General features: G+C 69.7%; 54 protein-coding genes, 4 tRNA genes and 6 pseudogenes (1 of these 64 only partly in view). 18 read left to right on the top strand and 46 right to left on the bottom strand.

Annotation, left to right across the window (positions count from 1 at the left end):
- Nucleotides 1–679, bottom strand: the 5' portion of a protein-coding gene (rplJ, locus tag ASD84_RS15610; RefSeq protein ID WP_056712449.1) for a 50S ribosomal protein L10. It extends 2 nt beyond the left edge of the window; only the first 679 of its 681 coding nucleotides appear in the window; it begins with the start codon at nucleotides 677–679; its stop codon straddles the left edge of the window (only 1 of its three bases is visible, at nucleotide 1).
- Between the two features lie 279 nt (nucleotides 680–958).
- On the opposite strand from rplJ, the gene ASD84_RS15605 reads away from it, so the two are divergent.
- Entirely contained in the window at nucleotides 959–2,245 is a 1,287-nt protein-coding gene (locus tag ASD84_RS15605) for an aminotransferase class I/II-fold pyridoxal phosphate-dependent enzyme (RefSeq protein ID WP_056712446.1), read from the top strand.
- Nucleotides 2,246–2,318: 73 nt separating this feature from the next.
- Here ASD84_RS15605 and rplA read toward each other — a convergent pair whose 3' ends face one another.
- From rplA to ASD84_RS15580, 5 genes are all read right to left on the bottom strand, one after another.
- Nucleotides 2,319–3,032, bottom strand: coding sequence for a 50S ribosomal protein L1 (gene rplA / locus ASD84_RS15600; RefSeq protein ID WP_056712444.1), 714 nt, complete (start codon nucleotides 3,030–3,032; stop codon nucleotides 2,319–2,321).
- Nucleotides 3,033–3,096: 64 nt separating this feature from the next.
- Nucleotides 3,097–3,525, bottom strand: a complete 429-nt coding sequence (gene rplK / locus ASD84_RS15595) for a 50S ribosomal protein L11 (protein ID WP_056712441.1) — start codon at nucleotides 3,523–3,525, stop codon at nucleotides 3,097–3,099.
- A 99-nt stretch (nucleotides 3,526–3,624) separates the two neighbouring features.
- Nucleotides 3,625–4,482, bottom strand: coding sequence for a transcription termination/antitermination protein NusG (nusG, locus tag ASD84_RS15590; protein ID WP_056712439.1), 858 nt, complete (start codon nucleotides 4,480–4,482; stop codon nucleotides 3,625–3,627).
- Nucleotides 4,483–4,519: 37 nt separating this feature from the next.
- Nucleotides 4,520–4,792 (bottom strand): preprotein translocase subunit SecE, encoded by a 273-nt coding sequence (gene secE, locus ASD84_RS15585; protein ID WP_200954610.1) that lies wholly within the window; start codon nucleotides 4,790–4,792, stop codon nucleotides 4,520–4,522.
- 33 nt (nucleotides 4,793–4,825) lie between these two features.
- Nucleotides 4,826–4,898, bottom strand: a tRNA-Trp gene (locus ASD84_RS15580).
- A 182-nt stretch (nucleotides 4,899–5,080) separates the two neighbouring features.
- On the opposite strand from ASD84_RS15580, the gene ASD84_RS15575 reads away from it, so the two are divergent.
- Together ASD84_RS15575 and ASD84_RS15570 are read left to right on the top strand one after the other, a co-directional pair.
- On the top strand, nucleotides 5,081–6,106 hold the full coding sequence (locus ASD84_RS15575) for an adenosine deaminase (RefSeq protein ID WP_056714711.1): 1,026 nt from the start codon (nucleotides 5,081–5,083) through the stop codon (nucleotides 6,104–6,106).
- A 69-nt stretch (nucleotides 6,107–6,175) separates the two neighbouring features.
- Entirely contained in the window at nucleotides 6,176–6,667 is a 492-nt protein-coding gene (locus ASD84_RS15570; protein WP_056712437.1) for a DUF4190 domain-containing protein, read from the top strand.
- A gap of 18 nt (nucleotides 6,668–6,685) precedes the next feature.
- On the opposite strand, the gene ASD84_RS15565 is transcribed toward ASD84_RS15570, so the two are convergent.
- From ASD84_RS15565 to ASD84_RS15520, 10 genes are all read right to left on the bottom strand, one after another.
- Nucleotides 6,686–7,717: a UDP-N-acetylmuramate dehydrogenase gene (locus ASD84_RS15565; RefSeq protein WP_056712435.1), complete on the bottom strand. Its 1,032-nt coding sequence runs from the start codon at nucleotides 7,715–7,717 to the stop codon at nucleotides 6,686–6,688.
- Entirely contained in the window at nucleotides 7,710–8,117 is a 408-nt protein-coding gene (locus ASD84_RS15560) for a MaoC/PaaZ C-terminal domain-containing protein (RefSeq protein ID WP_056712429.1), read from the bottom strand. Before ASD84_RS15560 ends, ASD84_RS15565 begins: the two co-directional genes overlap by 8 nt.
- Nucleotides 8,114–8,518 carry an FAS1-like dehydratase domain-containing protein gene (locus ASD84_RS15555; protein WP_056712427.1) on the bottom strand — a complete coding sequence of 135 codons (405 nt, stop codon included), beginning with the start codon at nucleotides 8,516–8,518 and terminating at the stop codon, nucleotides 8,114–8,116. Before ASD84_RS15555 ends, ASD84_RS15560 begins: the two co-directional genes overlap by 4 nt.
- 98 nt (nucleotides 8,519–8,616) lie before the next feature.
- The gene (gene rpmG, locus ASD84_RS15550; protein WP_036490026.1) at nucleotides 8,617–8,787 is read right to left on the bottom strand and encodes a 50S ribosomal protein L33; all 171 of its coding nucleotides are present in this window, start codon (nucleotides 8,785–8,787) and stop codon (nucleotides 8,617–8,619) included.
- A 65-nt stretch (nucleotides 8,788–8,852) separates the two neighbouring features.
- A tRNA-Met gene (locus ASD84_RS15545) sits at nucleotides 8,853–8,926 on the bottom strand.
- Nucleotides 8,927–8,992: 66 nt separating this feature from the next.
- A tRNA-Thr gene (locus tag ASD84_RS15540) sits at nucleotides 8,993–9,065 on the bottom strand.
- Between the two features lie 63 nt (nucleotides 9,066–9,128).
- Complete coding sequence (locus tag ASD84_RS15535; protein ID WP_056712425.1) at nucleotides 9,129–10,532, bottom strand: amidase; 1,404 nt, start codon at nucleotides 10,530–10,532, stop codon at nucleotides 9,129–9,131.
- A gap of 55 nt (nucleotides 10,533–10,587) precedes the next feature.
- Complete coding sequence (locus tag ASD84_RS15530) at nucleotides 10,588–11,319, bottom strand: LrgB family protein (protein WP_056712423.1); 732 nt, start codon at nucleotides 11,317–11,319, stop codon at nucleotides 10,588–10,590.
- A complete protein-coding gene (locus ASD84_RS15525) occupies nucleotides 11,316–11,687 on the bottom strand; it encodes a CidA/LrgA family protein (RefSeq protein WP_056712422.1) in 372 nt (123 codons plus the stop codon). The genes ASD84_RS15530 and ASD84_RS15525 overlap by 4 nt, the downstream gene beginning before the upstream one ends.
- Nucleotides 11,684–12,625, bottom strand: coding sequence for a pirin family protein (locus ASD84_RS15520; RefSeq protein WP_235531139.1), 942 nt, complete (start codon nucleotides 12,623–12,625; stop codon nucleotides 11,684–11,686). Before ASD84_RS15520 ends, ASD84_RS15525 begins: the two co-directional genes overlap by 4 nt.
- 93 nt (nucleotides 12,626–12,718) lie before the next feature.
- Between ASD84_RS15520 and ASD84_RS15515 the strand changes: the two genes are divergently transcribed.
- Nucleotides 12,719–13,834 carry a glycosyltransferase gene (locus ASD84_RS15515; protein WP_082573627.1) on the top strand — a complete coding sequence of 372 codons (1,116 nt, stop codon included), beginning with the start codon at nucleotides 12,719–12,721 and terminating at the stop codon, nucleotides 13,832–13,834.
- 69 nt (nucleotides 13,835–13,903) lie between these two features.
- Nucleotides 13,904–14,995 carry an N-ethylmaleimide reductase gene (nemA, locus tag ASD84_RS15510; protein WP_056712418.1) on the top strand — a complete coding sequence of 364 codons (1,092 nt, stop codon included), beginning with the start codon at nucleotides 13,904–13,906 and terminating at the stop codon, nucleotides 14,993–14,995.
- On the opposite strand, the gene mptB is transcribed toward nemA, so the two are convergent.
- Nucleotides 14,971–16,494 carry a polyprenol phosphomannose-dependent alpha 1,6 mannosyltransferase MptB gene (gene mptB / locus ASD84_RS15505; protein ID WP_156392002.1) on the bottom strand — a complete coding sequence of 508 codons (1,524 nt, stop codon included), beginning with the start codon at nucleotides 16,492–16,494 and terminating at the stop codon, nucleotides 14,971–14,973. The two genes, nemA and mptB, sit on opposite strands and share 25 nt — an antisense overlap.
- Nucleotides 16,495–16,666: 172 nt before the next feature.
- On the opposite strand from mptB, the gene ASD84_RS15500 reads away from it, so the two are divergent.
- The 6 genes from ASD84_RS15500 (at nucleotide 16,667) to ASD84_RS15475 (ending at nucleotide 24,084) form a co-directional block, all read left to right on the top strand.
- Nucleotides 16,667–17,257 carry an RDD family protein gene (locus tag ASD84_RS15500; protein ID WP_082573625.1) on the top strand — a complete coding sequence of 197 codons (591 nt, stop codon included), beginning with the start codon at nucleotides 16,667–16,669 and terminating at the stop codon, nucleotides 17,255–17,257.
- Between the two features lie 88 nt (nucleotides 17,258–17,345).
- Entirely contained in the window at nucleotides 17,346–17,813 is a 468-nt protein-coding gene (locus ASD84_RS15495; RefSeq protein ID WP_056712414.1) for a nitroreductase family deazaflavin-dependent oxidoreductase, read from the top strand.
- Between the two features lie 46 nt (nucleotides 17,814–17,859).
- Nucleotides 17,860–20,469: an AMP-binding protein gene (locus ASD84_RS15490; protein ID WP_200954609.1), complete on the top strand. Its 2,610-nt coding sequence runs from the start codon at nucleotides 17,860–17,862 to the stop codon at nucleotides 20,467–20,469.
- Nucleotides 20,466–21,482 carry an iron ABC transporter substrate-binding protein gene (locus ASD84_RS15485; RefSeq protein WP_082573623.1) on the top strand — a complete coding sequence of 339 codons (1,017 nt, stop codon included), beginning with the start codon at nucleotides 20,466–20,468 and terminating at the stop codon, nucleotides 21,480–21,482. The genes ASD84_RS15490 and ASD84_RS15485 overlap by 4 nt, the downstream gene beginning before the upstream one ends.
- A 65-nt stretch (nucleotides 21,483–21,547) precedes the next feature.
- Entirely contained in the window at nucleotides 21,548–23,050 is a 1,503-nt protein-coding gene (locus ASD84_RS15480; RefSeq protein ID WP_235531138.1) for an ABC transporter permease, read from the top strand.
- Nucleotides 23,047–24,084 carry an ABC transporter ATP-binding protein gene (locus ASD84_RS15475; protein ID WP_056712413.1) on the top strand — a complete coding sequence of 346 codons (1,038 nt, stop codon included), beginning with the start codon at nucleotides 23,047–23,049 and terminating at the stop codon, nucleotides 24,082–24,084. The genes ASD84_RS15480 and ASD84_RS15475 overlap by 4 nt, the downstream gene beginning before the upstream one ends.
- 7 nt (nucleotides 24,085–24,091) lie before the next feature.
- Here ASD84_RS15475 and ASD84_RS15470 read toward each other — a convergent pair whose 3' ends face one another.
- Nucleotides 24,092–25,141 (bottom strand): LD-carboxypeptidase, encoded by a 1,050-nt coding sequence (locus ASD84_RS15470; protein ID WP_056712410.1) that lies wholly within the window; start codon nucleotides 25,139–25,141, stop codon nucleotides 24,092–24,094.
- Between the two features lie 155 nt (nucleotides 25,142–25,296).
- On the opposite strand from ASD84_RS15470, the gene ASD84_RS15465 reads away from it, so the two are divergent.
- Complete coding sequence (locus ASD84_RS15465) at nucleotides 25,297–26,574, top strand: hypothetical protein (RefSeq protein ID WP_056914065.1); 1,278 nt, start codon at nucleotides 25,297–25,299, stop codon at nucleotides 26,572–26,574.
- Between the two features lie 3 nt (nucleotides 26,575–26,577).
- On the opposite strand, the gene ASD84_RS15460 is transcribed toward ASD84_RS15465, so the two are convergent.
- The 4 genes from ASD84_RS15460 to ASD84_RS15445 form a co-directional block, all read right to left on the bottom strand.
- On the bottom strand, nucleotides 26,578–26,964 hold the full coding sequence (locus ASD84_RS15460; RefSeq protein WP_056712382.1) for a DoxX family protein: 387 nt from the start codon (nucleotides 26,962–26,964) through the stop codon (nucleotides 26,578–26,580).
- 97 nt (nucleotides 26,965–27,061) lie between these two features.
- Nucleotides 27,062–27,931, bottom strand: coding sequence for a hypothetical protein (locus tag ASD84_RS15455; protein ID WP_156392000.1), 870 nt, complete (start codon nucleotides 27,929–27,931; stop codon nucleotides 27,062–27,064).
- Nucleotides 27,932–28,071: 140 nt separating this feature from the next.
- The gene (locus tag ASD84_RS15450; protein WP_056712379.1) at nucleotides 28,072–28,923 is read right to left on the bottom strand and encodes a hypothetical protein; all 852 of its coding nucleotides are present in this window, start codon (nucleotides 28,921–28,923) and stop codon (nucleotides 28,072–28,074) included.
- A 126-nt stretch (nucleotides 28,924–29,049) separates the two neighbouring features.
- Nucleotides 29,050–29,131 (bottom strand) — tRNA-Tyr (locus ASD84_RS15445).
- A gap of 130 nt (nucleotides 29,132–29,261) precedes the next feature.
- On the opposite strand from ASD84_RS15445, the gene ASD84_RS15440 reads away from it, so the two are divergent.
- Complete coding sequence (locus ASD84_RS15440; RefSeq protein ID WP_056712377.1) at nucleotides 29,262–29,753, top strand: YajQ family cyclic di-GMP-binding protein; 492 nt, start codon at nucleotides 29,262–29,264, stop codon at nucleotides 29,751–29,753.
- A gap of 19 nt (nucleotides 29,754–29,772) precedes the next feature.
- Here ASD84_RS15440 and ASD84_RS15435 read toward each other — a convergent pair whose 3' ends face one another.
- Nucleotides 29,773–30,759: a DNA topoisomerase IB gene (locus tag ASD84_RS15435; RefSeq protein ID WP_056712375.1), complete on the bottom strand. Its 987-nt coding sequence runs from the start codon at nucleotides 30,757–30,759 to the stop codon at nucleotides 29,773–29,775.
- 11 nt (nucleotides 30,760–30,770) lie between these two features.
- Nucleotides 30,771–31,721 carry a TIGR03557 family F420-dependent LLM class oxidoreductase gene (locus ASD84_RS15430; protein WP_056712373.1) on the bottom strand — a complete coding sequence of 317 codons (951 nt, stop codon included), beginning with the start codon at nucleotides 31,719–31,721 and terminating at the stop codon, nucleotides 30,771–30,773.
- Nucleotides 31,722–31,838: 117 nt separating this feature from the next.
- Between ASD84_RS15430 and ASD84_RS15425 the strand changes: the two genes are divergently transcribed.
- Nucleotides 31,839–33,338 carry an FAD-dependent oxidoreductase gene (locus tag ASD84_RS15425; protein ID WP_056712371.1) on the top strand — a complete coding sequence of 500 codons (1,500 nt, stop codon included), beginning with the start codon at nucleotides 31,839–31,841 and terminating at the stop codon, nucleotides 33,336–33,338.
- Nucleotides 33,339–33,410: 72 nt separating this feature from the next.
- Entirely contained in the window at nucleotides 33,411–34,163 is a 753-nt protein-coding gene (locus ASD84_RS15420) for a lytic transglycosylase domain-containing protein (protein WP_056712368.1), read from the top strand.
- 7 nt (nucleotides 34,164–34,170) lie between these two features.
- On the opposite strand, the gene ASD84_RS15415 is transcribed toward ASD84_RS15420, so the two are convergent.
- Nucleotides 34,171–36,960: an FAD/NAD(P)-binding protein gene (locus ASD84_RS15415; protein WP_056712366.1), complete on the bottom strand. Its 2,790-nt coding sequence runs from the start codon at nucleotides 36,958–36,960 to the stop codon at nucleotides 34,171–34,173.
- Between the two features lie 115 nt (nucleotides 36,961–37,075).
- On the opposite strand from ASD84_RS15415, the gene ASD84_RS15410 reads away from it, so the two are divergent.
- Complete coding sequence (locus ASD84_RS15410) at nucleotides 37,076–37,567, top strand: SRPBCC domain-containing protein (protein WP_056712364.1); 492 nt, start codon at nucleotides 37,076–37,078, stop codon at nucleotides 37,565–37,567.
- On the opposite strand, the gene ASD84_RS15405 is transcribed toward ASD84_RS15410, so the two are convergent.
- From ASD84_RS15405 to ASD84_RS15385, 5 genes are read right to left on the bottom strand one after another with little or no spacing between them, the layout of a single operon-like run.
- Nucleotides 37,512–37,973, bottom strand: a complete 462-nt coding sequence (locus ASD84_RS15405) for a hypothetical protein (protein ID WP_056712363.1) — start codon at nucleotides 37,971–37,973, stop codon at nucleotides 37,512–37,514. The two genes, ASD84_RS15410 and ASD84_RS15405, sit on opposite strands and share 56 nt — an antisense overlap.
- A gap of 21 nt (nucleotides 37,974–37,994) precedes the next feature.
- Nucleotides 37,995–38,990, bottom strand: a complete 996-nt coding sequence (locus ASD84_RS15400) for a sulfate/molybdate ABC transporter ATP-binding protein (RefSeq protein WP_056712361.1) — start codon at nucleotides 38,988–38,990, stop codon at nucleotides 37,995–37,997.
- Nucleotides 38,991–38,999: 9 nt separating this feature from the next.
- Nucleotides 39,000–39,848 carry a sulfate ABC transporter permease gene (locus tag ASD84_RS15395; RefSeq protein ID WP_235531137.1) on the bottom strand — a complete coding sequence of 283 codons (849 nt, stop codon included), beginning with the start codon at nucleotides 39,846–39,848 and terminating at the stop codon, nucleotides 39,000–39,002.
- A complete protein-coding gene (cysT, locus tag ASD84_RS15390) occupies nucleotides 39,841–40,689 on the bottom strand; it encodes a sulfate ABC transporter permease subunit CysT (protein WP_056712359.1) in 849 nt (282 codons plus the stop codon). The genes ASD84_RS15395 and cysT overlap by 8 nt, the downstream gene beginning before the upstream one ends.
- Nucleotides 40,686–41,711: an extracellular solute-binding protein gene (locus ASD84_RS15385; RefSeq protein ID WP_056712357.1), complete on the bottom strand. Its 1,026-nt coding sequence runs from the start codon at nucleotides 41,709–41,711 to the stop codon at nucleotides 40,686–40,688. Before ASD84_RS15385 ends, cysT begins: the two co-directional genes overlap by 4 nt.
- Before the next feature lie 319 nt (nucleotides 41,712–42,030).
- Here ASD84_RS15385 and ASD84_RS15380 point away from each other — a divergent pair, with 319 nt between their 5' ends.
- Together ASD84_RS15380 and ASD84_RS15375 are read left to right on the top strand one after the other, a co-directional pair.
- Nucleotides 42,031–44,022, top strand: a complete 1,992-nt coding sequence (locus tag ASD84_RS15380) for a 2-oxoacid:acceptor oxidoreductase subunit alpha (RefSeq protein ID WP_056712355.1) — start codon at nucleotides 42,031–42,033, stop codon at nucleotides 44,020–44,022.
- Nucleotides 44,019–45,146: a 2-oxoacid:ferredoxin oxidoreductase subunit beta gene (locus ASD84_RS15375; RefSeq protein WP_056712354.1), complete on the top strand. Its 1,128-nt coding sequence runs from the start codon at nucleotides 44,019–44,021 to the stop codon at nucleotides 45,144–45,146. The genes ASD84_RS15380 and ASD84_RS15375 overlap by 4 nt, the downstream gene beginning before the upstream one ends.
- An 80-nt stretch (nucleotides 45,147–45,226) precedes the next feature.
- On the opposite strand, the gene ASD84_RS15370 is transcribed toward ASD84_RS15375, so the two are convergent.
- From ASD84_RS15370 to ASD84_RS15315, 16 genes and pseudogenes are all read right to left on the bottom strand, one after another.
- Nucleotides 45,227–45,649 (bottom strand): hypothetical protein, encoded by a 423-nt coding sequence (locus ASD84_RS15370; protein ID WP_056712352.1) that lies wholly within the window; start codon nucleotides 45,647–45,649, stop codon nucleotides 45,227–45,229.
- Between the two features lie 153 nt (nucleotides 45,650–45,802).
- Nucleotides 45,803–46,315 (bottom strand): flavin reductase family protein, encoded by a 513-nt coding sequence (locus ASD84_RS15365; RefSeq protein ID WP_056712349.1) that lies wholly within the window; start codon nucleotides 46,313–46,315, stop codon nucleotides 45,803–45,805.
- Nucleotides 46,316–46,420: 105 nt separating this feature from the next.
- Complete coding sequence (locus ASD84_RS15360; RefSeq protein ID WP_056712347.1) at nucleotides 46,421–47,440, bottom strand: polyprenyl synthetase family protein; 1,020 nt, start codon at nucleotides 47,438–47,440, stop codon at nucleotides 46,421–46,423.
- Nucleotides 47,437–48,747, bottom strand: a complete 1,311-nt coding sequence (gene nuoN, locus ASD84_RS15355) for an NADH-quinone oxidoreductase subunit NuoN (protein WP_327152795.1) — start codon at nucleotides 48,745–48,747, stop codon at nucleotides 47,437–47,439. Before nuoN ends, ASD84_RS15360 begins: the two co-directional genes overlap by 4 nt.
- A gap of 34 nt (nucleotides 48,748–48,781) precedes the next feature.
- A pseudogene (locus ASD84_RS25800) lies at nucleotides 48,782–49,138 on the bottom strand (NADH-quinone oxidoreductase subunit N); the annotation flags it as partial.
- Nucleotides 49,138–49,668, bottom strand: a complete 531-nt coding sequence (locus ASD84_RS25795; RefSeq protein ID WP_321164047.1) for a proton-conducting transporter membrane subunit — start codon at nucleotides 49,666–49,668, stop codon at nucleotides 49,138–49,140. The gene ASD84_RS25795 and the pseudogene ASD84_RS25800, both read right to left, overlap by 1 nt.
- Nucleotides 49,669–49,696: 28 nt before the next feature.
- Nucleotides 49,697–50,869 (bottom strand): NADH-quinone oxidoreductase subunit M (locus ASD84_RS15350; RefSeq protein WP_321164041.1); only part of this gene is annotated, 1,173 nt, incomplete at its 3' end.
- A gap of 512 nt (nucleotides 50,870–51,381) precedes the next feature.
- Nucleotides 51,382–51,619, bottom strand: a pseudogene (locus ASD84_RS26185) (proton-conducting transporter membrane subunit); the annotation flags it as partial.
- A gap of 1 nt (nucleotide 51,620) precedes the next feature.
- Nucleotides 51,621–51,968, bottom strand: a pseudogene (locus ASD84_RS25560) (proton-conducting transporter membrane subunit); the annotation flags it as partial.
- A gap of 1 nt (nucleotide 51,969) precedes the next feature.
- Nucleotides 51,970–52,533, bottom strand: a pseudogene (locus tag ASD84_RS25790) (proton-conducting transporter membrane subunit); the annotation flags it as partial.
- A gap of 84 nt (nucleotides 52,534–52,617) precedes the next feature.
- Nucleotides 52,618–53,179: pseudogene (locus ASD84_RS25785) on the bottom strand (NADH-quinone oxidoreductase subunit L); the annotation flags it as partial.
- A gap of 10 nt (nucleotides 53,180–53,189) precedes the next feature.
- The gene (gene nuoK, locus ASD84_RS15330) at nucleotides 53,190–53,483 is read right to left on the bottom strand and encodes an NADH-quinone oxidoreductase subunit NuoK (RefSeq protein WP_056712326.1); all 294 of its coding nucleotides are present in this window, start codon (nucleotides 53,481–53,483) and stop codon (nucleotides 53,190–53,192) included.
- Nucleotides 53,480–54,049, bottom strand: coding sequence for an NADH-quinone oxidoreductase subunit J (locus ASD84_RS25155; RefSeq protein ID WP_200958503.1), 570 nt, complete (start codon nucleotides 54,047–54,049; stop codon nucleotides 53,480–53,482). Before ASD84_RS25155 ends, nuoK begins: the two co-directional genes overlap by 4 nt.
- Nucleotides 54,050–54,072: 23 nt before the next feature.
- On the bottom strand, nucleotides 54,073–54,392 hold a 320-nt coding region (locus tag ASD84_RS25150; protein WP_235532872.1), incomplete at its 3' end, for an NADH-quinone oxidoreductase subunit J.
- Nucleotides 54,389–54,890: pseudogene (gene nuoI / locus ASD84_RS25145) on the bottom strand (NADH-quinone oxidoreductase subunit NuoI); the annotation flags it as partial. The pseudogene nuoI and the gene ASD84_RS25150, both read right to left, overlap by 4 nt.
- 211 nt (nucleotides 54,891–55,101) lie before the next feature.
- Nucleotides 55,102–55,776, bottom strand: a 675-nt coding sequence (locus ASD84_RS15315) for a complex I subunit 1/NuoH family protein (protein ID WP_200954608.1), incomplete at its 5' end; no start/stop codon positions are given.

The raw sequence follows: 55,776 nt of genomic DNA, 5'->3' as shown, positions 1-55,776 counted from the left end.
AGGCTTCGGTGGACTCGGTCGCCTCGTCGGTCGCCTCGACCTCGGTGGCCTCGGCAGCTGCATCAGCAGGCGCCTCGACCTCCTCGGCGGGGGCGGCTTCCTCAGCGGCCGGGGTCTCCTCGACAGCGGCCGGCGCACCGGCACCACCTGCGAGGATCGAGGGGTCCTCCGTCGCCTTCGCCTCCAGGGCGCCGGCGAGCCGGGCAACCTGGGCGAGCGGGGCGTTGAGGAGGTAGACGGCCTGGCTGAGGGAAGCGAGCATGGCGCCCGCCATCTTGCCCAGCAGGACCTCACGCGACTCGAGGTCGGCAAGCTTGCCGATCTCCGCCGCGTCGAGGAGGTTGCCGTCCAGAACTCCACCCTTGATGACGAGGGTGGGGTTTGCCTTGGCAAAGTCACGCAGACCCTTGGCCGCCTCGACGACGTCGCCCTTGATGAAGGCGATCGCGGTCGGGCCGGTCAGCAGGTCGTCGAAGCCGGTGATGCCGGCCTCGTTGGCGGCCAACTTGGCCAGCGTGTTCTTGACCACGGCGTAGCTGGCGTTCTCACCAAGGGAGCGGCGAAGGTTCTGCAGCTCCTTGACGGTGAGACCGCGGTACTCGGTCAGCACAGCGCCTGCGGATTCGCTGAATGCTTCAGCGATCTCCGCGACGGCGGCCTGCTTGTCTGCCCGCGCCATGGGTCTCCTTCCGGATGGGGACCTCCGCGAACGTCCTGGGAAAGACAGACGCCCTGAGCGCAGGCGCTCAGGGCGTGGACATCGCTCGCAACTCAGATCGAACTGACGAACGTCGTACTGCTCTGATCCCCTGCGCAGGCCATCCGCTCTCACGGAACCTTCGGCCAGGGCTGGCAGCCCTGACAACCGGCGGTCTCTAGGTTTCAGTGACGAACTGTACGGCGGAGCGGGGGCCGGTCCAAATTCCGGGCGCGTACCCGATGCGGCACCATTGTCCCCGTGACCACCACCCCCGCGCCCCTGTCCGACCTGTCCGCCGACGACATCGCCGCGCGCCTGACGAGCGTGCAGGCGGAGTACGAAACGCTGAAGGCCGGTGGACTCAAGCTCGACCTGACGCGGGGCAAGCCGGGAGCCGACCAGCTCGACCTCTCCAACGGGCTCCTCGGGCTCCCGACGAGCCACCGCGACCGGGCGGGCACCGACGTGCGCAACTACGGAGGTCTCGACGGGCTCCTCGAGATGCGCGAGATCTTCGCCGACCTGTTGGGTGTCGACGTCGCCAACGTCGCGTGTGGGGGCAACTCCAGCCTCACGATGATGCACCAGGCGCTGACCGCGATGCTGCTCAAGGGCGGACCCGACTCCCCCCGGCCCTGGTCGCAGGAGCCGGTCGTGAAGTTCATCTGTCCCGTGCCCGGTTACGACCGCCACTTCACCATGCTGGCCGAGCTCGGCATCGAGATGGTGACCGTCCCGATGAACGCTGACGGACCCGACGTCGTCGCCGTACGCACCCTGGTGGCCGAGGACCCGAGCATCAAGGGCCTGTGGATCGTTCCGACCTACGCCAACCCGACGGGCGCGGTGTGCTCGACCGCCGTGGCCGCCGAGCTGATGGCGATGCCGACCGCGGCACCTGACTTCCGGATCTTCTGGGACAACGCCTACGCCGTCCACCACCTGACCGACCAGGAGACCAAGAGTGCGGATGCGCTCGGTCTCGCCGCCGTGTCGGGTCACCCGAACCGGCCGCTGATCTTCGCCTCGACCTCGAAGATCAGCTTCGCGGGCGCCGGCGTCGCGGCACTGGCCGCATCGAGCGAGAACCTCGCGTGGTACCTCGCCCGGCTGGGCTTCGCGTCCATCGGTCCCGACAAGATCAACCACCTGCGCCATGTCGAGTTCTTCGGCGACGCGGACGGCGTGCGTGCTCACATGCGCAAGCACCGGGAGCTGATCGCGCCGAAGTTCGCTGCCGTCGAGACGGCACTCAGCAGCCGACTGGCCGGACTCGGGATTGCCGAGTGGACCGTGCCGATCGGTGGCTACTTCGTGAACCTCGACGTCGTCGACGGTACGGCGTCGCGGGTGATCAGCCTCGCCAAGGAGGCGGGCATCGCCCTCACCGCAGCCGGCTCGGCCTTCCCCCACGGCAACGACCCGCGCGACCGCAACATCCGCCTGGCGCCGACCTTCCCCGTGCTCGCGGAGGTCGAGGCCGCCATGGCCGGCGTCGCGGTGTGCGTCGAGCTCGCCGCGTTGGAGTCACTCGCCTCCGCCTGACCCGCTGCACAAAAGCGACGATGCCCGCCACCCCGTGAGGGATGGCGGGCATCGGTGTCGATGAGGGCGAGGCTCAGGCCTCGTCCTCCTCGGTGACGTTCTTGACCTTGTTGGGGTCGACCTGGATGCCGGGGCCCATCGTCGTCGAGACGGTGACCTTCTTGAGGTACCGGCCCTTCGAGCTGGAGGGCTTGAGGCGGAGGACCTCATCGAGCGCCGCGGCGTAGTTCTCGGCGAGCTGCAGCTCGGAGAAGGAGGCCTTGCCGATGATGAAGTGCAGGTTGGCGTGGCGATCGACGCGGAACTCGATCTTGCCGCCCTTGATGTCGGTCACGGCCTTGGCCGGGTCCGGGGTGACGGTGCCGGTCTTCGGGTTCGGCATGAGGCCACGCGGACCGAGCACGCGGCCGAGGCGGCCGACCTTGCCCATCAGGTCCGGGGTGGCGACCACGGCGTCGAAGTCGATCCAGCCGCCGGCCACCTTGTCGATGAGCTCGTCGCCACCGACGAAGTCGGCGCCGGCCTCACGGGCGGCCTCGGCCTTGTCGCCGTTCGCGAACACGAGGACGCGAGCGGTCTTGCCGGTGCCGTGGGGCAGGTTGACGGTGCCGCGCACCATCTGGTCTGCCTTGCGGGGGTCGACGCCGAGACGCATGACGACGTCGAGGGTCTCGTTGAACTTCTTCTTGCTGGTGCTCTTCGCGATCTTGATCGCGGACAGCGGGGCGTAGAGCTCGTTCTTGTCGAACGCCTCTTCCGCCGCGCGGTAGGTCTTGCTGCGCTGCATGGATGATTCCTTACTCAAGAGAGGAGATGTGGTAAGCGGGCCAGCGCGGCCCTTCCACGGTGCTTCAGTCGGTGGTGACGCCCATGGAGCGGGCAGTCCCCTCCACGATCTTCATGGCGGCGTCGATGTCGTTGGCGTTCAGGTCGGGCAGCTTGGTCGTCGCGATCTCACGCACCTGGTCCTTGGTCAGCTTGCCGACCTTCTCCTTGTGCGGGACGCCCGAGCCCTTCTTGAGGCCAGCGGCCTTCTTGATCAGCTCTGCGGCCGGCGGGGTCTTCGTGATGAACTCGAAGGACCGGTCCTCGTAGATGGTGATCTCGACGGGGATGACGTTTCCACGCATGGACTCGGTCTGGGCGTTGTACGCCTTGCAGAAGTCCATGATGTTGACGCCGTGCGGGCCGAGCGCCGTACCAACCGGCGGAGCCGGGGTGGCCGAACCAGCCTGCAGCTGCACCTTGACCAGTGCGGCGATCTTCTTCTTGGGAGGCATTCCGTGTTCTCTTTCTTCTCGTGGTCATGACGAGGGCTGCCTGGCCCTCTGCCACCTACTGCAGGTCGCCACCGGAGTTCCGGCGCGACCGCGCTGAGCTCAGACCTTCTGGACCTGGCTGAAGCTCAGCTCGACCGGGGTCTCCCGGCCGAAGATCTCGACCAGCGCCTTGACCCGCTGGGCCTCGGCGTTGATCTCGGTGATCGTGGCGTGGAGCGTTGCGAACGCGCCGTCGACGATCAGGACGGAGTCGTTGACGCCGAAGTCGGCGACCTCGATCGGCTTCTTGGCCGGCGTGGTGGGCGAGCCCGCGGCGCTGGCGGCGGCCTCGGCCTCGGCGGCGATCACGGTCATCGCGGCGGGGGCGAGCATCTTCTCGACCTCGTCCATGCTCAGCGGCACCGGCTGGTGGCTGTGACCGACGAACCCGGTGACCGAGGGGGTGTGGCGAACAGCGGCCCACGACTCGTCGGTGAGGTCCATGCGGACCAGCACGTAGCCGGGGAGCACGGTGCGCTTGACCATCTTGCGCTGGCCGTTCTTGATCTCGGCGACTTCCTCGGTGGGGACCACGATCTCGTGGATGTAGTCCTCCATGTTGAGGGAGTGGATCCGGTTCTCCAGGTTCTGCTTCACCCGGTTCTCCATGCCGGAGTAGGTGTGCACGACGTACCAGTCACCGGGCTTGGCCCACAGCTCACGGCGGAAGGCCTCGAGCGGGTCGGCGTCCTCAGCCTCTTCGGTGACCTCGTCGGCAGCCTCGTCGGCGTCCTCCTGGGTGTCCTCCTGGGCGTCCTGGCCGAGCTCGTCGGTGGCGTCGGTCGGCTCGGCGTCGAGGTTCTCCTCGACGTCGGCGGCCTCGGTGACCTCGGCGGTCTCGACGTCCTCGCCCTCGACGACGATCGTCTCGTCGCTCTCGAGGGCCGGGTCGTACTGCTCCGTCACTTGCTGCTCCATCAGTTGGTCGTCAGGGTCAATCAGGTCTGAGTGGAACTCAGATGTCGTCTGCGCCGGTGAAGACCTCGAACGCGAGCTTGCCGAGACCGAGGTCCAGCAGCGACACGAGCGCGATCATCACGAGCACGAAGACCAGGACCACGAAGAAGTACGTCACGAGCTGCTCGCGGGTGGGGTAGACCACCTTGCGCAGCTCGGCGACGATCTGGCGATAGAAGGTCACCGGGCCGGTGCGCTTCGGTGACTTCTTGCCACCCGAGGCGTCCTTGCGGCCCCCGTGGACGGCTGGAGCGTCCGACAAGATGCTCACCCTTTCCTTCTGTCGTCTTCATGGTCTGTCTTGCAGGGCACGAGGGACTTGAACCCCCAACCTTCGGTTTTGGAGACCGATGCTCTGCCAGTTGAGCTAGTGCCCTCCGCGGCTGCTTCCGGCTGTCCCGGCCCGCGCACAGAACCCCGAAAGGAGAACTGCGTCAGGGCGCGACCAACCATGTGGAAGAACCACCAGTGGGTGAGTCTACGCACGCGACCCACTGGCTTCCAAAGTAGGACGGCCCCCTGCGGCGTCGCACCGGGGGTGCACACCTACGATGGCGACGTGCGGGACCTCCATGTGCTTCCCAAGGCGCACCTGCACCTGCACTTCACCGGCTCGATGCGGCACGGCACTCTCCTGGAGCTCGCGGAACGCGACGGCATCCACCTGCCCGATGCGCTCGTCTCCGAGTGGCCACCCCAGCTCACGGCGGCGGACGAGAAGGGCTGGTTCCGCTTCCAGCGCCTGTACGACGTCGCGCGGTCCGTGCTGCGCACCGAGGACGACGTACGACGACTCGTGCTCGAGGCCGCCGAGGACGACGTGGCTGACGGGGGCCGCTGGCTGGAGATCCAGGTCGACCCCAGCGGCTACGGCGCCCGCTTCGGCGGGATCACCGCGTTCACCGACCTCGTCCTGGACGCCGTGCGGGACGCGACGCAGCGGACCGGCCTCGGCATGGCCGTGGTGATCGCGGCCAACCGGACCCGTCACCCGCTGGATGCCCGCACCCTGGCTCGCCTGGCCGCGCAGTACGTCGATCGCGGCGTGGTCGGTTTCGGTCTCTCGAACGACGAGCGCCGCGGCCGGACCGCCGACTTCGCTGGCGCCTTCGCGATCGCCGAACGGGCGGGCCTGCTGCTGGCGCCCCACGGCGGCGAGCTCCGCGGCCCCGAACACATCAGCGCCTGCCTCGACTCCCTGCACGCCGGACGGCTCGGCCACGGCGTCCGCGCGGCCGAGGACCCCGACCTGCTGCGGCGGATCGTCGACACCGGGGTGGCCCTCGAGGTGTGTCCGGTGTCCAACGTCGCCCTGGGCGTCTACTCCGACCTCACCTCGGTCCCGCTCCCCACGCTGCTGGAGGCCGGGGCGACCGTTGCGCTCGGCGCCGACGACCCGCTGCTGTTCGGGTCCCGGCTGGCGGGGCAGTACGCCACGATGCGGGCCGCCCACGGCCTGACCGACGCCCAGATGGCCGAGCTGGGCCGGATGTCGCTGCGCGCCAGCCGGGCGCCGTCGGACATCCGCGATGCTGCGCTGGCAGACGTCGACGCGTGGCTGGCCGCGCCCGAACCCGGCGCCTGAGCACCGGCGCCTGAGCACCGGCACCTGCCGGACGGTTTGGCGAGCGTCCCCAGCTGGGAGAATGGGTCCATGAGCGACCAGCCGCCCCTGACTTCCCCGTCGCAGCCGTCGCCGGGATTCGAGCCCTACCAGGCGCCGGCCTACGGCGACGTCGCTCCCGAGGCACCGACCCAGCAGGCACCCGTGTCGCCCGCACCCGTCGCGCCGTACCCGACCACGCCGTACCAGGTGGCGCCGCAGTACCTGCGCCACGTGGCACCGACCCATCCGATGGCAACGACGTCCCTGGCGCTCGGCGTCAGCGGCCTGGTCGGCCTGGTGCTCACGCCGGTCTTCTTCTTCACGTTCGTCGCGGTCCTGTGCTCGCCCTTCGCCATCTGGACCGGGGCACGGGCGCGGCGCGAGATCCGCGCGAACCCGCAGGCCTTCGGAGGCGAGGGGCTCGCCACCGGTGGGTTCATCACCGGCATCATCGGCGTGGTCCTCGGCGTCATCGGGCTGCTGCTGGTCGTCGCCGTCGTGGTGTTCTTCGTCAGCGTGTTCAGCTCCTACGAGGGCTGAGCTGCAGGGGCTGCAGGGCTACAGGGCGCAACCGACGAGCACGGGCTCGTTGACGAGGACGACCCCGAAGCGCGCCTCGACGCCGTCGCGGACCTCGCGGGCCAGGTCGAGCAGCTCCGCGGTCGACGCGCCGCCGCGGTTGGTGAGCGCCAGGGTGTGCTTGGTCGACAACGAGACCCGCGCGTCCTCGCGCTCGAGCCCGAAGCCCTTGTGGAAGCCGGCCTGCTCGATCAGCCACGCGGCGCTGGTCTTCACCCGACCGTCGGCCTGGGGGTACGACGGCGCGCCCTCCGGAACCCGATCGGGCTCGACGAACGGGTTGGTGAAGAACGACCCGGCACTCCACGTGTCGTGGTCCCCGGCGTCGAGCACCATGCCCTTGCCGCGGCGCAGGCCCAGGACGGCGTCGCGGACCTCGGCGAGCGGGGCCCGTTCACCGACCTGTACGCCGAGGGTGCGGGCCAGCTCGGCGTACGCGACCGGCGCGGACTGCTCGCCGGGATGGAACTCGAAGGTGACGTCCAGGACGACGTGGCGGCCGGGGTCGGCCTTGAAGCGCGAGTGGCGGTAGGCGAACTGGCAATCAGCGGCAGCGAAGCTGCGCTGGCCGCGCAGCACCCGGTCCCAGACCCGGACCCGCGCGATCGTCTGCGCGACCTCCTGCCCGTAGGCACCGACGTTCTGGATCGGGGTCGCCCCGACGGTCCCGGGGATCCCCGAGAGGGCCTCGACGCCCGTCCAGCCCTCCTGGACGGCCCGTGCGACCAGGTCGTCCCACGGCTCCCCGGCGGCCACCGTCACCGAGGCCACGCCGCACGCGTCCCCGTCGACGTGGACGCCGCCACCCGTCAGGTGCACGACCGTGCCCTCGAAGCCCTCGTCGGCGACGACGAGGTTGCTGCCACCACCCACGACCAGGACCGGCTCGCCGGCTGCGTCGGCGGCCGACACGGCCGCGACCAGCTCGTCGGCGTCCGCGACCGGGACGTAACGGGTGGCCGGGCCACCCAGCCGCAGCGTGGTGAGGTCCGCGAGAGCGGGGTCAGCCACGAATGGTCGCCCTCGGTGCGCCCAGCACCTTCGTCCCGTCGGAGGTCACGACGAGCGCGAGCGCGAGCAGGTCGTCGGTCCGCTCCCCCACGGTGCCCGTGACGGTCACCCGCGCCGCACCCGTGGCGGGTACGACGACCGGTGCGACGAACTTCGAGCCGAGCTCGACGACCTCGGCTCCGGGCGCCCACTCGCCGAGGGCGCGACCGACCAGCGCCAGCGTGTACATGCCGTGCGCGATCACACCGGGCAGGCCGACCGCGAGAGCGATCTCCTCGTCCTGGTGGATCGGGTTCTGGTCACCGCTGGCCGCGGCGTAGGCGACCAGGTCGGCGCGGGTGATCTCGAAGGTGATTTCGGGGAGCGCATCGCCCTTGGTGAGCTCGCTGATGGCACTCATGCAGCATCTCCACGGTGGACGAGGGTCGCGGTCGCCGTACAGACGAGGGAGCCGGAGGCGTCGAGGATCTCGCTCGAGGTGCTCACGATGTCGTTGCCGCCGATGGTGCGCACACCGGTGACGGTGAGGGCCGTGGTGAGCACGTCGCCGATGACCACGGGACGCTCGTAGCGGAAGCGCTGATCACCGTGGACGATGCGGGACAGCTCGACCTGCTCAGTGGCCAGGAAGTCCTGGAGGGCGGCGAAGGTGACCACGATCGGGAACGTCGGCGGGAGGCCCGCAGCGACGTCGTAGCTGCCCCCGACAGAGGTGGCGAAGGCCACGACGGCGTCCGTGGTGACCGGGTAGGGCTGCGTCGGGGGGAAACCACGCCCGACGAGAGAGGCGTCGATCGGCATGGCTCGACCCTACCGACCCGAAAACGACAGCAGCCCGCGGTCCCCGAAGGGACGGCGGACTGCTGGAGCGCCAAGCGGCGCTGGGTCGAACGGACCGGTCAGCGCGTTTCGCGGTGAGCGGTGTGGGTGCGGCAACGGGGGCAGAACTTCGACAGCTCGATGCGGTCGGGGTCGTTGCGGCGGTTCTTCTTCGTGATGTAGTTCCGCTCCTTGCAGTCCACGCAGGCAAGCGTGATCTTGGGGCGAACGTCGGAGCTCTTGCTGGCCACGGGAAGTCCTTCTACTGCTGTCTGTGGGGTACTGCCGGGGGTACTAACTGCTTCGTCATCTGGCGTAGCGGGGGCGGGACTCGAACCCGCGACACCACGATTATGAGCCGTGTGCTCTAACCACCTGAGCTACCCCGCCAGGGTGTCAGGGCGTCCGCCGCACCGCGCGGCTTTCACCGTCTGGATTGGCGGACCCTGGTCCCAGAGCCCCTTTACGGAATCGAACCGTAGACCTTCTCCTTACCATGGAGACGCTCTGCCGTCTGAGCTAAAGGGGCAACGCCGCAGAACGATACACGCGCTCCCGGCGGAAGGAGAAATCGGGCCGCACAGCGCCGAATTCAGGCGGTGATCCGGGCGAACGGACAGGCCTGTTCGAGCTCGTAGGCGAGCTCGATGAGCAGCGATTCCTGACCCGGTGCGGCCCCGAACATCATGCCCTGCGGGAGCCCGTTCGCGGCGGTCGCGAGGGGCAGCGAGATGGCCGGTGCACCCGTGACGTTCTGCCACGGCGTGAAGGCGACCCAGTCCATCAGCTTGTCGATGACCACGTCATAGCTCTGGGTCGGATCGAGGTGGCCGACCGGGGGCGTGGAGCAGCCGAGCGTCGGGGTCAGCGAGACGTCGTACTTCTCGTGAAAGAGCTCGGCGTGGGCATTGGCGCGCTTGAGGCGCGTGATCGCTCCCGGGACGCGGTGGATGTTGCGGCGCGCGTGCCGGGCCAGGCCGATCGTGAGGTTGTCGTGCTTCGCCTTCGACCAGGAGCGTCCGTGCATCGGCCGGCCGGTGGTCAGCATCGCCTGGGCGAGCAGCGCCCAGTAGAGGAGGAAGTCGTCGGCGAAGCCGGGTCCGATCGGCACCTCGGTCTCCGTCACCGTGTGGCCGAGGTCCTCGAGCATCGCCGCGGTCTTCTCGGTCAACGCCCGCGTCTCGGGGTCCGCACCCCGGCCGACGCCGCTGGTGTTGAGGGCGATCCGAAGCCGGCGCTTGATCGGCCGGGTCAGGTCACCGATCGGCGGCAGCGCGAGGTTGCGGTGGACCCGCTCGGCCTCGCGGTAGAACGCGGCGGTGTCGCGCACCGTGCGGGTCAGCACGCCGTCGGCCACGATCCGGATCGGCATCTCGCGCATGATCTTGTCCTGCGCCAACCGTCCCCGGGTGGGCTTGAGACCGACCAGTCCGTTGACGGACGCGGGGATCCGGATCGAGCCGCCGCCGTCGTTCGCGTGGGCGATCGGTACGGCGCCCGCCGCGACCAGTGCGCCCGAGCCGGCGCTGGACGCACCTGCCGTGTGGTCGGTGTTCCACGGAGTCCGGACCGCACCGAGGCGCGGGTGCTCGGCGGACGCGCTGAAGCCGTACTCGGACAACTGGCTCTTGCCGAGCGGGATCAGGCCCGTCGCGAGGTACATCTGCGCGAAGTCGCCGTCCTTCTTCGCGGGTCGGGGCACCCAGGCGTCGGTGCCCGACATGGTCGGCATGCCGACCACGTCGACGTTGTCCTTGACGAGGGTCGGCACCCCGGCGAAGAACGCGTCACCCGGTGTGGCTGCGTCGACCCGCGCCCGGTCGTAGGCGGTGAAGGCCATCGGGTTGAGCTCGCCCGCAACCTTCTCGATCCGGCTGATCGCCGCCTCGACCACTTCCTTCGCGGAGACCTTGCCGGCACCGAGGTGCTCGGCGAGGCCGACCGCGTCCAGGTCGCCGAGAGGGTCGTCGGAGAAGGCATGGACTCGCGTCGTCATGAGTCGAGACCGTAGCCCTCGCGCGGTCGCCGTGCGACCACAATCGGCACGGCGTTCAGAACAGGCAGACGGCCAGGACCGGGACCAGCAGGCTGATCGCCAGCGCCGAGAGCCCCATGGCGAGGCCGGCGAAGGCGCCCTCCGTCTCGTCCTCGCGGAGCATGCGCGAGGCACCGATGCCGTGCGAGACCGCGCCGATCGCGAGCCCGCGCGCCCGGCGGTCACGGATCCGGAGCAGGTTGAGCGTCGCCGGGCCGACGATGGCGCTGAAGATCCCGATGATGATCGCGAACACGGCGGCCAGGGGCGGGATGCCACCGAGCGCATCGGTCACCGCGATCGCCACGGGCGTCGTGGCCGCCTTGGTGGCCAGGGTCCGTTCGAGGTCGTCCCCCGCGCCGAGGGCACGGGCGAGCAGCACCGCGGAGACGATGGACACCACCGCACCGACGACGATCGCCACCAGCATCGGCACCACGAAGCCCCTGAGCCGATCGGCCTGACGGTGCAGCGGGATGGCGAGGGCGACAGTGGCCGGGCCCAGCCAGAAGGCGATCAGCTCGGTGGCGCTGCGGTAGTCGGCGTAGTCGACATCGAGCACGGTGATCGCGAGTCCGACCACCACGACCGTCACGAGGACCGGCTGGACGAGGGCGTGCCCGCCGGATCGTTGCTGCAGCCACCGGCCGAGCTGGTAGCCGCCGAGGGTGACGGCGAGCAGGGCCAGGGGTGAGCGCGCGACCTCGAGCGCCTGATCGAGGGCCTCGTTGACGGATGGGTCGATCATGCGGTGCCCAGGTCGTCACGAGGGCGGCCGAGCAGCCGCTCGAGCGCCACCGCGGTCCACCCGACTGCGGCCAGTCCGAGGAACCAGGAGCCCAGCATCGCCACCCCGATCGGCAGTGCCTCGCGACCGATCAGGCCGAGGTAGAGGACCACGCCGACGCCGGCCGGGACGAAGAAGAGCTGCAGGTGCCGCAGCAGCGCGGTGCCGGCGCGCACGATGGAGCCCGCATCGTCGTACCGACGGAGACGGAGGAAGCAGAACAGCAGCAGCATGCCCACGACCGGGCCCGGCACGGGCAGGTCCGCGACCCGGGTGACGAGCTCGCCGGCGAGCTGGAACGCGACCAGCCAGGTGAGTCCGGCAATCAACGACGTTCCTTGAGGCGCACGTTGGGCAGCACCGGCGCGGGGATCGGCTTCAGCGGCTGCTCGGGTACGACGCCGAAGCGGCCCGCTGCGACGAGGCGGCTGTCTCCCACGATCTCGCCGGCGGCGTCGGTGATCTGCGCGTGCCAGTCCGCGCGGAAGCCGGCGACCTCGTCGTGGGTGCGGCCGACGAAGTTCCACCACATCACGATCGGCTCACCGAAGGGCGGGCCGCCGAGCAGCAGCAGGCGGGCGCCCTCCGCACCGGCCACCAGCCGGATCTGTTCGGCACCTGGGGCGAGATAGGCGAGATCGGCGCTGCTCGCGTCGACCTCGTCGACGGTCACCGACCCGAGGTCGACCAGGACGCCGTGCTCGAAGGTCTCGTCGACGGGAACGACCAGGCTGGCGCCGGGATCGAGGACCAGCTCGGCACCCAGCAACGGCGTGAACGTGCTGACCGGCGAGGTGTCGCCCAGCACCGAGCCGAGGAACACCCGGGCGCGCCAGCCCGCGCCAGAGATCTCCGCAGGTGCGTGGTGCTGGAAGCCCGGGTCGGTGTGCCGATCGGCGTCCGGCAGGGCGACCCAGAGCTGCGCACCGTGCAGCACCGACGTGTCCGGCGTGGACACCTCGGAGTGGCTGATCCCGCGGCCCGAGGTCATCAGGTTGACCTCGCCCGGTCGCACCATCGCCACGTTGCCGGCGCTGTCGCGGTGCTCGATCTCGCCCGTGAACAGCCAGCTCACGGTCTGCAGCCCGGTGTGCGGGTGCGGGGCGACCTCCATGCCCCCGGTCTGGCTGACCTCGTCGGGGCCGTAGTGGTCCAGGAAGCACCACGCGCCGATCAGCGACCGTTCCCGCTGCGGGAGCGTGCGTCGTACCGTCATCGCGCGAGGCCCGCCGAGCGGCACCTCCCGGGGCGTCATCAACTCGACCATGCCCTTCATCCTTCCTCCCTCGTCAATCAGCCCGTCAACCGCAGGTGGGCTCGGGTTCACCGGCCGTGCGAATGACACGGACACAGTGGCAACGTGCGGATCGCTCAGCTGGCCAACTTCGTCGGATCGACCTCGGGAGGGATGCGGACCGCGCTCGAGCAGCTCGGGCGTGGGTACGTCGCCGCCGGGGTGGAGCGGCTACTGGTGATTCCCGGCCCGGTCGACGCCGTCCTCGAGACCGACCTGGGCGACGTCGTCCAGGTCCGCGCTCCCCGGGTCGGCGGCGGCTACCGCCTGATCGTCGAACCCTGGCGGGTGACCGACGTCCTCGAGCAGTGGAAGCCCACCAGCGTGGAGTGGAGCGACAAGCTCACCCTGCTGCCGGTGGCCTGGTGGGCCCGCCGCAACGATGTACGCAGCGTGTTGCTGTCGCACGAGCGGCTCGGGGACATGTTCGCCATGAGGACCGGCTTCGACACGACGTCCAAGGTGTCGATCGGCCTGCTGAACCGGTTGCTGGTCCGCAGCTTCGACACCGTCGTGGTGACCTCGCGCTACGCCGAGGGCGAGTTCCGCGCCGTTGCGGACTCGGCCGGGTGCCCCGTCGAGCGGGTCCCGCTGGGCGTGGACCTCGAGACCTTCCGGCCCGCTGTGGGGCGCGCCGAGGGCGGTCCGGAGCTCCGCCTGGTCCACGCCGGCCGGCTCTCGCGGGAGAAGTCGCCGCACCTCGCGGTCGCGACGGCCGTCGAGCTGCACCGGCGCGGCGTCCCCGTCCGGCTCGACGTGTACGGCGAGGGGCCGCACCGCGACGAGCTCGAGGACATCGCGGCGGGCGCGCCCGTCGAGTTCCACGGGTACGTCGACGGGCGCGCCGCGCTGCGTGACCGGCTCGCCTCCGCGGACATCGCGCTGTCGGTCTGCCCGGGCGAGACGTTCGGGCTGGCCGTCCTGGAGGCCCTGGCGTGCGGGACGCCCGTGGTGACCGCCAACCGTGGCGGGGCCCGCGAGCTCGTCACCGACGCGTGTGGCGCGTGGGGTGCCCCCGAAGCGGGCGCGCTGGCCGACGCGGTCGAGGGACTCGCGTCCCGGCCGCAGTCCCGCGTTCGGCGGGCAGCACGACTGCGCGCCGAGGCCTTCACGTGGGAGAACACCGTGGACCGGATGCTGGCGATCCACGCCGGCGACCGGGTCGGGGTCCTCAGCGCCTGAGTGCGCCTGGGAGCTGCCTGCGGAGGGTCGCCACGGAATACCCACCGCCAGGCTCCTGTTGCCGCTCTCGTGACCTCACTCTTCGACCCGCTCGACATCGGCACGACCGCACTGGCGAACCGGGTCCTGATGGCCCCGCTGACCCGGATGCGCGCGACCCCCGGGGTCGACGTACCGAACGACCTCATCGTCGAGTACTACCGGCAGCGGGCCGGCGCGGGCCTGATCGTCTCCGAGGGCACCCAGATCTCGCCGATCGGCAAGGGCTACATGGACACGCCGGGCATCTACAGCCCGGAGCAGGTCGAGGGATGGCGCAAGGTCACCGACGCAGTGCATGCCGAGGGCGGCCGGATCGCAGCGCAGATCTGGCACGTCGGACGGGTGTCGCACGAGTCGTTCCACGACGGCGCCCTGCCGGTCTCCGCCTCCGCCCTCCCGTACCGCAACCGGGCGACGATCAAGGGCGAGGACGGCCGGCCGCTGCGCGCGGACTGCCCCACCCCTCGCGCGCTGAGCCTCGACGAGATCGCAGAGACCGTCGAGGACTACCGTCGCGCGACGGCGAACGCCCGGGAGGCCGGGTTCGACCTGGTCGAGCTGCACGGTGCGCACGGCTACCTGTTGCACCAGTTCCTCGGTGAGCAGAGCAACCACCGCACCGACGAGTACGGCGGCTCCCAGGTGAACCGCGCCCGCTTCCCGCTGGAGGCCGTCGACGCGGCCATCGACGCCTGGGACGCAGCGCACGTGGGCATCCGGCTCTCACCCCAGGGCTCGTTCAACGGACTCGACGACGACGACCTGCCGATGGCGCTGTACCTCGCTGCCGAGCTCTCCCGCCGGAACGTCGCGTTCCTGCACCTCTCCGAGCCGGACTGGGCCGGTGGCCCGGTGATCGATGACGACTTCCGCAAGGAGCTGCGGGCCGCGTTCAACGGGGTGATCGTCGGCGCCGGGAACTACACCCCCGAGAAGGCAGAACGCCTGCTCGCCGCCGGCCTGATCGACGCGGCGGCGTTCGGTCGGCCGTTCATCGCGAACCCCGACCTGCCCGAGCGGTTCCGCATCGGCGCCGAGCTCAACGATCCGAACGGGGCGACCTTCTACGGCGGCGGCGCCGAGGGCTACACCGACTACCCCGCGCTGGCCGCGGGCTGATCTGTCGGGCTGCCGCTCGGCGCCAACGGCGCCACGATCCGGGCCAGCCGCTCGCGGGCGACCCGGGTGAACAGCAGCACGGGCATCAGCAGCGCGACGGTCATCGCGCCGATCACGATCGCGTAGTAGGCGCCGTGCAGCGACGAGTCGAGCGGTGCGACCAGGCCGAGCAGCAGCGACACCGCAACCAGGGCGCCTGTGGCGTGGCGGGGCAGCCGCTGTGTCGCGAGGAACGGCGGAAGCATCAGGAAGTACCAGAGGTGCACGACCGGCGACAGCAGCACGAAGGCCGCGGTCGTGAGCGCCACGGCGCCGAGAGCGGCGGGACGCGAGCCGGTCGGCCCGCGCAGCACCACCCACGCACCCACACCGAGCGCGACCAGCAGGCCCAGGGCCCGGACCAGGTCGCGGAACATCGCCGGGTCCGTGCCCAGACCCAGATGGAGCGCACCCCAGTCCAGGACGCCACCCACCAGGGTGGTCGCCGAGAGGGGGGTGTTGACCTCGCCGGGGACGGTCAGGGCGCGCAACCAGCCCGCACCGAGGCCGGTGACCACGCCCAGTCCCACGAGCGTTCCGACGGACACCGCCGCCACGGCCCCGAGGCGTCGTACCCGGGGCAGCAGGGCGGCTCCGGCCGGGAGCGAGACGATCACGATGCCGACGGCCACCAGGCCGCCCGGCACCTTCACTCCGGCAGCGACCCCGGCCAGCATCGCTCCCCAGACCCAACCGCGTTCGACCGCGACGACCAGCGCCGTGGCCATCAGACCCACCATGAGCAGGTCGTTGTGCAGGCCGGCGACCCCGTTGGCCATCATCAACGGCGACACCAGCACCAGCGCTGAGGCGATCGCCGGGTTCGCCCCGGTCCAGCCGGCGAGGCGGGGCACCGCCCAGGCCAGCAGGGCCAGTCCGACGAGTGCGATGCAGCGATGCGCGATCACCAGCATCCAGGGGTTGCCCGTGGTGCCGGCAGCGATGGCGCCGAGGAAGACGGGCACCGGCCCGTACGGCGTCGCCGTGTCCCACCAGAGCGGGTCGACCGCCTGCACGATCGGCGGCCCGGTGATCCACGGCCAGGGGATGAATTCGGCCGGCGCGAGCGCACCCGGTCCCCAGTCGTACGGCGACAGTCCGACCCGCGCGAGCATGCCCTGGGCGGCGTACGACCAGCCGTCGCGCGAGAACAGCGGCGGCGCCAGCACCAACGGGGCGCACCAGGCGGCCGTCGCGAACCGGACGAGAGCCACCCCTTCGGCGGGGTCCATCGTCTCCCTGTCCCCGACGGCGACCGTGCGGCACAAGCGCAACCAGGCATGGGCGAGGATCCCGAGTCCGGCGAGGACCACCACCAGACCGGCCATCCGGCCCACTTCCAGCCCGCGCAGCAGGTCGAGCGGCCCGACGTCGAGGACGGGCGTGCTCGGGGGAAGCGTCGCGGTGACGAGGCCACCGAGCAGCACCAGCACTCCGCCCAGGAGCCCACGCGTGATCACGATCGGACCGTAGTCAGGACGGTTGTCGGCCGGGCGGCGATTGTCGGGCGACGGGTTGAACGGGCCGACAACAGGGCAAGAACGCGCGTGCACCTGCTCGGAGGCGCTGATTTGCCCTAGATTGCTGACATTCCCCGGTGCTGTCGCGCACCACCTGACCCAAGGAGGACCCATGTCCTACAACGAGCCGCCGCCGCCTCCGGGAGGAAACCCCCCGCCGCCGCCTGGTGGCGGATATGGCGGAGCCCCGCAGTTCGGTGCCCCTGCCGGTGTCCCGCGTCCCGCCGAGCTGCTGAACCGCTTCCTGGCGCGCCTGATCGACCACGTCCTGCTCGGTGTCGTCTACGGCATCTTCTACGTGATCCTCAGTGCCATCTTCCTCACCGGGTTCAGCTACTCGTTCGGTGAGCAGTTCATCTTCTACACGCTGCTCGCCGTCATCCAGGCCGCCGGTTACCTCGCGTACTTCACCCTGCTCGAGTCCAACCGCGGCCAGACCATCGGCAAGATGATCCTGAAGCTGCGCACCTACGGGCCGGACGGCGTGAGCAACCCGACCGTCGAGCAGGCCGCCAAGCGCAACGCGTACTCCGCGCTCGGCATCCTGAGCATCATCCCGATCCTGGGCTGGTTCTTCCTCGGCTGGGCCGCTCCGCTGGCCGCAGTCATCTTCATCGCCGTGACGCTGAACAGCGACCAGCCCAACCACCAGGGCTGGCACGACAAGTTCGCCGGCGGCACGCGGGTCCTCCAGATCGGTTGATCCGAAGCACCTCGTGACGGGGCGTCCTCCATCGGGAGGACGCCCCGTTCCCCATTTCACTGCAACGCGTTCCACTAGGCTGCGCGGCATGGGAATCCTCACTCCAGTCGCGATCAAGATCGGGTCCCAGGCGTGGATGCCGAAGCTGCTGCCGCAGGTCACCTGGACGGATTCCCACCTCCAGCAGCTGACCCGTGGCCGCCTGAGCCTGCTGGACATCGCTGGCCTGCCGAACCTGATGCTCACCGTGGTGGGCCGCAAGTCCGGCATCCCGCGGTCGACGCCACTGCTCTGCGTGCCCTGGCGGGGCGGCTGGCTGATCGCCGGTTCCCACTTCGGCGCTCCCAAGGCGCCCGTGTGGACGCACAACCTGCGGGCCGCCGACACGGTGGAGGTCGCCTACCGGCGGCGGCAGTACACCTGCACCTGGCGCGAGCTCACCGACGCGGAGAAGGACAAGGCCTGGGCCCACATGCTGACGGTGTGGCCCAACTACGCGAAGTACACCGAGTGGACCGACCGGGTGATCCCGGTCTTCCTGCTCAATCCCATGTGAGGACAGGCATACCCAACTGAGGCGAGCCTTGCTTTACCCTGAATGAGTGGGGGAAGGCACGGGCAGCGCGCAGGTGGAACGGACGGTCCTCGCGACCGGGTTCGCCGTCGACCTCGCGCGCCACGGCAACCGTCCCGCGCTGCACACTCCTGACGGCTGCGTCAGCCATGCCGCGCTGGCTCGTCGCGTCGAAGCGGCACGCGCCGACCTCGAGGCCGTCGCCGGCCCGGCCCGTCAGCTCGTCCGGCTGCGCCCGTCCCCCACCATCGACTTCGTCGTGGCCTGGCTCGCCTCCCTGACCGGTGGCCACGCCACCCTGCTGACCCACAACGACGGCCTCGCCCGGGCCTACACCTCCTCCGTCGAGCACGACGACCGCGAGTGGCGTCCGACAGGTGCCCCCGCACCCGCGCTCCACCCCGACCTGCGGCTGCTGCTCAGCACGTCGGGCTCGACCGGGTCGCCCAAGCTCGTGCGCCTGTCGCAGGCCAACCTCGACGCCAACGCCGCCGCCATCGCGTCGTACCTCGGACTGCGGAGCGACGACGTCGCGGTCACCACGCTGCCGCTCGACTACTGCTACGGCCTCTCGGTGCTGCACAGCCACCTCGCCGTCGGTGCCTCGCTGGTGCTGGACGACCGGTCGGTCACCGACCCCGGGCTCTGGGCCCATGCTCGCGAGCGCGGAGTGACGTCGTTCGCGGGTGTCCCGCACACGTTCGACCTGCTCGGCGCTGCCGGCTGGCCCGAGCTGCCCGGTCTGCGCCAGGTGACACAGGCCGGTGGCCGGATGGCGCCGGAACGCGTCAGCGCGCTGGCCACCCAGGGCCGCCTCGAGGGCTGGGACCTCTTCGTCATGTACGGCCAGACCGAGGCGACCGCCCGGATGGCGTACCTGCCGCCGGACCTGACGCTGGACCATCCGTCGGCCGTCGGTGTCGCCGTTCCCGGCGGGAGCTTCCGGCTCGACCCGGTCGAGGGCACCGAGCCCGACGTCGGCGAGCTCGTCTACTCCGGCCCCAACGTGATGATGGGCTACGCGGAGTCCCCCGCCGACCTGGGTCGCGGCAGGGGCAGCGACGAGCTGCGAACGGGCGACCTCGCCCGGATCACCGACGGCCTCGTCGAGATCGTGGGACGTCGCTCGCGGTTCGCGAAGGTCTTCGGCGAACGCATCGACCTGGATCGCGTGCAGACCCTGCTCGGCCTCGGCGGACACGACGTGGCGTGCGCGGAAGCAGCCGACGGCTCCGGCCTGGTGGTGGCCGTGCCGGGCAGGTCCGACGCGATGGCACTCGACGAGGTGCGCGCCGCGACGGCCGCCGACACCCGGTTGCCCGGCCACGCGATCCGCGTCGTACCGGTCGATGCCCTGCCCCGTCTGGCGAACGGCAAGGTCGACCACCAGGCCGTCGCCCGCCTCGAGCCGACCGAGATCGTCGACCACGGCACGGCTGCCACGTCGATCGTGCGGCTCTACGAGCGGATCCTCGGGTGCGGCCCCGTCGGGCCGGACGACTCCTTCGTGAGCCTGGGTGGCGATTCGCTGTCCTACGTCGAGCTGTCGCTGCATCTCGAGCGCAGGATCGGCCGGCTGCCTGCCGACTGGCCACGACGCTCCGTCGAGGACCTCGCGACGCGGCTCGACCAGGCCGACCACCCCCGTCGCCGCGGCTGGGCCCGGCTCGACACCACGATCGCGCTGCGCGCGGCCGCCATCGTTCTCATCGTCGGCACCCACACCAACCTGTGGCTGCTCTACGGCGGCGCCCACGTGCTGCTCGCCGTCGCCGGCGCCAACTTCGCCCGCTTCCACCTCACCGACGAGACCTCCCGCGACCGGGTACGACGGGTGTTCCGGGCAACCAGCCGGGTCGTCGTGCCCGCCGTCCTGTGGATCGGCGCCGTGTCCCTGGTGACCGGCGACTACCCGTGGCGCACCGTGTTCCTGCTCAACGACGTCCTCGGCTCCCGGACCTGGTCGGAGCCGGCCTGGCACTACTGGTTCGTCGAGGTCATCGTGCTCCTCGCGGTCGGTGCCGGGCTGCTGCTGGCGATCCCGCGGGTGATGGTGCTCGAGCGCCGGCACCGCTTCACGCTCGCCGCCGGCCTCACCGCGATGGCGCTCGTGCCGCGCTTCTGGGCCACCGCGACGTCGTACGACGGCGACCTGATCCACTCCTCGACGTTCGTCGCGTGGCTCTTCCTGGGCGGGTGGGCCGCGTCGGTGGCCCGGAACGCGCCGCAGCGACTTCTCGTGACCGCGTTGCTGCTGGCCGGCACGTACGACTTCACCGGCGACCACGCGCGCGACCTGATGATCGCCGCCGGCGTCCTCCTGCTCGTGTGGGTGCCGGCAGTGCCGTGGCCGCGGATCCTGGTCGGCGTGACCGGGACGCTGGCGAGCGCATCGCTCTACATCTACCTGACCCACTGGCAGGTCTACCCCCACTTCGAGAACCGCTGGCCGCTCGGCGGACTGCTCGTCTCCCTCGCTGCCGGCGTCCTCACCTGGCACCTGGCTGGCCATCGTGACCGAGTGTGGCTCTGGCGCAGATCCGGGGCAGCAAGCTGCCCGTCGGCGCCTCCCGCCACGCTGCCGGTCAGACCTCCTCACTACGCTCACCATCGAACCGATCGACAGGAATCCCGATGAAGAACCGCCTGCTCCGCGCCGGACTCGGCCTCGCCGCCATCACCCTCGTCGCTCCGATGCTGGCTGCGTGCGGCGGTGACGACGAGCCGAAGCTGGTCATCTACAACGCCCAGCACGAGCCGCTGCTCAAGGAGCTCGCTCCGGCGTTCACCAAGGAGACCGGCATCGAGGTCGAGCTCCGCAACGGCAAGGACCTCGAGCTGTCCAACCAGCTCGTGCAGGAGGGCGACGCGTCGCCGGCCGACGTGTTCCTCACCGAGAACTCCCCCGCCATGTCGCAGGTGGAGGCGGCCGGCCTGTTCGAGAAGCTGCCCGCCGACCTGGTGGCACCGATCCCCGCGCAGTACCGCCCACGCAGCGGCCTGTGGACCGGCTTCGTGGCGCGCTCGACGGTGCTGGTCTACAACACCGACAAGGTCCAGGTGTCCGATCTCCCCGCGTCGATCCTCGACCTCGCGAAGCCCGAGTGGAAGGGGCGCATCTCCTTCTCACCGACCGGGGCCGACTTCCAGGCGATCGTGGCCGCCGTCCTCGAGCTCGAGGGCGCGAAGGCCACCAAGGCGTGGCTCGAGGGCATCAAGGAGAACGGCAAGGTCTACGACGGCAACAACCTCGTCCTGGAGGCCGTCGACTCCGGCGAGGTCGAGGTCGGCATCGTCTACCACTACTACTGGGAGCGGGACCACAAGGAGAACGGCGACGTCTCCGACCACAGCGAGCAGTACTACTTCGCCAAGCAGGACCCCGGCGCCTTTGTGAGCGTCTCCGGGGCGGGCGTCCTGAAGTCCAGCGACATGAAGGACGAGGCCGAGCAGTTCATCGAGTTCCTCGTGGGCGAGAAGGGCCAGCAGGTGCTGGCCGACAGCTATGCGCTGGAGTACCCGCTCAACCCGGCCGTCCAGCTCGAGGGCGTGGCCAAGCCGTTCAGCGAGCTCCAGCCGCCGGTGGTCAACGTGTCCGACCTCGACGCCAAGGCCGTCGTCGACCTGCTCACCGAGGTCGGTTTCCTCTGACGATCGACAGTCCCCTGCGTCGACCCCCTGCTGCCGGACGGCCGCGTGGGGTCGCTGCGCCTGCCTTGCCCCTCCTGGTCGTCGGCCTGCTGATCGCCGCTCTGACACTGGTGCCGCTCGGCTACGTCCTGTGGACCACGGCCGAGCTCGGCCGCGACGAGGCGGCGAACTTCCTGTGGCGGCCGCGGATCGGCGAGCTGCTCTGGAACACCACCCGGCTGCTGGTGGCGGGCGTCTTCACCAGCGTGGTGGTCGGTGTGGCCGGCGCCTGGGTGGTCGAGCGGACCGACGTACCGGCGCGGGTGTGGTGGCACGGACTGCTCTGCGCACCCCTCGCCGTCCCGGCGTTCGTCAACGGCTACGGCTGGGTCTCGCTGACCCACGACGTGCAGTCCTTCCCGGGTGCCGTCATGGTCGTGACGCTGTCGTACTTCCCGCTCGTCTACCTGCCCACCGTCGCCGCGCTGCGCCGCCTCGACCCCGCCGTCGAGGAGGTGGCCACCGCCCTCGGCAAGGGTCCGTGGCAGGTCTTCTTCCGGGTCACCCTTCCGGCGATCAGCCCGGCCGTACTGGGTGGTTCGCTCCTCGTGGGCCTGCACCTGCTGGCGGAGTACGGCGCCCTGCAGCTGCTCAACTACCCGACCCTGACGACGGCGATCCTCCAGCAGTACGCCACGGTCTTCAACGGCCCGGAAGCCACCCTGCTGGCCCTGGTGCTGGTCGTCTTCTGCCTCCTCCTGCTCGGCATCGAGCTGCTCCTGCGCGGCCGCCGGCCGCGGGCGCGCGTCGGGTCCGGCGCCAACCGGGCGTTCACGCCGATCCGCCTCGGGCGGCACAAGCCGTGGGTGGTCGGGTCGCTGGCCCTGCTGGCCGTGTGGGCGCTCGGGGTCCCGCTGGGCAGCCTCGCCCGGTGGCTCGCGCGCGGCACCTCGGCCGGCGTGGACATGAGCGAGCTGGGCGGCGCGCTCTGGTCGACGTTGATGCTCGCCGTCCTCGGCGGCGCGCTGGCGACGGCGGCCGCCGTCCCCGTCGTGTGGTTGGCCGTCCGGCACCGCAGCCTGCTGACCACCGCCATCGAGCGCAGCGTCTACACCGCGAGCGCAATGCCCGGCATCGTGATCGCCCTGGCGCTGGTCACCGTGTCGATCCGCGTGGTGCCGTCGATCTACCAGACCCTCGGCCTGCTGCTGATCGGCTACCTGATCCTCTTCCTGCCCCGCGCGGTCGTCAGCGTCCGGGCCACCTTCGAGCTCGTGCCGCCGGGCATCGAGGAGGTCGGGCGCAGTCTCGGCTGCACCGGGCCGGAGGTCGCCCGACGTGTCACGCTGCCGCTCGTCGTACCCGGTCTGGCAGCGGCCGCGGCGCTGGTCGCGCTCGCGGTCTCGACCGAGCTCACGGCCACCCTGCTGCTCGCCCCGATCGGCACCGATACGCTCGCCACCGAGTTCTGGTCCGATGCCTCCTCGATCGCCTACGGTGCCGCGGCGCCGTACGCACTGGCGTTGATCCTGCTCTCCGTCCCGTCCACCTGGCTGCTGGCGCGGCTGAGCATGAGGAGCCGTTCATGAACGCGCTCGAGATCCGTGGCCTCGAGGCCGGGTACGGCGGCGCGCCGGTCCTGCACGGCCTCGACCTCGTCGTGCCCAGCGGCGTGACCTCGATCCTCGGGTCGTCGGGCTGCGGCAAGACGACCCTGCTGCGTGCGGTCGCCGGCTTCGTCCGTCCCTCCGGTGGCAGCATCACGGTCGCCGGCACCGAGGTCGTCGGCGGCCGGCGCAGCGTGCCCGCACGCCAACGCGGACTCGGCTACGTGCCGCAGGAGGGCGCGCTGTTCCCGCACCTCACGGTCGCGCGCAACGTCGCCTTCGGCTTGCCGCGCGCCGAGCGCCGCAACGCCCACGGCCGGGTGTCCGAGGCCCTCGAGCTCGTCGAGCTCGCCCCCGAGCTCGCCGGCCGGTTCCCGCACGAGCTGTCCGGGGGCCAGCAGCAGCGCGTGGCGCTCGCCCGGGCGCTGGCTCCTCGTCCGAAGCTGGTCCTGCTCGACGAACCGTTCTCCTCCCTCGACGCGTCCTTGCGTGAGGAGACCGGGCGGGCCGTCGTACGCGCCCTGCGGGCAGCCGATGCCGCCGCCGTGCTGGTCACGCACGACCAGGGCGAAGCGCTGTCACTGGCCGACCAGGTGGCGGTGATGGTCGACGGCCAGTTCCTCCAGGTCGCGCCGCCCACGACGGTCTACCTCGAGCCCGCCGATCCGCGGGTCGCCTCGTTCATCGGCCACGCGTCGCTGCTCCCCGGGCAGGTCGATGCGTCGGGTGCCGGCCAGTGCGCGCTCGGCACCGTGACGACGCAGTCGCCGGTCGGTCCCGGAGGAGCCGCGCAGTTCGCGGTCCGCTCCGAGCAGCTCCAGATCCGGCCCGCCGACGGCGACGGCACCCCCGGCGAGGTGCTCGACGTCAGCTTCTTCGGCCACGACGCGACCATCCGGGTCCGGCTCGCGTCCGGCGAGCACGTCGCGGCGCGTACGCCGGCCGACTCCGTCCCGTTGCCGGGTGACCGGGTGCGGGTCGGCGTGGTCGGCCACGTCGTTGCGTTCCCCGCCTGACCGCTCCTCAGGCGTAGTCGGCCCACACCCGCTGCTGGGCTCCGTCGACGGTCATCTGGCCGCCGTGGGGCACGATCCACTGCGGTCGGGTGTGGCCGAACGGAATGCCGACGCACAGCACGGCATCGGGGTTGTAGCGCGCCACCTCGGCTGCCACCGCGTCGCGCTGCGCCGCCCTCAGGCTGACCCGCTCGGCAGGTGAGGGCTGCCGGTCGAAGTCGGAGACCGGCGGGCGTGCGACCAGGACGGCGTCGACCGCGGCGAGCACGCCGCGCTCCCCCAGCGCCCGCACGATCCAGCCCACCTCGCGGGCCGGCAGGAGCTCCTCGGATGCCTCCAGCAGGAGCACGCCGCCTTCCAGGTCGGCCAGGTCAGCGTCGAACCGCCCCGCGATGAACAGCTGGGGAAGGACCTCGAAGCAACCACCCCAGGTGGGGCCGGTCACGGCCCGCTGCGGACCGAACCACTCCCACGGCTCGCTGGGCTCGCGGGCGCCGTACTCACTCAGGGCGAGGGGGTCGTCCCACCCGAGCCCGATGTCCTGCGACCAGTCCGGGCGGGTGAGCTCAATCCGTTCCCCCGTCAGCAACGCGGAGCGAAGCGCGAGCGCATGGATGTCGTCGACGGCCGGCCCCGGACCGAGCTGGACCTGGGTGGATCCGCCGTAGAAGCTGGCGATCCCCGCCGACCACAACCACTGGTGGAGGTGGGTGTTGTCGCTGTAGCCCACGAAGGGCTTCGGGTCCGCGCGCGCCAGATCGGCATCGAGGTGCGGGATCACGGTGATCTGGTCGATCCCGCCGACCACTGCGTGGATCGCGCGGATCGTCGGGTCGGCGAACGCGGCATTGATGTCGGCCGCACGCGCCTCGGGGCTCGCGCCGACCTGACGGGTGGTCGGGAACTCCACCGGCTCGAGCCCGGTCACCTCCCGCAGCCGGACCATGCCCTGCTCGTGCACCTCGGGGAAGGCGCCCGCCGCCGCGAAGGACGGGGACAGGACGGCGATCCGGTCTCCCGGACGGGCCTTGGGCGGGTGGATCAGCTCGCGGCTCATGGCTCCAGTCAAGCACCGGGTACGGCGCATCGCCGACCGCTTTTCGGGCCGCTTCTCCGGGGCGTCGGCCAGTGTCCGCCCATTCGTCCACGCCGCGGCGGCGGATGGGGTTTCATGGCCGGACCAAACGTTCGCCGTCTCGGGAGATCTCTTCGATGAAGCGCCTTGTCCTTGCTGTGCTGGCCCTCGCCCTGGCCGCGACGGTCCACCCGGTCACCTCGTCGGCCGAGCCGGTCAGTGCCCGTGAGGGCGTGACCCTCGAGGTCACCCCGCGACGAATCGTGATGGCTCACGCCTACGAGTGGGTGACCTGGAGCTTCTCCGGCCTCGACGTCCAGGACCGGACCTGTGACCTGTACTTCCAGAGCCGCGCGTCCGGCGAGTACCACTACCTCGGCGCCAGCGTCAGCGTCGGTCACCTGAGCGGCGTCTTCAACTACTACGGAGGTGGCGTCCGGCATCCCGGGGCGTACCGGCCCGTCGTCCGTTGCACGCGGCCCCAGTCCACCGTCCTCGACAACTACCCCGCGGCGTACGACATCGTCATCAAGTACGGCTCGCGTGCTGGCGTGCGTTCAGTGAGTCGCGGGTCCGGCGGCACCACGGTCAAGGGTGTGGCGAAGGTCTGGGACCCCGCGGACCTCGTCTTCCGCGGCTGGGCGAACGCGCGCGTCGCCGTACAGGTGAAGAAGCCGTCGGGCTGGACGACGGCGCGCATCGTCACCTCGGGGGCCGGTGGCGCCGTGAAGGCGACCTTCTCGACCACGAGCAACTGGTCCTGGCGACTGGTCACCCTGGGGAGCTCGCGCGCGTGGCCCTCGACCCTTGCGTCTCCCCCGATCCCGCTCTCGAAGACACTGCGCATCGACGCAGTGCCGGAACGGATCGCGGTCAACCAGGACTTCGCACCGGTCACCTGGGCGGCATCGCGCACGGATGGCGAGGCCCTGAGCTTCTGCAACCTGTGGGTCGAGAACAAGCGATCCCGCGATGGCATCGCCGACGACGCCGACCTGCGGGAGAACCAGAGCAGCGGACAGATGCGGATCTACCACGCCAACGTCGAACCGGGTCTGCACAACGTGGTCATGGAGTGCCACACCTCGGGCGTGGCCGTCGACGAGGTCATGATCAAGTGGGGCTCGCGTTCCCGCGCCAGCTCCGTCACCCGGTCCTCGGGCCGTACCGCGGTCAAGGGTGTGGTGAAGCGCTGGACCATCTACGAGGGCGGCAAGTTCATCGGCTGGTCGAACGCCCGGGTCGCCGTACAGGTGAAGAAGGCGTCCGGCTGGACCACGGCCCGGATCGTGAGGGCCAGCGCGAGCGGTGCCGTCTCCGCAACGTTCTCGACCTCGACCAACCTGCCCTGGCGCCTGGTTGCGTTGGAGAGTCCCCACGTCTGGGGGTCCACCTCCGCCGCCGCCCAGGGCTGAGCGTCACCAACCCCACTGCTCGGGGCCGAAGCGGCCCCACGCCACGAACAGGCAGGCGGCCATGAACACCAGGTCGCCGACCAGCGCGCCGTACTCCGCCCGGCGGAGTCGGGTGGTGGCCGCACCCGACATGTAGAGCGCCATCCCCGAGGCGGCGATCGGTACGAGGACAGGGGCGATGTCGAGCGCGCCGGGCAGGACCATTCCCAGCCCGCCGAGCGCCTCGATCACGCCGATGACCTTGAACGTGGCCGGCGGGAATTCGCTCGCCCACGCGGCGCTGTCCCCCAGCCCGGCGAACCGGTCCCTGCCGAGCACCACCTTGACGACGCCACCGACCACGTACGCCGTACCGAAGACTCCGGCGACGATCCACAACGCGAGATCCATGTCTGCTCCTGACGAGGGGCGCTCGTACGGCGCCCGATCACCCACCAGACACCGACGGGGGCAGCGCTGTGACAGGAGCAGACCGGTTGACCGGAACTCAGCAGATCACCGTCAGGAAGAAGCCGGTGTTGATCGCGGTGCCATTGTCGCCGCGGCGGACGACGACGGTGGCGACCGGACTTCCGGACGAAGTGAAGACCGCGACGATCGCGTTGCCGTTCCAGGATCCGCCGTTGTAACCGCCAGGCGTTCCGGTCACTGCACACGAGGCTAGAGGGCGGCCGAAGTTGACGCGGTAGAAGCCGGGGCCGTCCAGCGACGAGGAAACCGCGCCAAAGCTCAGCGTGCCAGCGTCGGTGACATGGGCCTTGAGCACCACGGGTACGGGCGCAGGCGCCGGAAGTGATTCCCAGGCGACCGTGCCGTTCCCCTGGTTGGTCAGCACCTGGCCGTCACCACCTCCTGTGCCACTGATCCCGGCAGCAGTGACGAGTGTGGAGTACCCGGTGATCTTCACCCCCAGCGTCGCTGCGGCGAGGCTCGAGTTCGTCGCCACGACCTTGTTCGAGTTACCGAGGTTGACGCGCACCGTCCCGGCGCCGGACCCGCCAGCGGCCCAGGACACGGTCGTCGGCGATCCGTTCCCCGGCTCCCCGAGCGGAGCGAAGGACACCGTGCCCGCCTTCGTACCCTTCACCGTGACGGCAAGCTCGACGACAAGTGCGTTGGTGGGCACCGTCGTCGTACCGCCGCTCGCCACGAACGTGAACGTCTTGCCTGCGGAGACCGCCGCCGCGGTGGAGATCACCTTCACCGGCGTCAAGGGTGTGATGGCCACCCCGGTCGTGCCGGAGGTCGCGGTTGCCCCGGTCAGGCCGAAGGCGAGCAGCAGCAGCGTCAGCGCGCCGACGACCAGCGGCAGACGCCGCGGGCTGGTCGTCGGAGAAGGACGGGCAGGCACGGGCATGATCACTCCAGGGTCAGGTGGACCCTCCCCATCACGAACGCTAGACGGCGATCCAGCACCCGCACATGGTCACAACGAACCATTTCCAGGAGCGGTGCCCGTTCGCAGGCCCGGCACCTTCCACAGCGCCCCGCCGCAACTCAACAGGTCACCGTCAGGAAGAACCCGGTGTCGACCGGTTGCGCAGTGTCGGTGCGGTGGGACAACACCGTCACGATCGAACTGCCAGGAGACGAGGTGACCGACAGATGAGCGAGGACGTTCCAGGATCCGTTGGCATAGGAACCCGGCATCGCAGTGACCGTGCAGGTGGCGAGCAAGCGACCGAAGTTGACGCGATAGACCCCCAGGCTGTCCCGTGAGGAGGTGACCGGGCCGAAGATCGAGTACCCGGCCTGGGCGACATAGACCCTGACAGCCTGAGGCACCGGCTCCCAGCCGACCGTGCCGTTGCCCTGGTTCGTCAGCACCGTTCCGTCGGCCCCGCCGACCCCGCTGATCCCCGCAGCCGTGACCAGTGTAGCGTACCCGGTGATCTTCACCCCCACCGTCGCCGCAGCAAGGCTCGAGTTCGTCACCACGACCTTGTTCGAGTTACCGACGTTGACCTTCACCGTGCCCGCACCCGACCCACCCGCAGCCCAGGACACCGTCGACGGCGACCCGTTGCCCGGCTCACCCAGCGGAGCGAAGGACAAGGTCCCCGCCTTCGTGCCCTTGACGGTGATCGCCAGCTCGACCACCAGCGCGTTGGTGGGCACCGTCGTCGTACCGCCCGTCGCCACGAAGGCCCAGGTCTTGCCGGCAGCGACCGACACCCCGGCCGTGATGGTCCTGACCGGCGTCAACGGAGTGATCGCCACCCCCGTCGTACCTGAGGTCGCCGTGGCCCCCGTCAGCCCGAAGGCGAGAAGCAACATGGTCAGCAGCCCGACGATCAGGGGCAGACGGCGCGAGCCAGGGGCACGCGGGGCAGGGGACGTCACGGGCATGGTGCACTCCAGGGTCGCGAAGGGACCCTCCCCACGCCGAACGCTAGACCACACGTCACCCGGGTGTTTGCGGGAACGACGAAACCCGGCCCCCCTTGCAGGGGGCCGGGCTTCGCACTCTTGCCGTGGCAGATGCAGGATTCGAACCTACGTAGGCGTTGCCGGCTGATTTACAGTCAGCTCCCTTTGGCCGCTCGGGCAATCTGCCTGGCTTGTTGTCGACCCCGTTCCACGCCTATGGAACAGCCCTGTGTTGGATGGTCTTCAACGACGAGAAAGAATAGCGCAGCACGCGCCGTCCGACGAAACCGCATCGACAACCCAGCTAGGTGACAACCATGGCCGACTCCTCCTTCGACATCGTCAGCAAGATCGACCGCCAGGAGGTCGACAACGCTCTCGGGCAGGCCGCCCGCGAGATCTCCACCCGCTTCGACTTCAAGGGCACGGGCGCCACGATCGAGTGGAAGGGCGAGCACGCGATCGAGATCACCGCGTCCGCCGACGACCGCGCCAGCGCCGTCCTCAGCGTCTTCCAGGACAAGCTGATCAAGCGCGACCAGTCGCTGAAGATCCTCGACGCCTCGGAGCCGCGCGCGTCGGGCCAGCAGTCGAAGATCGACATCGTGCTCAAGGAGGGCATCACCTCCGAGGACGCCAAGAAGATCTCCAAGCTGATCCGCGACGAGGGCCCCAAGGGTGTCAAGGCGCAGATCCAGGGCGACGAGCTGCGCATCTCCTCCAAGAAGCGCGACGACCTCCAGGCCGTGCAGCAGCTGGTGAAGTCGCAGGACCTCGAGTTCGCGGTGCAGTTCACCAACTACCGCTGATCCGCACCCAGAAGCGACCTCAAGCATGCTCCTCGATCAGCCGGGCCACCGCGCGGTCCAGCGCGTCCGGTCCGCCAGGGACCGGGTCCAGCACGGTTCCTGAGTCGAACAGGTCGATGACCCGCGGATCGACGTACGACGAGCGCGCGACCGTCGGGGTGTTCCCCAGCAGCTCCGCCGCCTCCGCCACGGCCTCACGGACCCTTTTGGCGCGCCCGGTCCTCGACGTCGGCAGCGGTGGCTGCGCGAGTACGACGGCAGCGGTGATGGTTGCGTGCCAGGTGCGGAAGTCCTTCGCGGTCATGTCGAGCCCGGTGAGGGCGCGGATGTACCCGTTCAGCTCGTCCGCGGTGACCGGCTGCCACCGCGAGCCGACCTTCGACGCCAGCAGCCGGGCGCCGGCCGGGCGCCTCCTCGCCGCCTCCAGCGCAGCCATGACGGCAGGGTCGTCGATGGTCACCTCGTGCTCGATGCCGGCCTTTCCCGCGAAGCGGAACACCAGACGGTCCTTCTCCCGACGCAGGTGACGTCGCTCCAGCGTGGTCAGTCCTCGGCTGCCGAACTCGTCCGCTGACTCGTCCGAGCCCGGGCGGAAGCAGCCCAGGTCGATCAGCCGGACACCGACGGCCAGGATCCGGCGACGCTCGACCTCGTCGTCGCCCGACGGGGCGAGCAGCTGGCGGCGGAGCTTGCGTCGCAGTCCCGGCAGCGTCCTGGCCAGCTGGTGGACCCGCTCGAACTTCTCCAGGTCGCGCTGCTCGCGCCAGTGCGGGTGATAGAGGTACTGGCGCCGTCCGGCGTCGTCGGTGCCGACCGCCTGCAGGTGGCCACGGGGGTGCGGACAGATCCAGACCTCGGTCCACGCGGGCGGGATGACGAGACCACGGATCCGGTCGACGTCCGCCTCCGACAGCGCCTCGCCCTGCGCATCGACGTACCGGAACCCTCGCCCGTGCCTGATCCTGCGCCAGCCGGGCTCCTGGCACGAGACAGTCCGCAATCGCATCGCGCCCGGGCTCAGTCGGCTCGCAGGCCCGGGAGGACCTGTTCGCCGTAGAACTCGATCATCTCGAGGTAGTGCGGGCCCATGTTGGCGACGTACACCTGGTCGTAGCCGGCCTCGGCGTACTTCCGTACGGCGGCGACGTGCTCGGCCGGTGCGCACCCCGCGGTCACGCTCGCCCTGGTCGCGTCCTTCGTGACCAGCTGGGCCGCCTGCTCGAAGTGCCGCGGTGACGGCAGCACCTGACCCAGCTCGCCCGGCAGGCCACTGGTCGACCAGAGCCGGTGGGCGTGCTCCACACCTTCGTCCGCGGTGGGCGCGTAGGCCACCTTCAGGCCACCGGCCGCGGGCTTCCCGCCCGAGAGGTGCTTGAAGGTACCGACCAGGTCAGCGTCCGGAGCGACTCCGACGTAGCCGTCGGCGATCGTTGCCGCGGACCGCGTCGCGACCTCGCCGAAGCCCGACATCCAGATCTCCGGCGGGGAGTCGGGCAGCGTGTAGATGCGCGCGTCGTCGACGGTGAAGTGGCGGCCGCGGTGGTTGACCGTCTTCCCGGTCCACAGCTCCCGAATCAGCTCGACGGCCTCCACCAGCATCTCGAGCCGGATGTCGAAGGACGGCCACGGGGCTCCGGTGACGTGCTCGTTGAGGGCCTCGCCGGTCCCCACCCCCAGCGTGAAGCCGGGGTTGAGGATGGCGCAGGTCGCCGCGGCCTGGGCCACCAGGAGCGGGCTCTGGCGACCGATCGGGCAGGTCACCGCCGTCATGATCGGGAGCGAGACGGCCTGTGCGATGGCCCCGATCATCGGCCAGACCATCGGGCTCTGTCCCTGCTCGTCGTTCCAGGGATGCAGGTGGTCGCTGATCCAGAGGCCCGCGAAACCCGCTGCCTCAGCGGCAATCGCCTGCTCGATCAGCTGCTCGGGTCCGTACTCCTCACACGAGAGGAAGTATCCGATCCTCATGCCCTCACCCTTTCGTGTCGCGGGGCGGCGTCCGTGTGCCGCTTCGAGGCGTGGGTGCCCAAAGCCCGCCGAAGCATGCGCGCCGTGTCAGGTCTGCGTGGTCGGGTACAGGAGTTCATGTCCTCCTACTGGCTCGACCAGCACCGCCCTGTCACTGCCGAATCCGCGGACCGGTTCACGGGGGCCGCCGTCGAGACGACCGACGTCGTGGTCGTCGGCGCCGGCCTGACCGGGCTGACGACCGGACTCCTCCTGGCCAGGGCCGGGAAACGCGTGATCGTCCTCGAGGCCGGCAGCGTCGGTTCGGGGACCACCGGCCACACCACCGGGAAGGTCTCACTCCTGCAGGGCCGGAAGCTGTCGCGACTGCTCGAGCACCAGTCCAAGGAGGTCGCCCGTGCCTACGTCGAAGCCAATCGCGAAGGCCAGGCCTGGTTGCTGCGCCTGTGCGACGAGGCCGGCATCCGCGCCGAGCGCCGTACGGCCATGACCTACGCGGCCACCGCGGGCCAGCGAAAGCAGGCCCAACAGGAGCACGAGGCGGCCATCCGGCTGGGGCTGCCGACCGAGTGGACGGAGGAGGTCGACGTCCCCTTCCGGACCTTCGGCGCCGTCGCGCTGGCCGACCAGGTGCAGATCGACCCGGTTGCCGTGCTCGCCGAGCTGGTGCGGCAGTTCGCCGACCACGGCGGCAGCATCATCGAGGGCGACAGGGTCGTCTCCGTCTCGAAGCTCGGCCCGCCCGTCGTCGGTACGGCGTCCGGGCGCCAGGTCCACTGCGACCACGTCGTCCTGGCGACCGGGACGCCCATCCTCGATCGCGGCCTCTACTTCGCGAAGCTCGAGGCCCATCGTTCCTACCTGCTGATGTTCGAGGGTGCCCCCGCGCCGGAGTCGATGCTGATCTCGGCAGGCGCCCCCACGCGGTCGCTGCGCGAGGTCGTCGACGCCGATGGCGGCTCTCGACTGATGGTCGGCGGCGAAGATCATCTGGTGGGCCGCGCCACCTCGGAGCAGCAACACGTGGACCGGCTGCGCGAGTGGGTCCTGAGCTTCTACCCGGGTGCCAGGCAGACGCACGCGTGGTCGGCCCAGGACTACCGCTCGCACGACGGCGTCCCCTACGTCGGTGACCTGCCCCGGGGCGGTGGTCACATCAAGGTGGCGACCGGCTTCGACAAGTGGGGACTGACGAACGGAGTCGCCGCGGCGTTGCGGATCAGTGCGGAACTGCTCGGCAGCCGGCCGTCCTGGGCCGTTCCGATGGCGAGGCGGATCACCCGCCCCAGCGGCGCTGCGGCAGTGGTCTCGGTCAATGTGCGGGCCGCCTCGGCGCAGGCCGGTGCGCTGCTCCAGGCCGAGACCGTCCGGGCGAATCCGGCGCCTGCCGAGGGGTCCGGATCGGTGGGCAGGCGGCGCCTCGACCCGGTCCCGGTCGCGACGTCGACGGTCGCGGGCAGGACCTGCAGCGTGAGCGGCGTGTGCACGCACCTCGGCGGCATCCTCCACTGGAATGACGCCGAGCAGACCTGGGACTGCCCCCTCCACGGATCCCGCTTCACCCACGAGGGAGAGGTCATCGAAGGTCCTGCGACCAGGTCCCTGCCTTCGGCCTGACCTTCCGGCGGGTCGCCCGGTACGTCGCTCGGCTTTGGTGCGCGCACCACGCTTCGACATACCCTTCGTGGCGTGCACCGCGACCGCTTCCTGGGCAGCCTGACGCTCGCGATCGCCGTCGTGCTCCTCGTCGCCGGAGTGGGCGTGGCAGTGGCCTACGACGCCACCAGGCCGCCCCGATCCGTGCCGCAGGGCCCGCAGGAAGCTCGAGCGGTGACGGCGGAGGCTCCGGCGGCACCGGTCCAGGGCGCAGCGGTGCAGGATCCGTACGTCCCGGCGGCAGAGTGGATCTCCACCACGTCGGCGGCGACCGGGATCCCCCCACGAGCCTTGACCGCCTATGCCCGGGCCAACCTCCGGATCACCGCAGAGCAGCCCGACTGCCGGGTCGGCTGGACCACGATCGCCGCCCTCGGCGGCATCGAGTCGGCCCACGGGAGCACCGGCGGATCCGTGCTGGGCGAGGACGGCTGGCCCCGCCCAGCGATCGTCGGACCTGCACTCGACGGCGGAGACTTCGGCGTCGTCCACGACTCCGACGGCGGCGCCCTCGACGGCGACACGACCTGGGACCACGCGGTCGGGCCACTGCAGTTCATCCCCTCGACCTGGGAGCGATGGGGCGCGGACGGCAACAACGACGGTACGGCGGACCCGGGACAGATCGATGACGCTGCCCTGGCCGCCACGCGGTACCTCTGCCACAGCGGCGACCTGGGTGTTGCCGAGGTCTGGCGGCGCGCGATCTTCAGCTTCAACCACTCCGACGTCTACGTCGCCGACATCGCGGCTCTCGCGAACGCTTACGCAGCCCGGGTGTCCTGACCGCTGCCTACCGAGCGGGGAGTGCCAGCTCGTCGAGGACGGCGAGCCGTCGCGCGTCCACGGGCGAGGGTCGCCGTTCGAGCCTGGCCTCGATGACAGCAGCCGCCCGGTCGTTGCGACCGCTGCGCGCGAGCGCCAGGACGAGGGTCTCCTCGATGACCTCACGTTGGGCGGCCGAGCCGCCGACGACGACCAGGTCGGGCAGCACGGCCTCCAACCCGTCGACCGCGTCCGACCAGCGCTCCTCCGCGGTCGCGACGAGCGCGTCGCAGAGCCGGGAGACCACCTCACGGGTGGGCGCCTCGTCAGCGACACGACAGCGGGACGCGAGTCGACGGAGCCGCTCGACGTCGCCTGAGGCGGTGTGGGCGAGGGCGGAGTGAAGGGCGACGAACGAACTGGCCGGGTCGTCCAGGAGCGTGTCGCCGACAGCGCTGAGCACGGCCGCGATCGGCGGCGGCGCCGATTCGGACTCGAACCAGTCCGTCGCGCTGACGCGCCAACGCCACAACAGCGATGCCGAGTCGATCAGCGCCCGCACCCCGCTCACGGCCGGGGGCGCGAGCTGGGAGTAGTAGCGGCGACGCAGTGCTTCGGTGTCGTCCAGCGCGAGCTCGTGCAGCGCCGCGTGCCACGAGAAGTGGGCGCGGTGACTGGCCGAACGGCCGCTCTCGGCGACCCAGTGGTCAAGCCACTCGCGGCCGGTCTCGTGCTGCCCGGTCTCGTAGAACACGTGCGTCAACGCGTGCACCGCGTGGCCCGATGACGGCTCGCACGACAACGCGCTCTCGGCCAGCAGGCCGGCCTCGTCGAAGCGACCCTGGTCCTGCCGGGTGAAGGCGAGCAGCGAGATGTACCACCAGTGGTCGCCGTAGGACGGCGCGAGTCGCTCGACCAGGTCCCAGGCGTCCTGCTGCACGTCGATGATCCCGGAGAACGCGATGGTGGGCACGGCCGCCGACACGGCGAGCACGTCACGCGGGTGGTCCTCGATGTGCCGCAGCAGGGCTTCGGCACCCGACCGGCGAGCGTCGGCGATCCGAAGGCCGACGACGTCGACCAGGCTGCGCTCCCGAGCGTCGCCGCGTCGTGTGATGGCGTCCTGCGCGGCCGCCAGCGAGGAGCGTACGTCTCCCGAGGCGCCGGCCTCGTGACCGAGCATCGCCAGCGCGGCGTGGGCGAGTGCGAAGTCGGGGTCGAGCTCCGTCGCGTGCCGGATCAGGTCTTCGCCGCCGCCCTGGAGGAGCATCACCCGTTCCAGCCCCTGGTTGTAGACGGCCGCTGCCTCCGAGGTGGTGGAGAGAGGCAGGCCGAGCGGATCGCGCGGCCGGGCAACCGGGTGGGTCCCGGGGACCAGGCGGCCATCCTCCAGCCGGCGGGGCAGGGGCGCGACGACGTCGAGGACGTCGGAGGCGAGCGCGAGAGCCTGCGTACGGATCTCAGGCACCGCGGTCGACTCCCACAGCTCTCCACGCCGCAGGGCGCCCAGCGTCCACAGCGGTGCAGCCGTGGAGCCGTGCCCGTCGACGAGCCGGCCGTTCGCCGTACGCACGCCCATGCCTGCGCTGGCCACGGTCGCGAGCGCTCCGTCCTCGCGCACACGCAGCAGGTCGTCGAGCAGCGGATTGCCGAGATCACGGACGTCGGGGCGCGGACCGGTGCAGTTGACCACCCAGCCCACGTCGCGGACCGCTCCGTCAGCGAGCGTCACCCGCAGGCCGCCCTGAGCGAGCGGCTGGGCGTCGCGGACCTCGCCGGTCCCGATGTCGAGTCGGCCGGCGTGGCTCAGCTCGCGGAGCACCACGCGACTCGAGGGAGCCATCCGGTGGCGGATGACGTTCCAGCGACCAGCATCTTCCGCGAGGAAGCGCACACGATCGGTCTCGCTCAACCGGGCCCAGAGGTGGGCGACCTGGAAGCGCAGGCCGTCAACTGCGGGTCGCCAGTCGCCGGTGGCTCGCTCGACCCCCGCGATGTGTTCGACGGTGCTGGTGCGGATCTGCTCCAGCGTGTTGCCCCAGTCGGCGATCTCGGGGATCGCAGCGGGCTTCAGCACGGGCGCGTGGGAGGCTGGAACGCGCCCGCTGCGCGAGATCGCGTGGACCACCCTGTCCGGACGGCCGACACCGTCGCTGAGACTGAGCGCGACGTCGACCATGGTGAGGCCGGTGCCGACGAGGAGGACGTCGCCGGGCCCGACGCGATCGCGACGCACGACGTCGAGAGCTCCGGGCGCCCACGGGTCGGGCACGAAGAACGCGGACCTTCGGAGCGAGGCGGGTGCCCAGTCGTGCCCGGCCGCTGGCAAGCCGGGCGCGATGACCACCGCGTCGGCAGCGAGGTCGCGCCCGTCGGCCGTCGTGACGACGACTCCGTGTGACTCATCCGTGGAGCGACGACAGGAGACCGCGCGCGTGCGCCGGTGCTCGACGCACACTTCGCCGTCCGCCTGTCGCACGGCCTCGGTGAGCGTCTCGTCGAGGTAGCGCGCGAACTCGGCGCGGGCCGCGAAGCTGTAGGCATCGCCGTCGTGCCCGTGCCTGCTGCGCCAGGTGACGAAGTGGCTCGGGTCCTGGGGGAACGCACTCATGCCTGCGGCCGGGACGTTGAGCAGGTGCTGCTCCTCGGTGGTCGCGAACGCAACGCCCCGCCCCCAGCGGTCGACCGGGTCCACCAGGACGATCTCGAGCGGTGTCGTACGGCGACTCGCCTCGCGGGTGAGGTGGAGGGCGGTGAGGGTGCCGGCCGCCCCCGCGCCGACGATCACGACGCGCGCCTTGCGGCAGGACCTGTCCATCCCTGAGCTCCTATCTCCTGTAACAAAATAGGATTAGTACACTAACATCTTCGCCCTTCCACGGAGCGGCACCAGATCGACGGTCGCGCAGCACGCCGTCCGCCATGATGCAGGCATGAACCCGGCTGCAGAGATCGAGATCGACGCCCCCCTCGACGTCGTGTGGAGCGTCATGACCGACACCGCCCGTTACGGCGAGTGGAACCCGTTCGTGGAGCGGGCCGAGACGTCCGTGCCCGCACAGGTCGGCAACCCGATCGTGCTGCACGTCGCGTGGGCGAACGGCAAGAAGACCCGGTCGCCGGAACGGATCACCGCCCTGGACGGGCCCACCACCGATGCCAGCGGTACGACGACCGCGCTCATGTCCTACGTCTACGAGGGCCTGCCGGCGAAGGTCGGGCTGGTGCGCGGCGTCCGCCACCAGCGGCTGTCGCAGCGGCCGGGCGGCCCGACGTCGTACTCGACGGTGGAGGAGTTCAGCGGTCCGCTGGTGAAGCTGGCCGGTCCCGGCCGGGTGGCTGACGGGTTCCGCCGCCATGCCGAAGGGCTCAAGAAGCGCGCTGAGGCCGTGGCTGCCGGGCAGGCTGCGAACCCGGCGGAATGAGCTCGCTGGAGTTGCGTGCCGCCCACAGGGCGAAGACGAGGATCGCGACTCCGCAGGCGATGTCGGCGACGACGTGCGCCTGGCGCCACCAGACCATGTCGGTCGCACCCGGGATCGTGTAGTGCGCGATGCCGATCAGCCCGGAGAGTGAGTAGCCGGTCAGTGCGATGGCGGCCGAGGTGATGTGGCGACGGAACCACAACAACAGCCCGACCGCACCGAAGGCCGTGAACAGGAACCAGCCGAACGCGACCAGGCCGGCGGAAGGCACCGGCAACGAGCTGTCCGCTGCGGGCACCGGGTAGTCGTCGTAATTGACGTAGTTGTCGACGTAGTGGACGACCGACACCAGCACTGCGACCCCGAGCAGCCAGCCCAGGACCCGTGTCGCTCGCAGATAGCTCACGGGTCCCAGACTAGGCGGTGCTCAACCCGCGGCAATTCCCAGCACCGGCACAGAGCTGGCGCCCGTGGCGGGCCGCAGCCACACCTTGGTGCCGACCTCGAGGTCGAGAGCGCGCGCGTGCGTCCGGGACAGCACGACCTGCGTCGTCTCGCCCTGGCCGTCGACGTCGACCGTCAGCCGCACCTCGAAGCCGACCCGGAGCGTGCGGGCGATGACACCCGCGAACGCAGGCGCGGTGCCCGCTGCAACGGCCGGCGAGAGCGCGAGCTCGATGTCGTGTGGCCGCAACCGCACGTTCCCGAGCCGGGTGACGTCGCCGAGGAAGCCCATCACGAAGTCGTTGGCGGGCTCGTCGTACAGCTGGTCGGGCGTGCCGATCTGCTCGATCCGGCCGTTGTTGATGACCACGATCTCGTCGGCGACCTCCATGGCCTCCTCCTGGTCGTGCGTCACGAACACCGTGGTCACGTGCACCTCGTCGTGGAGACGGCGCAGCCAGTCCCGCAGCTCCTTGCGGACCTGCGCGTCCAACGCACCGAACGGCTCGTCGAGCAGCAGCACGCTCGGCTCGACGGCGAGGGCACGAGCCAGGGCCAGGCGCTGGCGCTGGCCGCCCGAGAGCTGCGACGGCAGCCGGTGGGCGAACTGCGAGAGGTGCACGAGCTCGAGGAGCTCGGCCACCTTCGCCTTGACCTCGGCCTTGGGCCGCTTGCGGATCTCGAGGCCGAAGGCGACGTTCTTGGCCACCGTCATGTGCTTGAACACGGCGTAGTGCTGGAACACGAAGCCGACGTTGCGCTTCTGCGGGGGCAGCCGGGTGGCATTGACGCCCTCGATCTCGACCGAGCCGCTGTCGGCGGTGTCCAGTCCGGCGATGATCCGCAGCAGCGTGGACTTGCCACCGCCACTGGGGCCGAGCAGCGCGGTCAGCTGACCCGTCGGCAGGGAGACGTTGATGTCCTCCAGCGCGACGAAGTCGCCGTACGACTTGTTGATCCCGGAAACTTCGATGCTCATTTGTGGTCCCTACTGATGATCCGGCTTGCGGATGAGCGACACCACGACGAGGGCCAGCACGGAGGCCAGCACGAGCACGAACGCGGCGGCGTACGCCGTCGGCTCCTCGTAGTTGGTGTAGCGGTTCTGGATGAGGATGGTGGCGGTCTCGCCTCGGAACTCGGCACCGGGGCTGACGATCTTCACGGCCCCGAACTCGCCCAGCGACCGGGCCAGGCTCAGCACGACGCCGTAGACGACAGCCCACTTGATGCTGGGCAGCGTGATCCGACGGAAGGTCTGCCACCCATTGGCGCCGAGGCTGCTCGCGGCGAGCTCGGCGTCGATGCCGATCTCCTCGAGCACCGGAACGATCTCGCGCACGACCAGCGGCAGGCTGACGAAGGCGGTCGCCATGATCAGGCCGGGCGTCGTACCGATGATGAAGATGCCTGCGGACTCCAGCACCCCGCCGAACCAGCCCTGGCCACTGCTGTAGGCCAGCACCAGCGCGAGGCCGACCACGACCGGCGAGACGGACATCGGCAGGTCGACGAGCACCGACAGGACCCGGCGGCCCGGGAACTGGTACCGCACCAGCAGCAACGAGATGCCCACACCGAAGACCGTGTTGATCAGCACGGCCCAGAACGCACAGGTCGCCGTCAGCTGGAAGGCGTAGGTCACCGACGGGTCCTGCAGCCGCTCCAGGAATGCGGAGAAGCCACCCTCGGCACCGCGTTCGATCGGCGCGAAGGTGCGGGCGGTGACCTCGTAGAGCGGCCACACGACGAGCACCGAGAGATAGGCGATCACGGAGAACCGCATCACGTACGTGACCGGGCTCTTGCGTCCCCGGATCGTCGATGTGTCAGCCACGACGCGCCACCCTTCGCGAGACCAGGTCGAGCGCCACGATGGTGAAGATCGCGACGAGCAGCAGGAGTACGGCGACCGCCGCGGCTCCCGCCTGGTTGTCGCCCTCGATGAACTTGAGGATCTTCAGCGACGCGACCTCGGTCTGGTACGGCGTGTTGCCGGAGATGAGCACCAGCGAACCGAACTCACTGATCGCCCGGGCGAAACCGAGCGACGAGCCGGCGGTGATCGCCGGCACCAGGCTCGGCAGGATGATCCGGCGGAACGTCGTGAAGCGGGACGCCCCGAGCGAGGCCGCGGCCTCCTCCACGTCCGCGTCCAGCTCGATCAGCACGGGCTGCACGGTCCGCACCACGAAGGGCAACGTCACGAACAGCAACGCCAGGAAGATGCCCTGGCGAGTGTTCACGATGTTGATGCCCACCGGGCTCTCCGGGCCGTAGAGGCTCAGCAGCACCAGGCCGGCCACGATCGTCGGCAGGGCGAACGGGATGTCGATGACGACGTCCAGGATCCGCTTGCCGAAGAACTGGTCGCGGACGAGCACCCAGGCGACGACGGTGCCGAGGATGCCGTTGACGACGGTGACCAGTCCGGCCTCGATCACGGTGAGCCGGAGCGCCGCAAAGGTCTGCGCGTCGGTCAGCGTGTTCCAGAACGCGCCCCAGCCACCGGCAGCAGCGGCCCCCACGACCGCCGCGAGCGGCAGCAGCACCAGGACGCTGAACCAGACCAGCGCGACTCCCAGACCGATGCCCGAAGCGGGCGTCAGCCGGAACAGCCCACTGGGCCGACTCGACGTGCGAGCCGGCCCAGCAGGTTTGACGAGTACGTCCGTCACTGCTTCGTTGCTTCGGCGTACAGCTTGTCGAAGCGAAGCTGGACGCCGTCCTTGCCGAACCATTCCTTGTTGACCGCGGACCAGCCGCCGAGGTCGGCGATGGTGCTCAGCGAGGCCGGGACCGGGAACGGGTTGCTCGGGTCGTTGGCGCCGTCGACCTCGATGTCGGAGATGTCCAGGCCACCGACGGGACGGAAGCCCTTCTTGACGAACTCGGTCTGGCCCTTGTCGCTGAGGACGAACTTCAGCCAGTCGTTGGTGACCGGGTCGGCGTCCTTGAGGACGGCGCCGGCGTTCTCGATGAGGAACGAGTGCTCCGGGACGATGTAGTCCAGGTCCTCGCCCTTCTGCTTGGCGAGGATCGCCTCGTTCTCGTAGGTGATCAGCACGTTGCCGACACCCTTCTTGAAGGCCTCGGTCGCCTCACGGCCACTGGCGGCCCAGGTCGAGACGTTCTTGAAGACCTGCTTGAGGTACTCGTTGGCCTCGTCCTCGGTCTTTCCCTGCTCGATGGCGTAGGTGTAGAGCGCGAGGATGTTCCACTTCGCGGCACCGGAGCTGGCGGGGTCGGCGGTGATGACCTTGACGTCCTTGCGGGTCAGGTCGCTCCAGTCCTTGATGCCGAGCGGGTTGCCCTTCTCGACAGCGATGACGGCGATGGAGGAGGAGACGATGCCCTTGTTGGGACCCTTGTTCCAGTCCTCGTCGACGAGGCCGGCGTCCACCAGGCGGGTCACGTCGGGCTCGAGGGAGAAGTGGACGTAGTCCACGTCCTTGCCCTTGGTGTCGGCGACCTTGCGGCTCTGCTCACCCGAGGCGCCGTAGGAACCGGAGAACTTGACGTCCTTGCCCTCATCGGTCTTGTTGAACTGCTCGGCGATGGCCTCGTTGGCGGCCTGGGGGACGGCGAAGCCGTAGATCCCGATGGTGTCCGCACTGTCGGTGCCGCCTGCGCTCGAGCACGCAGAGAGCGCCAGTGCGCCGGTCATTGCCAGGGCCGCAGCCTTGATCACTCGCTTCATTGCACCCATTCCTTGCTTCAGGCCGGCCCCACGCCGGTTCATTAACTCAAGTGGAATAGTACACATAAGCGAGTTACTGAACGAAGTATGAGACGAATTTGCCCCCAAGGTGACGGAGGTCACGACGCGCGGCGGCCCAACAGCTGGCTTCACGCCGGGTGGACATCGGCGGCGGACTATCGTGGGAGCGCCGCTGCGCACGTCGTCAGTCAGGCGAGGAAGCGGACAGTGTCCGCAAAAAGTGGAACACGTTCTAGTATCGACCTAGAATCGTCCTCACCTGTCGCTGCCGCGATGCCGACCAAGCGGCAGCCGCCTGATGTTGAGAGAAGTGGACCGAAGCGTGAGCCAGACCAAGCAGGTCAAGCAGCTGGACCGGGTGATCATCCGGTTTGCCGGTGACTCCGGTGACGGCATGCAGTTGACCGGTGACCGTTTCACCCAGGAGTCGGCCGTCTTCGGCAACGACCTGGTGACCCTGCCGAACTTCCCCGCCGAGATCCGGGCACCCCAGGGCACGCTCCCGGGTGTCTCGTCGTTCCAGATCCACTTCGCGGATCACGACATCCTCACCGCTGGTGACCGCCCCGACGTGTTGGTGGCGATGAACCCTGCGGCACTGAAGGCGAACCTGGGCGACCTGCCCAAGGGCGCGGCGATCATCGTGGACACCGCCGACTTCACCAAGCGCAACCTCGACAAGGCCGGGTACGACACGAACCCGCTCGACCAGCTGGGCGAGGTGAACGACCCGCTGGCCGACTTCCAGGTCCACGCGGTCGACCTGACCGGCATCACGGTCGAGGCGGTCAAGGAGTTCGGCCTGTCCCGCAAGGACGCCTCGCGTGCGAAGAACATGTTCGCCCTGGGTCTGTTGTCGTGGATGTACGGACGTCCGACCGAGCCCACGGTGAAGTTCCTGGAGAAGAAGTTCGCCAAGGTGCCCGACATCCTCGGTGCGAACCTCGCGGCCTTCAAGGCCGGCTGGAACTTCGGTGAGACCACCGAGACGTTCGTGGTCCAGTACGAGATCAAGCCCGCCAAGATGAAGACGGGTACCTACCGCAACATCACCGGCAACCTCGCGCTCTCCTACGGCCTCGTCGCCGCGGGTGTCCGCTCGGGCCTGCCGGTGTTCCTGGGGTCGTACCCGATCACGCCGGCCTCGGACATCCTGCACGAGCTGTCGCGTCACAAGTCGTTCGGCGTGACCACGCTGCAGGCCGAGGACGAGATCGCCGGCGTGGGTGCCGCGATCGGCGCCTCGTTCGCCGGGCACCTCGGTGTCACGACCACCTCGGGCCCGGGCATCGCACTCAAGGGCGAGGCCATCGGCCTGGCCGTGATGACCGAGCTCCCGCTGCTGGTCGTCAACGTCCAGCGCGGTGGCCCGTCCACGGGCCTGCCGACCAAGACCGAGCAGTCCGACCTGCTGCAGGCGATGTACGGCCGCAACGGCGAGGCGCCGGTCCCGATCGTCGCGCCACAGTCGCCCGGCGACTGCTTCGCCGCCGCGGTCGAGGCCGCCCGGATCGCGATCACCTACCGCACCCCCGTGATGCTGCTGTCCGACGGCTACCTCGCCAACGGCTCCGAACCGTGGCAGATCCCCTCGATCGAGGACCTGCCGGTCATCGACCCGAACTTCGCGACCGAGCGCAACCACGCCACCGCGAAGTCGGCTGACGGGGAGCCCGACGAGTTCTGGCCCTACCTGCGTGACGAGGAGACCCTGGCGCGTCCGTGGGCGATCCCGGGCACCGCCGGCCTCGAGCACCGCATCGGCGGGCTCGAGAAGGGCGAGGGCCACGGCAACATCTCCTACGACTCCGTCAACCACGACCGGATGGTGCGGATCCGCGCCGAGAAGATCAAGCGGATCGCCAACTCCCTGCCGCCGCTCGAGATCGACGACCCCTCCGGCGAGGCGAAGGTCCTGGTCATCGGCTGGGGCTCGACGTACGGCCCGATCGGCGCAGCCTGCCGCCGGGTTCGTCGCGCCGGCTACAACGTCGCGCAGGTCCACCTGCGCCACCTCAACCCGTTCCCGAACGACCTCGGTGCCATCCTCAAGAGCTACGACAAGGTGCTCGTCCCCGAGATGAACCTCGGCCAGCTCTCCAAGATGCTGCGCGCGGAGTACCTCGTCGATGCTATCGGCTACAACCACGTCTACGGCCTCCCGCTCAAGGCGGCCGAGCTCGCCGAAGCCGTCGGCGCGCTCGTCGGCGAGGCCGAGGGCAAGGACGTCGACCTCGGCGAACACGGACTCAATCCCCCTGCCGACCACGAGGAGGCACCGGTTTCATGACTGCCATCGACCTGACCACGCCCACCCTGCGATCGGGCACCGAACTGGTCCCGAACGTCGACGAGGGGGTGACCCAGACCGGCAAGGAGTTCACCTCCGACCAGGAGGTCCGCTGGTGCCCCGGCTGCGGTGACTACGCCGTCCTCAAGGCCGTCCAGGGTTTCCTGCCCGACCTCGGCCTGCGCCGCGAGAACATCGTCTTCGTCTCCGGCATCGGCTGCTCCAGCCGGTTCCCGTACTACCTCGACACCTACGGCATGCACTCGATCCACGGCCGCGCGCCGTCGATCGCGACCGGCATCGCCACCGCCCGCGAAGACCTGTCGGTCTGGGTCGTCACCGGTGACGGCGACGCACTGTCGATCGGTGGCAACCACCTGATCCACGCGCTGCGCCGCAACGTGAACATGACGATCCTGCTGTTCAACAACCGGATCTACGGCCTCACCAAGGGCCAGTACTCCCCCACCTCCGAGGTCGGGAAGGTCACCAAGTCCACCCCCGTGGGATCGGTGGACCACCCGTTCAACCCGGTCTCCCTGGCCCTGGGCGCCGAGGCGTCCTTCGTCGCGCGGACCATCGACTCGGACCGCAAGCACCTCACCGCGGTCCTCGCCGCGGCCGCCGCGCACCGCGGCACGTCGTTCGTCGAGATCTACCAGAACTGCCCGATCTTCAACGACGGCGCCTTCGACGCCATCAAGGGCATGGGCGACCACAAGGGCGAGAAGGACTACGCCGTCATCCCGCTGGTCCACGGCCAGCCGATCACCTTCGGCGTCCGTGACGAGGCCGGTCCGCTCAATGGGCTGGGCGACAAGGCGCTCATCCGTTCGGCATCGGGCAACATCGAGGTCGTCGACACCGCCGACGTCTCGACCGAGGCGATCCTGGTCCACGACGCGCACGACCCGGACCCGTCCACGGCGTTCGCGATCAGCCGCCTCACCGCGGCCGACTACCTCAACCGCAGCCCGATCGGCATCTTCCGCCAGGTCGAGCGGCCGACGTACGACGACCAGGCCCGCGCCCAGGTCAGCGACGCGGTCAGCAAGGTCACCGGCAGCGCCGAGGACCGCCTCTCCGCACTGATCAACGCCGGCGACACCTGGACCATCGACTGAGGTTCGGTGCGCTGCGCGCCAGCACATGACAAAGGAGCCCCGCCATCGGCGGGGCTCCTTTGTCGTTGCGACGAAACGGATCAGCTGCAGTAGATCCGGCCGAGGCGGATGGCCGTACGAGCGAAGCTGTAGGTCTCGCGAATCACGATCTGGTACCCGGCACCGCAGGGTCCGGTGAACTTGATGACGAAGCGGCCGGTGTCGGAGGCCGAGACCGTGGACTTGACCGTCCGGTACGTCGGGTGGGCGGCAGTCCGCTGCTGGAGGTATACGCGGTAGCCGGGAGCCGAGGTGAGGCGGCCCTTGACGTAGAACGTCGAGCGCGTGCCGGGCACCTTGCCGGCGTCCAGGTACTTGACGGTGTGGTACGGCTTCGCGGCGACGGCCTGGGTCGACACCGGAGAGGTCTTGGTGGCTGCCTCGGCGGTCGACGCCGTGGTCAGGCCGATCAGGGCGGCGGTGAACACCGCGACGAGCATGGTCATGATGCGGGTGAAGCGCATTGGAAAGGATCCCCTCGAGATCGGGACGTGTGGGTGGACAGGAGAGTTCGTGCCCACGGCCAACCATACGAAACCCCGATCCCGGTGCGGGTTGGGGCGTCCCGCGCGGCGGATGCGGGGTGCACGCCCCCGCCGCGCGAGACAGTCAGTGGGTCAGGCGGACCGTTCGAGACGACCGAACCCGCTGCGGTGGAAGACCAGCGGGTTCCCGTCGCCGGCCGGGCCGGCCTGGTCGACGGACTCGACCTTGAGCAGCACGATCACGTGGTCACCCGCCTCGACCTCGCGGTAGAGCGAGCAGGAGAACCGGACCAGGCCCTCGACGAGGGTGACCGCCCCGTCATCGTCCACGGTCAGGTCGATGCCGTCGAAACGCTCGGCGACCGGGCCTGACAGCTGGCGGCAGAGGTCGCCGTGGTGATCGGCCAGCACGGTGACACCGAGGTGGCGGGCACGCCTCAGGTCGGGCCACGTCTTCGAGGTGTGTGCGACCGAGACCGACACCAGGGGCGGGTCGATACTCACGGTCGTGAACGAGCTGGCAGCAAGGCCGACCGGGACGCCGTCGACGGCGCCGACCAGGGCAACCACCCCGGTCGGGAAGACGCCGAACGCCCGGCGCAGCGCGACGGGATCGAGGTCCTGGTTGGTGGCCATGGTGCTCATGACTCCAAAGTTAACTGATTCAATACAGATTCACGAGGTGGTGCGGCAGCGGTTCGGCCGAGCCCGTGCAAGGCCGTGCCGATCAGCGGCGGACCCGCAGCTGGATCAGGCGGAGCGGACTGCGACGACGTCGGCGAAGGCCTCGAGCGCCGACCGCACCGAGCCCTCAGGCAGCACCTCGAGGAGCTGCTTGGCCTCCTGGGCGCGCGCGACGACGTACGCCCGGGCCTCCTCCATGGCGGGGTGCTTGCGGAGCAGCCCGAGCGCCTCGGCGTGCAGGTCCGTGTCGTTGGCGAGGTCGGACTGCTCGGGATCGAGCAGCTCGAGCAGGCGCGCGTCGCCCGGGTCGGTGGACGCGCGGGCCATGAGCACGGGGAGCGTCGGGACGCCCTCCTTGAGGTCGGTGCCGGGCGTCTTGCCCGACTCCTCGGTCTCGGAGGCGATGTCGAGGATGTCGTCGGAGAGCTGGAACGCCGTACCGACGAGCTCGCCGTACGCCGTGAGCGCGGCGACGACCGCCGGCTCGGCGCCGGAGAACAGCGCGCCGTACCGGGCGGAGGTGGCGATCAGCGAACCGGTCTTGCCGGCCACCACCTCGAGGTAGTGCTGCAGTGCGTCGTCGTCGGGCCCGGGCGTCACCGTCTCGAGGATCTGGCCCTCGACCAGCCGGGTGAAGGTCTCGGCCTGGATCCGCACGGCCTCCGCGCCGAGCTGCGACGTCAGCTCCGAGGACTTCGCGAACAGGAAGTCACCGGTCAGGATCGCGACGAGGTTGTCGTAGCGCGAGTTCGCGGAGTCGGCGCCGCGACGCAGGTCCGCCTCGTCCATGACGTCGTCGTGGTACAGCGAGCCGACATGGGTGATCTCCACGACGCAGGCCGCGGTGAGCACCTCGGGAGCGTCCGGGCGGGGCCCGACCTCGGCGGCGAGGAGCACCAGCAACGGGCGGAACCGCTTGCCGCCGGCGGCCAGGAGGTGCCGCGCTGCTTCCGTGACGTACGGCGCCCGGCTGGTGGCGTGGCCGAAGAGGGCCTCCTCCACGCTCGCCATGCGCTCACGGAGGCGCTCTGCGAGGGCAGTGTCAACGATCGGCAGGGCCAGCTCGGCCGGGCTTGCGGAAGTCACCTGATGAAGTCTCCCGCACTGGTGACCAGATCCAGCACCGGCCCCGGTACGACGCCGAGCAGGAGCGTCGCGGCGAGGCACACGACGATGGTGGCCGAGGTCAGCGTCGACGAGGCCGTGACCACGCCGGAACCGTCCGGGTGGTCCTCGGTGAAGAACATCAACCGGATGTGCCGGACGTAGAAGCCGACCGCGATGACGCTGGACGCGATCGCGACCAGCACGACCGGCCACGCGCCCGCCGACATGGCGGAGGTGAAGACTGCCCACTTGCCGATGAAGCCGGCGGTGAGCGGGATGCCGGCCATCGAGAGCAGGAAGAACGCGAACGCGCCAGCCACGAGCGGCGAGCGGCGGCCCAGGCCTGCCCAGCGGTCGTAGTGGGTGGCCTCGCCACCGGCGTCGCGCACGAGCATCACGATCGCGAAGGCGCCGATCATCGAGAAGCCGTAGGTGGTGAGGTAGAACAGCACGCCCTCGAGCGAGGTGTACTGCCCCTTGGCGAGCTCGTCGGCTCCCTGGACCCCGAGGACACCGACCAGCAGGAAGCCGGTGTGGGCGACCGAGGAGTAGGCGAGCATCCGCTTGACGTCGTTCTGTACGGCGGCCAGGACCGCGCCGAGCACCATCGATGCGATCGCGACGACCCAAAGCATCGGCACCCAGCTCCAGCGCTCGCCACCGAACGCGACGTAGAGCAGGCGCAGCAGGGCACCGAACGCAGCGACCTTGGTGCCGGCGGCCATGAAGGCAGTGACAGCGGTCGGGGCGCCCTGGTAGACGTCGGGCGTCCAGGCCTGGAACGGTGCGGCGCCGATCTTGAAGAGCAGGCCCACCGCGAGCAGGGCGATGCCGGCCAGGAGCAGGCCGTGGTTGGGCCCACCGGCGCGGACCGCTTCGTTGATGCCGGCGAAGGTCACCGAGCCCGCGTAGCCGTAGACCAGCGCGGCGCCGTACAGGAAGAAGCCGGAGGCGAAGGCGCCGAGCAGGAAGTACTTCATCGCCGCTTCCTGGCTGAGCAGGCGTCGCCGGCGGGCGAGACCACACAGCAGGTACAGCGGGAGGGAGAGGACCTCGAGCGCGACGAACATCGTCAGCAGGTCACCCGAGGCGGGGAACAGCAGCATGCCCGAGACCGCGAAGAGCATCAGCGGGTAGACCTCGGTGTGCTCGAGGCCCCGTGTGGAGGCCTCGCGCTCGGTGTCGGTGCCCGGGAGGGCCGCGGCCTGGCCGGTGAAGGCCGAGACACCGCCCTCGAGGCGTCGCTCGGCGAACAGGGCGACCCCGCCGATGGCGAAGACCAGCACCAGTCCCCAGAGGTAGACCGTGGGTCCGTCGACNCGAGACACCGCCCTCGAGGCGTCGCTCGGCGAACAGGGCGACCCCGCCGATGGCGAAGACCAGCACCAGTCCCCAGAGGTAGACCGTGGGTCCGTCGACAATGACGCTGCCCTCGGCACCGACGATGCCGCGGCCCTCACTGCCCGCAGCGCCGGCGTGGTCGGTGAGGTCGGAGCCGACGACGATCGTGGAGACCAGGGCGGCGACCAGCACCGACAGCGCCAGGGTGATCTGCGGGACGCGGCGCGCGCCGCGGGCCAGGAACGCCTCGATCAGGACGCCGACGCAGGCGCCGCCGAGGACCAGGAGGAGCGGGAGGAGCTCGAAGTACTCGAGCTCGGGCTTGGTGAACTCCATCAGTTCGCCTCCTCCGCGTGATGCTCGACCTCATCAGGGCCGACCGTGGGTGGATCGTCATGGACGCCCACGTGCTCCAGCAGGTCACCGACCATCGGGTTGGCGGCGTCCAGCAGGGGCGTGGGATAGAAGCCGAAGAACACCAGCGCCGCCATCAGCGGTGCGACCGCCACGATCTCGCGGAGCCCGAGGTCCTTGGTGCCGTCGAGGTCCGCGGACGTCGGGCCGGTCATCGTGCGCTGGTACATCCACAACACGTAGATCGCCGACAGGACGACGGCAGTGATCGCGATCGCGCCGACGTACCAGCCGTAGCCGAAGGCGGCCAGCAGCACCAGGAACTCGCTGACGAACGGCGAGAGGCCCGGCAGGCCGAGGGTCGCGAGACCGGCGACGAGGAACAGGCCGGCCAGGACAGGCGCCACCTTCTCGATGCCGCCCATCTCGCTGATCAGCGAGGTGCCGCGGCGGTCGTAGAGGTAGCCCGCGACGAGGAACAGCGCAGCCGTGCCGAGTCCGTGGTTGACCATGTAGAGGATCGCGCCGGTGCCGCCCTGNGGTGCCGCGGCGGTCGTAGAGGTAGCCCGCGACGAGGAACAGCGCAGCCGTGCCGAGTCCGTGGTTGACCATGTAGAGGATCGCGCCGGTGCCGCCCTGGGTGCTCATGGTGAAGATGCCGAGCGTGATCAGGCCGAAGTGGCTGAGCGAGGTCAGACCGATCAGGCGGAAGACGTCGTCCTGCCCGATGGCCACCAGAGCGCCGTACACGACCGAGATCAGGGCGAGCACGACCACCAGGGGCGTGGCCCACTGCGAGGCCTCGGGGAAGATGCCGAGGCAGAACCGCAGCATCCCGAAGGTGCCGATCTTGTCGAGGATGCAGACCAGCAGCACACCGGTGCCGGGCGTTGCCTTCTCGGTGGTGTCGGCCAGCCAGGTGTGCAGCGGGAACAGCGGCGCCTTGATCGCGAACGCGATGAAGAAGCCGAAGAACAGCCAGCGACCGGGCTCGGTGGTGTCGGCCAGCCAGGTGTGCAGCGGGAACAGCGGCGCCTTGATCGCGAACGCGATGAAGAAGCCGAAGAACAGCCAGCGACCGGGCTCGGTGCCGATGTCGAGCTTCTCGAGGTCCTTCAGGAGGTACGACGGCTCGCCCGCCTGGGCGGACACGACGTAGAGACCGATGACCGAGGCGAGCAGGACCAGCCCGCCCGCGAGCTGGAACATCAGGAACTTGAGCGCTGCTGCGCCGCGTCCCTCGCGACCGAAGCCGCCGACCAGGAAGTACGCCGGGATCAGGGTGGCCTCGAAGACGACGTAGAACAGGAACACGTCGGTCGCGCAGAACACCGCGAGCGACAGGCCCTCGAGCGCCAGCGCCCAGGCCACGAACGCCTTGGCGCCCGCACCGTTGGGGTCGTCGGCCTTGACCCACTCGGCGCCGAGGACGACCGGCACGAGGAGGACGGTCAGCAGCACCATCAGCAGGCCGAGGCCGTCGAGCCCGAACGCGTAGTGCACACCGAACGCCTCGATCCAGTCGTGCACCTCCTCGAACTGGCGGCCGCCGTCGACGTCGTACGACGCCGCGATGACCAGGCCGAGGACCAGGGTCGCGAGCGCGACACCGAGGCCGGTCACCTTGGCGACCGCAGCGGGCAGCAGGGCGACCGCGACGGCACCGGCAATCGGGAGCCAGACGAGCAGGCTCAGGATCGGGAAGTCACCCATCAGGAGTTCACCGCCACGAGAGTCAGGACGAGGATGACCGCGCCGACGAAGATCGACAGGGCGTAGGAGCGGACGTAGCCGGTCTGCAGCTTGCGCAGCAGCTCGCCCGTGCCGGTCAGGATGGTCGATCCGCCGGTGAAGGCGCCGTCGACGAGCGTCCGGTCGGCACCCACCATCGCGGTGACGGTGGCCTTGCCGGGCGTCACCACCAGGGCGTCGTTGATCGCGTCGCCGTACAGGTCGGCACGGGCCGCCTTCGTCGCGAAGGAGACGTCGGCCGGCGCGACCCGGGGGACGTCCTGCTTGCCGACGAGGAACCAGGCCAGGCCGACACCCACCGCGACCACCGCAACGGTGATCAGGGTGATCAGGATGACCGGGATCGGGGGCTCGTGGTGCTCGGCGTGGCCGACCACCGGGCTGAGCCACTCGACGATCCAGTTGCTCGCGAGCATCAGGCCACCGAGCACGGACAGCGCGGCGAGGACGATCAGCGGGATCGTCATCACCTTCGGGCTCTCGTGCGGGTGCACGCCCTTCTCCCAACGCTTCTGGGTGAAGTAGGTCATCAGCATCAGGCGGGTCATGTAGAAACCGGTGATGCCGGCGCCCAGCAGCGCGCAGATCCCGACGATCGGGTTCTCGATCAGTGCGACCTCGATGATCTTGTCCTTGGACCAGAAGCCCGAGAACGGCGGGAAGCCGATGATCGCGAGGTAGCCCATGGCGAAGGTCAGGAAGGTGACGGGGNGAAGCCCGTGATGCCGGCACCGAGGAGCGCGCAGATCCCGACGATCGGGTTCTCGATCAGGGCGACCTCGATGATCTTGTCCTTGGACCAGAAGCCCGAGAACGGCGGGAAGCCGATGATCGCGAGGTAGCCCATGGCGAAGGTCAGGAAGGTGACGGGGAGCAGCTTGTTGAGCGCGCCGTAGTGGCGCATGTCCACGTCGTCGTCCATCGCGTGCATCACCGATCCGGCACCGAGGAACATGTTGGCCTTGAAGAAGCCGTGCGTGAGCAGGTGGAAGATCGCGAAGGCGTAGCCCGCGACGCCGAGACCGGCGCCGAGCATCATGTAGCCGATCTGGCTCATCGTNCTTGAAGAAGCCGTGCGTGAGCAGGTGGAAGATCGCGAAGGCGTAGCCCGCGACGCCGAGACCGGCGCCGAGCATCATGTAGCCGATCTGGCTCATCGTCGAACCGGCCAGGGCCTTCTTGATGTCGTCCTTCGCGCAACCGATGACCGCACCCCACAGGAGCGTCACCGTGGCCACGATGACCACTGCGGTCTGGGCGTTCGGCGCGAGCTCGAAGATGAAGTTGGAGCGGACCACGAGGTAGACACCGGCCGTGACCATGGTCGCCGCGTGGATCAGGGCCGAGACCGGGGTCGGGCCCTCCATCGCGTCGAGCAGCCAGGACTGCAGCGGCACCTGCGCGGACTTGCCGCAGGCACCGACGAGCAGCAGCACGCCGATCCAGGTCAGCGTGGTCTCGGTGGCACCGCCCGCGACGGCGCTGATGCCGCTGAAGGACGTCGTACCGAAGGTCGCGAACATCAGGAAGATCGCCAGGCCCAGGCCCATGTCGCCGACCCGGTTGATGACGAACGCCTTCTTGGCGGCGGCCGCGGCCGAGGGCTTGTGCTGCCAGAAGCCGATNGAAGATCGCCAGGCCCAGGCCCATGTCGCCGACCCGGTTGATGACGAACGCCTTCTTGGCGGCGGCCGCGGCCGAGGGCTTGTGCTGCCAGAAGCCGATCAGGAGGTACGACGCCAGGCCGACGCCTTCCCAGCCGAGGAACAGTCCGACGTAGTTCTCCGCGAGGACCAGCGTGAGCATGGCCGCGACGAACAGGTTGAGGTAGGCGAAGAACCGCGASCGGCGCGGGTCATGCTCCATGTAGCCCACGGAGTACAGGTGGATGAGCGCGCCGACACCGGTGATCAGGAGCAGGAACARCGACGACAGCGGGTCGTAGAGCAGGTCCAGRCCGACGTCGAGGTGGCCGGCCTCGATCCAGGTCCACAGGTGCTTCGCGACCTGGCGGTCACCCTCGTCGCGCCCGAGCAGCTGGAGGAACATCACCAGGCTGAGCAGGAACGAGCCGGTGATCGTGGCCAGTCCGATCCAGTGGCCGAAGGCCTTGGTGCGGCGGTTGCCGAGCAGCAGGAGCACGGCGGCACCGAACAGCGGCAGCGCGATGATCAGCCAGAGCAGGTTGAAGACACCGTCGGCATCGCTGGGCGCGACGACGGGGATGTGGGTCTCGCTGGAGGCGAGCGCGACGGCAGAGAGTGCATTCATGGTCCGGTCCTCAGAACTTCAGCAGGCTCGCGTCGTCGACCGARGCCGAGCGACGGGTCCGGAAGATGGTCATGATGATCGCGAGTCCGACGACGACCTCGGCCGCWGCCACCACCATCACGAAGAAGGCAGCGATCTGRCCGTCGAGGTTGCCGTGCTGGCGCGCGAACGCCACGAAGGCSAGGTTGCASGCGTTGAGCATCAGCTCGACGCACATGAACACCACGATCGCGTTGCGRCGGGTCAGYACCCCGATCGCACCGATCGTGAACAGGATCGCCGACAGGACGACGTACTCGGTCACTTCGGATCCTCCTCGGTGGACGCCGCCGCGCCGSYCTTGCCCGCCACTTCGGGCGCKTGCGTCGGGTCGRCCCCGATCTGCGCCTGCATCTTGTCGATGTCGCGCAGCCCGGTCGGCCGCATCGTGCCGCGGGCCGCGAGGACCCGGGACACCGACGCTGCCGCAGGGCTGCCGTCAGGCAGCAGAGCAGGGGTGTCGACGGCGTTGTGCCGGGCGTAGACACCYGGTGGGGGCAGCGGTCCGAGGTGCGCGCCGGTCTCGGCGTAGGCCCGGATCCGCTCGGCCGCGATCTCGTGCTGGGTACGWCGCGGGGTGAGCCGCTCGCGGTGCGCGAGCACCATCGCGCCCACGGCCGCGGTGATCAGCAGCGCGCTCGTGGTCTCGAAGACGAAGACGTAGCGCGAGAAGAGCAGGTTGGCCAGGGCCTGGATGTTCCCGCCCTTGTTGGCGTCATCGAGCCCCACCGCCGTACCGAAGGTCAACTGGGTGAAGCCGACGATCATGATCACCGCGAAGGCCAGGCCGACGATCCAGGACAGCGCGCGCTGGCCCTTGATCGTCTCCACCAGCGAGTCGGAGGCATCGACGNAAGCCGACGATCATGATCACCGCGAAGGCCAGGCCGACGATCCAGGACAGCGCGCGCTGGCCCTTGATCGTCTCCACCAGCGAGTCGGAGGCATCGACGCCGACCAGCATCAGGACGAACAGGAACAGCATCAGGATCGCGCCGGTGTAGACGATGATCTGCACCGCGAAGAGGAACGGTGCCTCCAGGACGAGGTACAGCACGGCCAGGCTGATCATCACGACAGCGAGCAGCATCGCGGCGTGCACGGCCTTGCGGACGAACAGGAGGCCGAGCGCGGCGATCACCATGATCGGGGCGAGCACCCAGAACGCGGTCATGCGTGGCCCCCTGCCGTGCCGTCCGTCGTCGGCCCCGACGGCACTGCCGGCACCGGGATCGGGGCCGCGAAGTCCCCGCGGTAGTAGGCCAGGTCGTCCTTGCCGAGCTGCATCTCGTGCGGCGGCTGCTGCATGCCGGGCAGCAGGGGAGCCAGCAGGTCGGACTTCTCGTAGATCAGGTCSGCGCGGTTGTCGTCGGCCAGCTCGTACTCGTTGGTCATCGTCAGCGCCCGGGTCGGGCASGCCTCGATGCACAGGCCGCACAGGATGCAGCGCAGGTAGTTGATCTGGTAGACGCGGCCGTAGCGCTCCCCGGCGGAGAAGCGTGCCGACTCGTCTCCGTCACCGTCGACGTTCTCGGCGCCCTCGACGTAGATCGCGTCGGCCGGGCAGGCCCASGCGCACAGCTCGCAGCCGATGCACTTCTCCAGCCCGTCGGGCCAGCGGTTGAGCTGGTGCCGGCCGTGGAAGCGCGGAGCGGTCGGGAACTTCTCCTTGNGCGCACAGCTCGCAGCCGATGCACTTCTCCAGCCCGTCGGGCCAGCGGTTGAGCTGGTGCCGGCCGTGGAAGCGCGGAGCGGTCGGGAACTTCTCCTTGGGGTACTGCTCGGTGACGACCTTGCGGAACATCGTCCGGAAGGTCACTCCGAACCCGGCCACCGGGTCCCAGAGCTGCTCCTTGAGCGTGGGGCCGTTCTGCCCTGATTGRTCAGCCATGGGTTACCCCTGCATCCATCGGGTTGCCAGCAGTGTCRCCAGCGGTGTGGGTGTCGGTGTGGACGTCGGAGCGGAAGGTCAGCGGTGCTGCGGCGCCGCGGACGGCTCCGCCGGTCGGCATCGGCGGCACCGGGTAGCCCCCGGYCCGCGGCGCCGTCACGGACACGATCGACGAGTCGTCCTTGCCCTCGGGGATCAGGAACGTGAGCAGCATGACCACCAGGACCACACCGATCGCGACCAACCAGAACTTCGGGTTCCCGCTGAAGCCGCCGTCGAAGACGCCCTCGTTGCGAGCGACCCGCATGGTGGCGACCGCGATGATCCACACCAGAGCGATCGGGATCAGCCGCTTCCAGCCGAACGCCATGAACTGGTCGTAACGCAGTCGCGGGAGCGAGCCGCGCAGCCAGATGAAGACGAAGATGAAGAAGAAGACCTTGCCGAAGAACCACAGCACCGGCCAGTAGCCCTCGTTGGCGCCCGCCCAGACCTCGTCGATCCAGAACGGTGCGTGCCAGCCGCCGAGGAACAAGGTGGTGGCCAGCGCGGAGACGGTCGCCATGTTGATGTACTCGGCGAGGAAGAACAGTGCGAACTTCAGGCTGGAGTACTCGGTGTGGAAACCACCGACCAGCTCACCCTCGGCCTCGGGGAGGTCGAACGG

The organism is Nocardioides sp. Root682 (assembly GCF_001427795.1).
In the GTDB taxonomy this organism is placed as follows: Bacteria; Actinomycetota; Actinomycetes; order Propionibacteriales; family Nocardioidaceae; genus Nocardioides.
Note: the sequence above shows the minus strand (reverse complement) of the source record. Positions and strands in the feature narration are given on the sequence as shown.

Coding starts and splice junctions, on each gene's coding strand:
- rplA (WP_056712444.1), bottom strand. CDS start 3,032: ATGCAGCGCAGCAAGACCTACCGCGCGGCGGAAGAGGCGTTCGACAAG.
- rplK (WP_056712441.1), bottom strand. CDS start 3,525: ATGCCTCCCAAGAAGAAGATCGCCGCACTGGTCAAGGTGCAGCTGCAG.
- nusG (WP_056712439.1), bottom strand. CDS start 4,482: ATGGAGCAGCAAGTGACGGAGCAGTACGACCCGGCCCTCGAGAGCGAC.
- ASD84_RS15570 (WP_056712437.1), top strand. CDS start 6,176: ATGAGCGACCAGCCGCCCCTGACTTCCCCGTCGCAGCCGTCGCCGGGA.
- ASD84_RS15560 (WP_056712429.1), bottom strand. CDS start 8,117: ATGAGTGCCATCAGCGAGCTCACCAAGGGCGATGCGCTCCCCGAAATC.
- ASD84_RS15555 (WP_056712427.1), bottom strand. CDS start 8,518: ATGCCGATCGACGCCTCTCTCGTCGGGCGTGGTTTCCCCCCGACGCAG.
- ASD84_RS15535 (WP_056712425.1), bottom strand. CDS start 10,532: ATGACGACGCGAGTCCATGCCTTCTCCGACGACCCTCTCGGCGACCTG.
- ASD84_RS15530 (WP_056712423.1), bottom strand. CDS start 11,319: ATGATCGACCCATCCGTCAACGAGGCCCTCGATCAGGCGCTCGAGGTC.
- ASD84_RS15520 (WP_235531139.1), bottom strand. CDS start 12,625: ATGGTCGAGTTGATGACGCCCCGGGAGGTGCCGCTCGGCGGGCCTCGC.
- ASD84_RS15500 (WP_082573625.1), top strand. CDS start 16,667: ATGTCCTACAACGAGCCGCCGCCGCCTCCGGGAGGAAACCCCCCGCCG.
- ASD84_RS15495 (WP_056712414.1), top strand. CDS start 17,346: ATGGGAATCCTCACTCCAGTCGCGATCAAGATCGGGTCCCAGGCGTGG.
- ASD84_RS15485 (WP_082573623.1), top strand. CDS start 20,466: ATGAAGAACCGCCTGCTCCGCGCCGGACTCGGCCTCGCCGCCATCACC.
- ASD84_RS15475 (WP_056712413.1), top strand. CDS start 23,047: ATGAACGCGCTCGAGATCCGTGGCCTCGAGGCCGGGTACGGCGGCGCG.
- ASD84_RS15470 (WP_056712410.1), bottom strand. CDS start 25,141: ATGAGCCGCGAGCTGATCCACCCGCCCAAGGCCCGTCCGGGAGACCGG.
- ASD84_RS15465 (WP_056914065.1), top strand. CDS start 25,297: ATGAAGCGCCTTGTCCTTGCTGTGCTGGCCCTCGCCCTGGCCGCGACG.
- ASD84_RS15460 (WP_056712382.1), bottom strand. CDS start 26,964: ATGGATCTCGCGTTGTGGATCGTCGCCGGAGTCTTCGGTACGGCGTAC.
- ASD84_RS15455 (WP_156392000.1), bottom strand. CDS start 27,931: ATGCCCGTGCCTGCCCGTCCTTCTCCGACGACCAGCCCGCGGCGTCTG.
- ASD84_RS15450 (WP_056712379.1), bottom strand. CDS start 28,923: ATGCCCGTGACGTCCCCTGCCCCGCGTGCCCCTGGCTCGCGCCGTCTG.
- ASD84_RS15440 (WP_056712377.1), top strand. CDS start 29,262: ATGGCCGACTCCTCCTTCGACATCGTCAGCAAGATCGACCGCCAGGAG.
- ASD84_RS15435 (WP_056712375.1), bottom strand. CDS start 30,759: ATGCGATTGCGGACTGTCTCGTGCCAGGAGCCCGGCTGGCGCAGGATC.
- ASD84_RS15430 (WP_056712373.1), bottom strand. CDS start 31,721: ATGAGGATCGGATACTTCCTCTCGTGTGAGGAGTACGGACCCGAGCAG.
- ASD84_RS15425 (WP_056712371.1), top strand. CDS start 31,839: ATGTCCTCCTACTGGCTCGACCAGCACCGCCCTGTCACTGCCGAATCC.
- ASD84_RS15415 (WP_056712366.1), bottom strand. CDS start 36,960: ATGGACAGGTCCTGCCGCAAGGCGCGCGTCGTGATCGTCGGCGCGGGG.
- ASD84_RS15410 (WP_056712364.1), top strand. CDS start 37,076: ATGAACCCGGCTGCAGAGATCGAGATCGACGCCCCCCTCGACGTCGTG.
- ASD84_RS15400 (WP_056712361.1), bottom strand. CDS start 38,990: ATGAGCATCGAAGTTTCCGGGATCAACAAGTCGTACGGCGACTTCGTC.
- ASD84_RS15385 (WP_056712357.1), bottom strand. CDS start 41,711: ATGAAGCGAGTGATCAAGGCTGCGGCCCTGGCAATGACCGGCGCACTG.
- ASD84_RS15380 (WP_056712355.1), top strand. CDS start 42,031: ATGTTGAGAGAAGTGGACCGAAGCGTGAGCCAGACCAAGCAGGTCAAG.
- ASD84_RS15375 (WP_056712354.1), top strand. CDS start 44,019: ATGACTGCCATCGACCTGACCACGCCCACCCTGCGATCGGGCACCGAA.
- ASD84_RS15370 (WP_056712352.1), bottom strand. CDS start 45,649: ATGCGCTTCACCCGCATCATGACCATGCTCGTCGCGGTGTTCACCGCC.
- ASD84_RS15365 (WP_056712349.1), bottom strand. CDS start 46,315: ATGAGCACCATGGCCACCAACCAGGACCTCGATCCCGTCGCGCTGCGC.
- ASD84_RS25795 (WP_321164047.1), bottom strand. CDS start 49,668: ATGGTCAACCACGGACTCGGCACGGCTGCGCTGTTCCTCGTCGCGGGC.